The following is a 57671-nucleotide window of genomic DNA, read 5'->3' as shown; positions in this document are numbered from 1 at the left end:
GTCACAGCGCGGATTCCTCTGGTGAGCTGGCCGCTCTCTCGTTGGGCTTTTAATTGTCCGCCTGCTGTGTCGAATGCGGTAAGCCAGTCGTTTCCGATGTCGTCTGGCTGGGGTCTGCCGAGAAGGAGTCGACGGACGTCGTCGGTGAAGGCAGCCCAGGTTGCGGGGTCGGGTAGTTCGCCGCGCAGGGCGGCGCGTTGTTCAGCGATGCGGGCCCACACGTCGCCTTGCTCACCGAATTCCAGGCCTGCGGCCCGCATGAGAGCGGTGAGCAGGATCAGTGACCGTTCTCTGCGGTCGGTGGGGGTGCTGTTGAGGAATGTGAGCAGGTGGTGGCTGTCGGCGTGGAACAGTTCGTGCGCGGTGTCCATGCTGGGGTGGCCGCCGAAGGCGTGGACTTCGGGTTCGTAGATGTCGCTGGTCCAGTCGACGCCTCGGGTGAGCAGGGAACGGAGGTAGCGGCCGTCGCCGCTGGTTTCGGTGGGAAGGTAGCGGACGCGCCAGCGGTCCTTGCGGATGAAGAACCAAGAGGTGATGAGACCGCTGGCCTCGGCGGTGGGGAGAATCCTGGCCAGATGGGCGGCGGCTTGCCGTTCGCGCTCACGAGGCTTCTGGCCGGGGAAGGCGATGTTCACCTGCGTCCAAGAGCGAGTGTCGGAGGGTTCGTGCATGATCTGGCCCTTCTCGTCAGCACAGCAGGAGGCAGGCGTCCCAGGAGGTCGTGATCCCTGTGGCGGTCAGTTGGGCTCCGGCTGTCCCATCGAGGAAGCCGGGGGGTTCGTCGGGTGTGGCGGCGGCTTGCCGGTGGAGGTCCAGCAGCGGGGCGACGGGGATGGGGGTGAGGGCGTCGGCGGCGATGCGTCGTCCGGCCGCAAGGATCCCGGCGGTTCCGTGGCAGAGGCCACGGCAGGTGAGGCGGGCCAGTTGTCCGGGGTCGCTTACGCACGCTGCGAATGCAGTTTCGGCGTTTCGTTGGCGCGTGGTGTCGCCGAGGGCGCGGGCGGCGAGTTGCTGGGCGCGGGCGATGCCGGGAGTCCCGTAGCACCACGATGGCCGCAACGGGCTCTGCTGATCGGTGTCGCCACGGCGTAACTCGTCCAGTGTGATGATCTGCGGCCACCACGCCTGGCCGCTGTCGGTCTGTCGTTCCCAGCGGTCGAGCCACTGGCAGATGCGGGCGAGTGCCGCTGGTTGCCCGTTGACGTGAACGCCTTCGCTCATCGTCAGCGCCATTAGGGCGAGCGGGCCGGTGATGCCGTGTGCCATCCCGTGGTTGCTGTGGCCTCCGGCGGGGCCGGGCTTGGTGCGGTTGGGGCCGGTTGGGCACCACCAGCCGGGGAGCCCGTCGAGCGGCTCGGTGAGCCGGACCAGGTAGGTCAGCACTTCGCGGAGAAGGTCGAGGGCGCCGATGCGGCGTAGGGCGACGCCGAGTCCGGTCAGTCCGCGGATGAGGTCGAACTCGGCGTAGGCGGGGCGCTGGCGGCGGTCGATGCGCTGGTGGGCGGCTTCCAGGCGACGGCGGGTCACTGCCGCGGTCCCAGTGGCGACGGTGGCTGTGGCGCGGGTGAGATCTGCCCGGGTGGATGCGGCGAGGACGAACGCGAGGGCGGGCGCACCGTAGAAGAGGCTGGCCCCGGCGGCGGTGCTGACGCCGCTGGAGACGGCTTCCTGGAGCGCTGCGTAGGCGGCTTCCCAGGCGCCGGTTTCCAGGTGGAGGAGGGCGATGCCGACAGCTCCCTCGGCGAGGTTCTGCCCCGTGCTCATGACGGCCCGCTCATGGGATCTCGGCCACAGGTGTATCGGTCGGGGCGTCCGGTGCGCAGGTCGGTTTGGGCGATGGTACGGGCCAGTCGGAGGCAGTGCTGCTCGGAGGGGGTGTCGACGCCGATCATTCGGGCGTGGTGCAGGTGCAGCAGGTCGGCCAGCACCTGGTCGGTGTCGAGTCCGTCTCGGTCGGCGAGAGCCCGATAGGTGGCCAGCGCTCCCGCCAAGGCGGCATCGTCTGCGGAGGAGGCGCGGACGCGGGCGAGTTGGGCGGTGTCCAGGCGCGGGCCGCTGCGGTGCGGCACGTGATCGAGGAGCCACCGCAGGCCGTCGCCGCTGGTGAACCCGTGAGCGATGGTGATGACCCCTGCGGCTGTGGCGGCCTGCGCGTCACCCTCCAGTCGTTCGAGGACGACGCGGGAGTCGGCGGCGAAGACCGCTTCGGCCGCGGTCAGGGTCGGGCCGCTTCCGTGGCGGGTCTCTGGCCGGTAGGTCGCCAGAGCGTAGTCGGTGACCAAGCCGTCCTCGTGTAGCCGCTCTGCCCACAGGGCGAGGTCATGGGCGGCATCGGCGAACTCGCCCTCACGCAGCGGGACGCGCAGCCGCAGGTGTGGGATCGGGTCGGGGTAGCGCAGGAACCACCAGCCCACGGGGAGATCGGGAAGGTGGGCGAGGACGTCGGTGAGGATGGTCTGGGATCGGCCGAATAGGCGGGCGTCCAGCCATCGTGACCGTCCGGGGCGGTGCTGGAGGGTGCTGGCGGGGCGGGCAGGCCGGGCCGGGCGCCGCGGGCGCGGTGGCGTCGAGGTGAGGGTGAGTAGGAGTTCGGCCGGTCTGCCGCCGATCCAGCCGGAAGGCCGGTCGGCTTCTGTCAGGGCGGCACCGCCGTGCCGGTGAAGGTGGCTGCGCAGCACCGCCAGGTGGGCGGGCTCGTCCAGGTCAAGCCGCAGCCGGACATCGTCGAAGCTGCGGTTCTGGCTGATCAGTACTTCACGCGGAACCCGGTGCCGTTCGCGGTGCCGCTGCCAGGCGGCTCGCCACTGCGGCCACGGCGCGCCGCGGCTCGGTAGCGCGGTCGCGGGGATGGTCCAGCGAGCCGGGTGCAGGACGGCGCGGCCCCGCTGGATTCTGGGTAGGAACGGCAGGCTGCTGGCATGGCCCCAATCGAACCGGGCGCACGGGGCGGTCCATGCCGTCCAGATCTCGGTCAGGAACCGGACGAGAGGCTGCTGGGCGGTCGGTAACAGCACGCTGTTGAGCAGCAGCGGTTCGACCGGCCGTCCGGTGGTGGCCGATACCAGCCACAGCCGCTCGCCGTCCCCCGCCACCGCCAGGTCCGCGAGTGTCCAGGGCGGGTGGGGGTGGAAGTCTCCGACGGGTAGGACGGGCAGGAGTTCGGGTGCGCGGGCGAGGGTGGCCAGGCGGGCGTGGAGCGGGGGCCCCGACAGTTGCACGATGTCCGCGCTGGGCGTCGCGGCCGGAAGATCGGTGTAGACGCTGCGGAAGTGGTCCAGTTCGCTTGGGGTGAGCAGGTGCAGGAACCGGGCGGCTGTGACGCCCGCGTGGCGGGCGCCACTCACCACGGTCAGCGTGAACGCGCCCCGGTCCAGGTGCCGTGGTGTCGGGGCGGCGAGGGTGAAGCGCAGTTCGGTGTGCGGGATCGGGGGCCGGTCATCGTCGCCGTGCAGCGCGGCGACCAGGTCGTCATCGAGCACGACGTCGGCGCAGCCGTCCAGGGCCGACCGCTGTGCGAGGTCGGCGAGCAGCGCGTCGCGGGCGGTGAATCCCGCCGGATCACGATGGGGTGAGCCCCGGTACCCGGCGGGGAACCCCAGGACGTTCACCACCTCGCGCAGCGGCACGGCGGCGCCGGGGCCCCACCGCTCGATGAACGAGCGATGGTAGGCAGCCCAGCCGGGCAGCCGCGGCGCGACGGCGGCGAGCGTCCCGGCCGCATCCTCAGCGGCCGCGACCACTGCGGGTGGCAGCGTCACCGAGCAGCCGACCCGCAGGTCGACCGCGACCTGGTCGCCGGGGGCGGGCAGGTCGATGCGCCCGGTCAGATGGCGGGCCAGGTACGCGGACGGGTCGGTCACGGTCATCGGCGGCCGTACCGCCGACAGCAGCACCCTCGCCTTCACCAGCGCGGTCAGCAGTCCCTCGGCTTCGGCCGTGCCACCGGGAAGCTTGGCAGCCACGGTGGCGGCGAGATCGGCGAACGCGATGGCGGAGGCGGCCTGTTCAACCGCGGCCTGCACCGGATCGGTCAGCTCGATCTCGACATCCCACATCCGGTCGTGCTCGGCGCGGGCGCAGGGCAACACCCACCGCCCGCCACGCGCGTACCCGAGAGGGTTCGTCATCACCGCGACCGTGCGCATGAACGGCAGGTCCCGCTCAGCCCGCGCGGCCTGCTCGGCGGTGAAACGGTCGTCGGGACGGGCCACGGCACGGTGCCGCCCGCTCCAGTGCACCGCCGCGCGCGAGCCGAACTCGACCGGCGCCACCCCCGCGAAGCAGCCGAACGGGGTCGCGCGGGTCGTCCACCTCAACAGATACCGGATCGTGGACTCCACTAGGCGCCGTAACCGGCGCGTCCGGACCGGCTGTCCGTCCAGGGCGCGGGTGATCTGGGCGGCCAGGTCGGGCGCGGCCAGCGTGACGGCGGCGGCGAACCCCGGCAGCGTCCACGCCTCTTCCAGCCACTCCAGCCACGGGCCGGGCCGGTCGGCGGTCAGGTCGGGCCAGGCGGGCAGGACCAGATCATCAGGGTAGGCGGCGGCTCTGAGCAGCGCCGCACTCGTCGCGTGGAACATGGGTCGCTCACCGCCCTGGCGGGTCGCAGAAGGGGGCAACGGGGCCGGGCCCAGTCCCCTGTTGCGCATGGAGCCGCGCACGGGGCCGGGCCCGGCAGGGGGTGAGGCGGGGTGTTAGCGCACGCCGACGTCGGCGTTGGTGGTGCAGGCGTCCGAGCCGGTGTTGCCCGAGCCGCAGTCGTCGTCGGTGCTGGTGGCGTGGCCGCTCGCGGTGTCCCCGGAGTCGACCAGGCGGACGTTCAGCTCGTACTGCTCGTCGCGCTCCATCAGGGTTTTCCCTTCTATCGAGAGGTAACGGTGGGAAAGGTCAGGACGAAGCGGCTGTGCCGCTTGTCCAGGACGGTCCCGTCCGGCAGGTCGCCGTCGGGAGTGCGCGCGGGCGCGACGTCTAGGGCCGGAGACGGATTACCGGCGTCCAGCCACGCGCGCATGTGCTCGACCATCCGCCCGGCCGCCGCGGCGGCGGCGGGCCCGTGGGCGGATGCGCCGAGATCAAACATCCTGCCGGTCCAGTTCAGCACCGACCGGTAGGAGAACGTGCCCTCAACGAGGGCGGCGGGAGCCCCGAACCGCCACGACGGCGCGACGATGCCAGATTTGACGGCCGCCTCCTGTGCCGTCAGCATCATGAACTCCTCCGCCTCCCCCGCCAAGCGGGCGGCCAGCCACAGGTCCAGGTCGGCCAGCACGGTGCGGGGCGGCAGGCTCACCCCGGCCCACGCCACCTGGCGAGGCTGGTTGAGCAGGTCGGCGACCGTGCGGGCGATGACGTCAGGAGCGGTCTGCGGGTCCTCATCGAGCCGCAGGTGGACACCGTCGGCGACGTCGACGTACCGCAGCGGGCGGCCACCCTCGCCCCGCATCGAGACGAACCCGCACTGGCGGTGGCTGACGCTGGCCAGCCGGTCCCCCGAACGCCGCAGCGCCCACGATCGGGTCAGCCCGAACGTACGCAGCGGGACGACGAGGACACCGTCGCCGTGGAGCTGCTCGCGCCACGCCGATGGGATGTCCCAGGCCCCCGCGGTGACGATGATCAGGTCGTAGTGGCGGTCCGGCTCGACCAGGTGCTCGGCGTCCGCGCACATCACGGTGACGTCGTTGTAGCCCGCCCGCTCCAGGCAGGACGCCGCCCGGTCGGTCACCTCGGGGTCAATGTCGACGGTCGTGACCGACCCTGTCGGACCGACGAGCTCGCGCAGCAGCGAGGCGTTGTAGCCGCCGCTGCCGACCTCCAAAACGGCACGGCCCTTCAAACCGCCGAGCGCCTCGACCGCCTGGCCGAGCATCTCCGCAATCAGATAAGGCGCCGACACCGAACTGACGGCCTCCTCACCACGCCGGGCGGTGATCACCGCGGTGTTCTCATACGCCCTCTCCACCGAGACGCCCGGAGTGAACACTTCACGGGGCACCGTCCGCATCGCCCGCTCCACCTCGGCGGGCATCGCCAAGCCCTTGTCGGCATGGTCGGTGATGATCGTGTCGACCAGGGCGTTGCGGAGTCTTTCGGCCCCCTCAGCACGGCTCGCGGTGTCGACGCTCACGACACGCCTCCTGGGAATGGGACGAACCGGTCTGGGAATCGGCCAGGGTGCGACGTCATTGCGGGAGAGCCTCCTTGAGGTGTCGGGTTCGTCGGATCAGCCGTCCGGCCGGGATGAGGCAGACGGGCCACGTCAGTCCGGCGGATCTGCGCGGTCGCAGCGGTGCCGCGATCAGCGACTCTCTCAGCGATCCCTGGTTCACCGCCCGCGACCCGCCGCTGCGCACGCACGGGTGACCCTGCGACGCCTGCTCACAGGTCACGATCGTCCCTCTCCGTTCAACCGTTCGGTCCAGGCGGTGTCAAGTGCCTCGGTGGCCAGAGTCACCGGGCCGGGATGTGGTGTTCGCCCCTCGTCCTCACAGCCCATGGCGAGGACCAGTTCGCGGCGCCCCATCGCGAGTAGGTGATGCACGGCCTCTAGCGAGTCGCGTCCGATGCCGAGGCTCACCAGCCCCGAGTCCAAGTGCTTTGCTGCCTCTTCGCTGCCCTGGTCAATCAGTTCCCGATGGAGGTGCGCCGCACGGGTGTTCACCGTCGACATCGTCGGTAGGAGCAGATCGATCGTGTCCGTCAGCGACTCCAGCGCCTCGGCGAGCCCGCTCAGGGGCGCGTCACTCGCGGCGCCGTCGTCCAGGGTCTTCATCGTGTGCTGGGCCTGGTTGGCTAGGGCGTCCAGGGCGCTCAGCATGGCGCGGGTCCGCTCCTTGGCGGCCTGGTCCTTGGCGGCTTGTTTCCTGGCGGCGTGGTCCTTGGCGGCCTGTTCCCAGGCGGCCTGCTCTTGGGGCGAGGGCGTTCTTTTACGGACCAGCGCTGGGGGATTGGTGGAAAGGTGCTGGACGAGGTGTGTGTCGATGGGGCCGGTGGCGAGGGTCGCGGGACGAGGCTGGAGCTTGCGGGGGTCGCGGGCGGTCTCGCTCTCGTCGGGTTGGTGGGTGTGCAGCCGGGCGGCGCGCGGGGTGGTCAGCAGTGCCCACGAGGCCAGGACTGTTGCCGTTAACGCCAACAGTTCGGGGTCGAGGTCATCTGCGGGCGGGACGTCGGGCAGGGCTGCGGGCGGGACGGCGTCTGGGTGGGGGACCAGGATCGTGGCGATCTTGCTGAGGCCCAGCGGCCCCAGCCTTCGCAGGAGCTCCTTGTGATGGCGGGCAGAAGAGGCCGATGTGGAGGGGATGGCGATGCGCTGGTCGCACCACCAGTACAGCCAGGTCCCTTCCGGAGTGGGGCCCCAGTGGCAGGCGATCAGCGGTACTCCCTTGCGGTCGTGACCGACCTCGCTGCCCCAGCGTAGGAGCCCGGACGCGGCGGGGGGCTCGGCCGCCCAGGCCCACGCCCGGCTGCTCGGTGCGGTGCCGTCGACGGGCGCGGCAGCGTGGGCGTGGGCGAGCATGTCGGTGCCGAGGGCGAGGGCGGCGGTGGTGGCCGCCGCGTCCAGGGCGTATAGGTGTGCGTCGGCGATCCGGGTGGCTTCGGCCTCGATCAGCGCCCAGGGCTGCTGATCGGGGGGCAGGGCGGTGATGCTCGGTGGCGCGGTGAGCCTTCCCGTGTGCTGCTGCTCCTGCGAGTACAGCATGTCGCCCCAGAAGGCCACGAGGTAGTGGGTGGCGTCGCGCATGCGGTGCAGGCGATCGATCTGCCCGTTCGGTTCGGCGACTGCGAACGGGTCGAAGCGGAAGGGATCGTGTGGAGTCATCGGGCGGCTTTCCTGTGCGGCGGGTGGGGGCGGAGCCCGGAGAGGATCGGGTGGGTGCGGGGCCGGGTGTGGTCCCATCCCTCCACGGTCCAGCCCGGCGGAATCAGAGCGGCGGGCTCGCGCTCGTAGCCGTCGATGATCTGGGCGGCGCCGTCGGCGGTCAGGTCGCCCAGGTCGTGGGTGAGTCCGCCGTCGGGGTGGGCGCGGACGGTGTCGCGGATGTCGTCTCTTGCCGAGCTGTGCAGGGCGGCGATCACGCCGTAGCAGGCCGTCCACCGCAGGAAGGCGGCCTGCATCTCGACGAATCGGGCAGGCCAGTCGGTGGGGGACTGGATGCGGCAGGCGTGGGAGTCGACCAGGTCGGCCAGCTTGAACACCAGGTCCTCCCAGCGCCGCAACAGCATCGTGTCGTCGCGTCCGGTACCGCCGAGCAGGTGCCCGGCCGCGCCGGTGAAGGAGTCGGGGGAGCGAACCCACACCACACCGAGGTTTTGGTCACTGCCGAGTTCGTCGTCACCGCCGAGTTCGGTGAGCAGGATCTCGTCGACGGGCTCGGCTCCGGGCTCGGGCACCGCGCAGGCGTAGGCCCACACACGCGAGGGCTCGTCCATCGTCGAGGCCAGCAGGCGCCGCGCCTGCTGGTCGTCCAAGGCCGTGGTGCCCAACGGCGGGATGGGCCGGTCGCACGGTGGCGGGGCGTCCGGGCCGGGCTGGGGCAGGGGACCGATGTGGGTCATATCGCGGGTTCCTTCGCCTTGGCCGGGCGCTCGTCGTCGGGGGCGGGCTTCTTACTGAGCCAGTGCCGCAGCCACGCGGGTGCGGCGTTGGGGGCGTAGGAGAGCAGGAGGACGGCGAGCGCCACCGCCATCGCCGTCATCACGCGTCGCCCGGTGTAATCGATCTCGGCGTGGTTGATCCATAGGGCCGTCGCGTTGAACAGCGTGTGGCCGACGATGATCGGCCCTATCCGCCCGGTTACGCGGTACATCCACCAGGCCGCCCCGGCGAAAATGATGGACGGGGGTGCCGTGGCACCGAGGTAGGCGTGCGGGATCACCCGCAGGACGCACACTACGGCGAGGATCTGCCAGGCCGGGCGGCGTGCGGCCATCATCAGAGCGGCGGGCAGCGCGAGCAGAGGAATCTCCTCCCGCACCCCGGCCGCCAGCGCCTGGATGGTGAACAACGTCGGGTTGGGGAGGCCGACCGCGTCGACTTGGTCGACGGCGGTCGGCCCTTGCAGCAGGTCGATCCAGTCGTCCAGGATCATGACGATCAGGTGCGCCGCGAACACGATGGCGCAGGCCGCGACCGCGTCCATGTCCCAGCGCCGGGCGCTCTCACCGGCCAGGCGGCCCCGCCACAGCGGCGCTCCGGCGTCGGCGGCGAGTCCGGCGCACAGCCACGCACCCGCCCCGGCCACTAGCACCGTTGCGGCGGTGTCGGCGGCTTGGCCGGTCAGCGGCAGCAGCGCGGCCCCGGCGAGAGCGAGGGCGGCTGCGCCTCCAACCGCGGGCCGGGTCGCACGATCGTTCACCGGGTGGCGGGCGCGGACCAGTAGCCAGATCCCGGCGACGGCGAGGCTGAGCGCCGAGACGTTGACCGAGGCCGGAAGGCCGGGCTGGCCGAGGTCGGCTCCGGCCAGTTCCGCGGCGGCGGACAAGGCCGTGACCGCGTGCGGGCCGAACAGGACGGCTAACGCCGCAGCGCCGCGCCAGAGAGGAGATCGAGTCATCGGTAAGAGGGGCTTTCGTGTGAGGTAGATGGTCGCGGGACGTGGCGGTGGGCTATCGGCCGAGGGTGAACTCGGCCCAGACGATCCGGTGGTCAGACAGCGCGTCGCCGCCGAGCTCGACGCCGTACCCGGTGACCGTCTCGGTGGGCAACGTCGTGTAGATCCGGTCGCACCTGTATGCGAGCTTGGCCGCGTCGTCGTCCTCGTTCGGGGTGCGGTGCCCCACGGTCGGGGTGCGGTCGCCCAGGACGCCGCCGACGTCGTGGAACCCGGCGGCGGCGAGCGTTTCGGCGGGGCGTTTGTCGAGCTTGCCCCTGGCCGTCGCCTTGTCGATCCCGGTGGTGTCGGGGTCGTCGTCCAACGCGGCCGCGTTGAAGTCGGCGACGTAGATCAGATCGTGGTGCCGGTGGACGGTGGCCGTTTCGGCTTCGGCCAGGCGCATGGTGGGGCTGGAGGGGGCGGAGTGGCCGACCAGGAAGTGCACGGTGCGGGGGTGCCCGGCGATGATGAAGGTGACGTTGGTGAGGCCGTGGACGAACGGCGGGCCGGTCAGGTGGGTGTAGTCCTTGACGGTGATCTTGTTGTCGCCTGTCCGGATCAGCGTGGCGAGGTTGCAGCCGTAGAGGTTGGAGCGGCCCAGGTACCGCCAGGGCATCCCGAGGTCGGTGGCGACGCCGTCCAGGCGGTTGTCATCGAGCATCCCCCAGGTGGCTTCTTGGATCCCGATGAGGTCCAGCTTGAGGGAGGCGAGCACCTCGACCTGCTGGCGGAGGCGGGAGTCGTCGCGGCTGAAGTGCTCGGGGTCGTCGCCGTCGAGGCCGCCCTCGAACAGATTGCAGGTGGCGACGCGGATGGTGGTGGGCTCAGGCATGAACGGTTCGCTCTCCGGTGAGCAGGTCGGGTAGGTCGCCGAAACGGGTGATCAAGGTCGTGTTCGGGGGCAGTTTGTAGCGGGCCGTTTGGGACCCGAGCAGGACGGCGCGGATGTGTAGCCGTGCTGGGACAGCGACGTTGGTGCGCAGGTTGTTGCCGCAGACCAGCAGCTCGCCAGGCTGGATTTCGAGGTCGGTCAGCACGTGCCGGTAGAAGTCAGGGGCTGGCCTTGGTCAGGCCCAGCTCGTGCGAGAGATAGACCCGGTCCCCGAAGAGGGCGTCGAGTCCGGCGGCTTGGAGGGCGGGGCTCCGGTCCAGGCCCGGCCCGGTTTCGGAGACCAGTGCCAGGGTGACGCCGACGTCGCCCAGCGCCCAGACGGCGGTATTGGCTTCGTCGGTGACCGGCCGCATGCCCGTCATCAGGTCGATGGGGTCGGCGTTGCTGGTCAGCGTGAGGCCGTAGTCCAGGGCAACGTGGGTGATGGGGCCGCCGTACCGGCGGGCGTGCCACTGGGCCCGGTGCGCGGTCATTGTTCACCTCCTCGCGCCCCGCGCGGGGTGAGGATCCGGCGGAGGGCGGCCAGGTCGAAGTCGAAGACCACCGCGTCGTGGTCGCTGGCGATGTCCACCTGCCAGTAGCCGGTGGCGGCCGCGGCCAACTCCGGCGATCCGTAGGCCCGGTCGACGCGGGCGCCGCCCTTCCCGGTCGCCCGCAGCTCCGGCGGGTGGCGAAGCTCGGCGGGCAGGCCCAAGGCCAGGTCGAGGAACCCGGCGCGGCTGAACACGTCGTCGACATCGAGGTTGGCCTGCAGCTGGCCGTTCGCGCCTCGTCGGGCTCGGGTCACGCGCAGATGCGGCGGCAGTTCCTCCAACTCGTCGGCGGTGGCGGACGGGCCGCCGCGCGGGTAGCCGTTCATGTCGCCGCCGACCAGGACGAGCCGCTCGGGGTCAGTGAGCAGGGCGGTCAGCGTCTGGGCCTGGGAGAGCTGCTCGACAGCGGACCGGGCCGGGAGGTGCACGCTGTAGCAGTCCACGACCAGTTCGCCGATGTTGAGTTGCACCCCGCACCAGGACTCATGCTGGGTGCCGCCGAAACGGCTGTGGGTGTAGGGGGCGTCGGCCTCGATCCTCCAGCCGGTGGTGCCCGTGTCGACCAGCACAGCGACGTGCAAGGCGCTGCGGGCGCCGGGCGGCACCGGGCCCAGCACCATCTCCATGCCGAGGGCGTTGGCGGTGCGCCGACCGTGCCGGGGTTGGCGCAGCGCCGGTTGCGGTGCCCCGAACTCCTGGCAGAGCACCACCTGGGCACCGACCGTGCCGAGCACGTCAACGGTCTGGCGCCAGCGCGCGTCCGACCCATCGGTATCGAGCCCGCCGTACTGCCAGTTGACCACGGCCACCCGGAACGTGTCGGCGGCCGTTGCGGGGACGACGCCGGTCACGTGATGCCGCCGAGCGGAAACATGAGGGACCCCTTCTTCCTGGAGGCCGGTCGCGCTGGACCGGAATGGTGGGAGGAGAGCGATTCCAGGGCAGACCACGCGCACTGGGGTGGCCGTATGCCGCTGTTGGGAAGGGCGGGCTCGCCCGGCCGGAGACGGTGGACCTCGGGGAGGGGGCGCCGGTCACGGGGTATGGTCCGGGTCTCCGGCCGGGCGAGGATCAAGGGGGCGACCTCACCGCCTGGGCTCCTGGTCTGGGACGCGAGCGACGCCGCAGAACTGGAGGACGGGCGCTGGGGGTGGCCACGGGTCGGGCCGCCAGTGCGAGCACGACACCACGCCGGGGTCCAGCAGCTCCAGGCCCTCCAAGAAGCCCTCGATCCGCTGTGGGGTGCGGGCGACGACGGACGCGCCGCCCATGTCCATCACGACCTCCATGGCCTCGTGCACCCGCTCACCGTCCGCCTCGGCGGTCGGGTGGGCGATGACGACGTAGCTGCCCGGTGCCAGCGCCGCGACCAGCCCTTTCACCATCGCCTGTGCTTCATCACCGACGACGATGTAGTTCAGGATGTTCAACAGCAACAGCCCGACCGGCTGATCAAAGTCGAGCGTCCACGCGGCCTCGCGCACAATCACCTCGACGTCGCGGGCGTCGGCATCGACGACCCCGCAGCCCCCTTGGCGGGTGCAGGTGAGGGGGTGGAGGGCACGGGCGTAGGACAAGACGAGGGGGTCGTTGTCGACATACACGACACGAGCGTCCGGCGCGGCGCGCTGGGCGACCTCGTGGGTGTTGTCGGCGGCGGCGGGCAGGCCGACGCCGATGTCGAGGAACTGCCTGATCCCGGCCTCACCCGCCAGGTGGCGAACGGCTCGGGCGAGGAACGCCCGCTCGTGGCGAGCGGCGTCGGCGTAGCCGGGCAGGATCGCGGCGACCTTGGCTGCGGCCTCGCGGTCGACCTGATAATGATCTTTGCCGCCCAGCAGGTAGTCCCATAACCGGGCGGCGTTCGGCTCCTCGGTGTTGATCTTGTCGGTGCTGGAGACGGCGGGCGCCTTATCCCACGACATGCGCCACCTCCACCGTCGCGGGGGCTTCGGGGAGGACGGCGGCCATGCCGACGACGCGGACCGTCTCGTAGGGCGCGTACCGGCGGGTGCCGTCGGTGGACCAGTTCTGCACGTCGACGAGGTCGTGCTCAACGCGCCATCCGTCGGCCAGCGCTCGGATCTGCGCCTCCGTCCGGAACCTGATCGGACTGCTGGCCTCTTCGTACGCCCCGGTCATGTCGTCAACGCGCCCCTGCTCGGTACCGGTCGAGGTCGCGTGCGACACCACGACGACGCTGCCGGGCACCAGGCGCTCCCGCAGTCCCGCCATCACCGCTGCCGGGTCGGCTACGAAGTGCAGGACGGCGGCTAGAACGACCACGGTCGGCGCGGTCAGATCGAGGAGGTCGCCGGCGTCGGGGTGGTGGAAGATGCTGTCGAGGTCTCGGATGTCGCCGCGGAGCACACCGCCGTATCCGGGGCGCCACGCCCGCGCATGGGTGAGCACGACCGGGTCGTTGTCGAAGGCGAGCACCATGGCGTCGGGGGAGACGGCTCGGACGCACTTCTCGACGGAGTCGAGCGGGACGTCGTGGACGATCCCCACGCCGATGTCGAGAACCTGGCCGATGCCGAACTCGGCGACGGCCCAGGAGGCGGCGCGTCCGGCGAACCGGAAGTTCTCCCGGGCAACGGCCGGGACGTCCGGTGACGACCGGACGACCTCCATGGCGGCCTGCGCATCGACCCCTGACCAGGACTTTCCACCCAGGTAGTAGTTGTACATGAGCGCGGTGCGGGGCCGAGTGTCGAGCACGGGACCGGTCACGACTCGGCCTTGGTGAGCAGGTCGTGCAGTTCCTCGGGCGTGTCGGCGTTCACATCGGTGGTCCGGACGGGGACCGCGTAGGTCCCGCGCTGGTCCATGTCGAGGAAGGCCCACCAGCGGTGCTTGTCCGATTCGACGATGCTCCAGTGCGGATGAGCGCCCTTCAACCACGCCTTGGGGTCGGCTGTAGACAGTGCGATCATGATCGATTTCCCTGTTGGGCGGATGCGGGATGTCATGCGGCGGCAAGGAACCGGTGTGAGGACGGCAAGCTGTTCGGTCTCCCCGCCGCTGCGGTCAAGGGACGGCGCCGCCAGTCATGCCGCCCCCGTTCAAGGTGACGGCAGCCCCGGCCAGGTCCTCGGGGATAGGCGGCGCGCTTCCGTGTACGAGTTCCAGCGTGCGGTCGGGGCATCGGCCGGAGGTGCAGCAGCGTGTCGTCCTCGTCGCCGACGAGTTCCCGTGTCCGGTTGCGAGATTCGAAACGGCGGGCGAAGCCCCTCAGCCGCAAGGCGAAGGCGTCCAGAGGGACGGTGGTCCGGGTGGGTGGCGTGGCCTCTCTACAGGCGATGTCCGTCGAGCGCAGGCTCATGGGCACACAGCGTGGTATCGCTGTACCGACTTCGCGACGTCACAAGACCGCCTCTTGGTGCCGTTTCACCGCCACTTCGCATGGCCGGTCTTGGCAGGCATGGGGATCTCGGGGTTACTTGAAGGTGTTGACCTGTATCCGCTCCAGGCGACTGGTGGAGGGACCACATGGGCCAAGCGACGCTACTTGCGAAACTGGCCGCCGAACGGCACTGGACGCCACTCGCCGCCACCAGAGCCTTCTCCAAGGTGGCCCGCGAGCTGGGCCTTCCCACCTTGACCGTGGGAGAACGCACATGGCAACGCTGGTGCGCCGGACGCCTCAAGGGTGAGCCCCGTCCTTCGAGCTGCCGGGTACTCGAGCGCATGTTCGGGCAGCCCGTACGAGAGCTGCTCGCTCCCCCGATGCTCTCCAGCAGGGTGCCGGCAGCGGTACCCGCAGCACCTCCCGGAGAGGGCGCATACTGGACCCATGGGGCCGAAGCGGACTCCGACCCCTCGCAGATGTTTGAGGAGATTGCCATCGTGGCCGACGAATCGGCCCGATTCGCCCGCAGCGTCCGGCGGATCGATGAACACGCGCTCGACCAATTCGATGCGGACGTGGAACGCTTCGCTACCGACTACCTCCGACGTCCGGTGTACCTGACATTTCGCCGCATAGCGCAACTGCGCGACGAGGTGTTCGGCATCCTCGACAATGCCCATCATCCCCTTGACCAGCAGCGCCGCCTCTACATGATCGCGGGAAGACTCTGTGCCTTGCTGGCCCACGCCAACGCCGACCTGGGGCATCCTCGCGAAGCCGAGACGCACGCCAGGACTGCTCAAATCTGCGTGGAACTGACCGGTGATAATTCGCTGCGTGCCTACATTCGTTGGGTTCAATCCAATATCTCCTACTGGCGTGGGGACTTTCGGAGCGCGGCCGAGATCGCCCATGCCGGGCGGGGCCTTGCCCAGTCCGGTTCCGCCATGCTTCGGCTCACCAGCCAGGAGTCCCGGGCACTGGCTGCCGCGCGTGACTCCGACTTCGGCAATGCGATTTCTGCCGCCGTGGACGCCCGCGATCGGGTGGCTGATGACGATGCCGAGATTGGGGTGTTCCGATTCAGCCCCGGCAAAGCGGCCTATTACGCGAGCGAGGCGTTCTGTGAGATCGCTTCTTCGGTGGATGCCGCAAACCGATCGCTCTATCTTGCTCAGGCAAAACAACAAGCTCACGAAGCCCTGGACCTCCTGAGCAACGATCCTCACGAACAGGGCAGCGAACTCTACGCCGCCGCCGCTTCCGATCTCGCCGCAGCCCATCTCGCTGCGCAAGAACTTGACGGGTTCGCCGAGCACCTTGCAGGTGTCCTCGCCCTGCCCCCCGAACACCGGACTGTGCCAGTGATCCGCCGTGTCAACCGCATGAGCGAACAGCTTGAGGAATACGCGGACACACCCCTGGCCCGCGACCTGCGAGAGCAGATCGCTCTGTTCAGTGCCCATCCCGCTACCGCTCCCGAACTCCCGGCCGGTGGATAAGGTCAGTCCCTGGGAGGCTCGATGGCGATACAGGTATCGGTGTGCGGTCCGCGGAACTGCACAGAGGAAGACCGCCGCAATGCTCGCGAGATTGGGCGACTGCTTGCCACGCGGGGGGCGGTGGTGATCTGCGGCGGCTACACCGGTGTGATGGCCGAAGTCGCCGCCGGGGCCGCTACCGCTGGCGGGACTGTCGTCGGGATTCTGTCTCGGGCCGACCGGGAGGGCGCGAATCCCGATCTCACTATCACTATCCCCACGGGGGTGGGCGAGGCACGCAACAACATCATCGTGAACAGCGGTGACGCAGTGGTTGTCATTGGGGGTTCCTGGGGCACGCTCTCAGAACTAGCCCTCGCCAAGCGTCGCGGCGGCGTGCCCGTAGTACAGCTCGGCGGATGGCAGATCCTCGATGCGGATCGCCAGCCTCTACTGGGCATTGAGCACGCCGCTACGCCTGCTGAAGCGCTGGAGCGTACTGGGTTGTGGTCGTGATCAGACACCAGTTTCGCGATGACGATTTATCCCCTGTCGATCATCGGCGACAGCGTGGTCAGGCCTGAGTCTGGCAGCGTAGCGGCTACGGGGTTCGGCCGCGATCGGAAGGCTGCCGGTAGGGGAATCGGTCGCTGCCACGGCGTGGACCCCTGCCCTTTGATTGGCCCAGTGAGCGGCCGTCGGTGAAGTGGTCGATGCGCCAGGCGATGACTCTGGCGATCGAGTCGGGGTTCTTGAAGACTCGGTTGTTAGAGACGGCGCGCTGGAGTAGTTGCTCTGGTTGGTGTCCTGCGCTGTGGGCTTTGCGGAGTTTGGCGAGGACGGTTTTCCAGGCTGGGGTGGCGGCGATCTGGTCTGGTGATGCGATTCCCGGGTGTTGGGGGAGGTGGTCGCGCAGGATGGCGAGGTATGGAGTGTCGGGCCTGTGCGGGGCGTCGCTGAGTTGCCGGTGGATGGGGTGGGATAGCGACCCTGCCGAGTCGACCGGTCCGACTGCGTTGGCGGATGCTTGGACAGGGGCGGTGATGTCGATCCCGTTGGTGTGAGCGCGTTGCAGGAGGTCCGCCAGCTCTGGCGAGTACAACTGGTCGGCCGTGGCGGCCAAGCCGTGGTCGCGTAGTGCGTTGATGAGCAGGGACCGCAGTTGCGCCCATTTTTTAGGGATCGGGTGGCTGGGGGCGGGGGGCCGGTCGGGGTGTTTGGCGTGTTGGTGGTCGGTGACGCGCTGGTTGATCTGGTCGGCCAGTTCTTTGGAGAGGGCGCGGTCGGCACCGGGTACGAGGCGGTTCTGGGGATGGAGCCGGGGCGGTGTGATTTTCGCCTCGTGCAGCAGGATTTGCGGGTCTAGCCCGGCCTGTTCGGCAGCGTATAGGGCCGCTGCGAGTTCGGGGGTGCGCAGGTTCACGTGCATGTCGCCGAACCATTCTCGTGCCGCCTGGTGGATGAGGTCGGCGTAGCGTTTTCGGGCTGGGTGCTCCTCTTGGCCGCCGTCAGCGGGTTCATTGTGCGCGGGCCCGCCGGGGGCGCCGCTTGTAGTCCGCGGTCCGTCCACCGCAGGGGCGGGGACGTTGAGGCGCTGCTGGATATGGAAGGCCAGAAGATCAGCCAGCGGCAGGCCGGGGACGTGTAGAGCCGTGCCGATTTCGGCGTTGTCGGCGGCGGCGTGGAGGACCTGTGCGGGGCCGTACCCGGTGTGCTCGGCGCGGCGCAGCACGGTCGCCAGGATCGGGTAGACGGGGTGGCTGGTGATCTGGGCGGGGTCGATCAGCCCGCCGAGTGTGGCGTGGACGGCGCGGCGGAGGTCGGGTCGCTGGGCGGCGTCGCGGTCGGGGAAGTGGTGCACTGGGTCCAGTTGCCAAGCGGCCAACTGCAGGTGGGTAAGGGCTCGCTCGGTGGATGTGGCTTGGGCGGTGAGATGGCGTTGCCGGTGCCAGGCCAGCGCGGCTTGCAATGCCCCTGCGGCGGCGACGATGACAGCGGTGATCGCGGTGGTTTCCTGGCGTCGGGACATTGCTTGGCCTGCGGCGCGGATGGCTTGGGTGGCGCGTCGCAGGCTGGAGCTGACCTCGTTGTGGGTGCGTTGGATGGGGACGCGTGCGCCGCGTTCGAAGGCGTGGGCGGCGGCGGTGAGCTGGTCGCGGATCTGGCCGGGGGCTTGGTCGGCGGCGATGGTGAGCAGGTCGCCCACCGCTTGGGAGTTCGCGGCACGGTTGGCGTCGGTCGCAGTGTGGGGCAGGGCACTGGCGGGATCGTCACCGGCAGTGCCGCTACCGGTGTCGAATGCTCGCGCCGCTTGTGCCAGCGGACTGACGGCGGCGTTCCAAGCCCGTGCCCGGGTGTCGCTAGGGCTCGGCGCCGGCGCGCTCGCCGCGTCGGCGTCGGCGTCAGTGTTGCGCGGGGGAGGGACGACTCCTTGCCATCGTTCACGGACACGCGGCAACGACAGATCGGGGTCCAAGGTGGACCCGGCATACCAGATCGGATCCCGGTCGGCGGTGAGATCACCTGGCAGGTGCACCTCGTACCCGGCGGGGACGCGCTCGCCGCCGGACGTAGGAAGATCATGGGTGCGCACCCGTACACCCGCGTCGGCCAGTGCGCGGATGAACGCCGGTTCGTCGGCGGCTGCAGCGGCGGCGCTGCGGACCCGCCTCCTGAGCGTGTCACGCGCCGACACCGCCCGCGCCCACCCGGCGGTCTGCGCCGTCGTCTTCTTCTCAGAGGCGTGGGCTGACCCGTCCACCGGGAGGCGATGCATCAGGGGTCCGGTTGCCAGGTTTCCGGCTACTGCGTCGCGGCCGAGCCGTTGGGCTTTGCCGAGTTCGGCGCGCGTGGCGCGGCGGGAGGCGGTCCAGTCCACCGGCGGAGTGACCGCCAGCCCGTAGCGTTCCTCCAGGTTCCGGCAGGTCTGTCGGAGCCGTAGGTAGTCGTTGCCGCGGTCGGGCATTTTCCCGTCCATCCGCCGTAGCGTGGCCACGATGTGGATGTGGTCGTCGGCGTGCCGGACCGCGACCCACCGGCATCCGCCCGGGTCTCCCTTGGGCGCGATCCCGGCCGCGTGGACCATCTCGCGGGCGGTCTGGTTCCATTCCTGGTCGGTCAGCAGCCGGTCGGTGGGCGCGGTGCGGACCGCGCAGTGCCACAGGTCCCGGCCGCGGCGGGGGTGGATGACGGTCAGCCGGTCCAGTTCGGCGGCCAGTTCCGACAGCCGCACCTGAGCCTCCTCCGGGGACGTGGCTGCGGCCGGGTCGTCGACCAGGCCGTCCCACGAGGCGATCAGGTGCGGGTCGTGGTGTTCCTGCGCCCGCCCAGGCCCGTACAAATAGCTCAGCACGTCCCGCGTCGTGGAACGGCCGTGCTCGGCTCCCACCCCCGCTGTCCCCGCCTTCTTTTTGGTCTTTTTCTTTCCGATTACCTTGGCGACCACGGGGCGCTCCGTGCTCGGTGAGCGGGCAGAGCCTGGCTGATCGCCTCCGCGGTGGCCCCCAGGTCCACGGTTGATTTACCGTCGTTCACTCTTCGAGCATAAGAGCGCCAAGCCGCGTCGGAAGGGTTATGTCTGACATAACCCATATCTTGCTCCGTCGCACCGGCAGAGAACGACCGAGAAAAATCTCCTCCTCCACCACCACCAAGTTTGTGCCCACGCCGACCGGCCCACCGACAGCAGATAGCCGATCTGGTCGATCCATTACCACGGAACTGCGACACCGGAGAGTGTCAGATCTCCGGCTCTTCCCAGCGCCAAGCGGGCCGAACCGCATCAGGGAGAGCCGCTGCCGGAAGACGCTCGGCACCCGGCCACATCTCCCACCGGAAGCAGTCTGATCCCTAAGGATTCATAGCCGCTTGATCACTCACAGTGTGGCGGAAGGGCGAGTGGTCTTCCCTCCAGAATCCCTGTGGCTCCCCCTTGCCAGATCTTCATCGGTGCGGGTGAAGCGGGGCGGAGCACGCGGTCCTGGGTGTTACCGGCGGTGGTGCTTGTCGGCCCAGCAACCGGCGCATTCGCCGTCGCTGCGGCGCGCTGCTCCGGGATGGTCGGGGCAGGCGCGAGGGGCGGCCGGTTTCTGGGTGAGGAGCTCTGGGAGCGGCGGGGGCGGCAGTCTGTGCAGTCGGCTGATGATCACGCCGGGGATGTTGCGGGCCCCGTGCAGGTCCCGGGTGAGTTCGGCGCGGAGCCGGTCGCCGGGCCAACCGTCCTCCAAGGCCCTTGCCACCCACGGAGCGGCGTGCTGGATCGCGCTCTCGCTCAGGTTGACCCGCTGCGGCAGCGTCCGAAGAAGATGCCGCGCCTCCTCCACCACCACCTGGCGGGCACGGTCCTCCGAGGTGCTCTCACCGCGTCCTGGCACGACTTCGGCTGTGTTTACGCGTCCCTGGTGGTGGTGGTTTTTATGGTTAAGGTTCTTCTGGTTAGGGTGCGCGCACGCGCTCTCCTGGGGTGCGTGTTTACGCACTTGGGTTGTGCGTGTTTGCGCACTGCCGGGAGTCTCCTGGACCGGCCGGAACGGGCGCGAGCCGCCCTCGTGGTCTGTGATCTCGTCGGCCTGCGGGGTGTCGTCGGGTTCAGCCCACGGGGTGTCGGCCAGCGTACGCGGCCCCTGATAACCGGGCCGGGGTTGCAGATGCAGGACGTAGAAGTTGCGGGAACGCATGCCCGAGGTCCGGGTGGTGCGTTTGTCGATCGCGCCGACCTCGATGAGTTCGGTGAGATAGCGGTCGATGGTGCGGGCTTGGGAGAAGCCCAGCCGGGCCGCCAGATTCTGCCGGGAGGGGAACACGACGCGGTCGCCGCGCCGCCGGTTCAGATGCACAGCCAGTTGCCAATACAGCGCCTGGGCTCTGGCGGAGATGCCGCTGAGCGCCACCCAATCGGGCAGCATCGTCCCCGCACCGGGGCGGGCGACGGCCAAGGGCACGGAAGTTGCGGCATCGGTCGGGTCGGTGCCGTGTTCGGTGATCTGGTCCTGCTGGTCTTGGCTCACCGTGTCCTCCTGAAGACCCGAAACCATCGCCGTCCGCCGCGTGCGGGACGCGGGCGATGGGTCAAGAGGTGCGATCGGCGCACGCGCCGCGATGTCCGAACCTGGAGTTGGCGGGGGAGAGGGCCTCTGGAAGCCATCGGCTGCGCCTGCACATCGTCGGCTCCCGCCGTTTCCGACTGCGAAGCGTCCTGGCTGACGTCGGCTTCCGCCTGCATGGTGCTCATCCGCGAGCCCTCCATGATGAAGATCTTTGGAGGAGTTCAGGCCGTGGCCCTTTCTCCTCGTCCGGCGGAAGCCGTCCGCCTCACCGAGCCGAGAGCGCGTCAACCCGCCCGTGAGCGAAGCGGCGGGCGGGTTGACGCGCGACGGCCGGTGAGGCAGGCTCCGCCGCTGGACGAGGAAAGGCCCGGCTCTACAGCCGGGCCCTGTCGCCTTATCCCTGTTTCAGTTCTGTGGTAGAGGCGTTCCGATCTCCGAGGGTGGGGCGGATAGAACATCTTGGCGGCGTCCCCTCGCACCCACCGCACTCCCCGAGATGCGGAAGGCACTGCGACTGGTCGTCTATTGCGGAATGGGGCTCGTGAGACTGGCTTCGGCTCCGCCTGTTTCGCTTTTGCTCGCGGTGGGGCAGCCCCGTTAGGTAGGCGGGGAGTCGGGTGATGGCGGGGCATACGCGCTCGGCTGGCAGCAAGGCCAACCAGGGGGAGTTCGATGAGCAGATCTGGGGACCGTACAAGCTGAAGCCCTTCGCCGGCGGCGCCCGCGACCAGCATCGATTACTTGCGCCTGATCGACGCCAAGCACAGCGCCCGGCGTTGGATGCGGTGTGGGAGCAGCCAGCCGGACGCTGGGAGGAGGCTGGCGAGGACACCCGCGTCCAGGTGGTCACTCCGGTTGGCAGTCCGAGAAGCAGTAATCGTCAGGAGGTGGCGCACCACTTGCCGTCGACGAACTTCGCTTGCAGGCCGAGGGCGGTGTCGCCGATGGTCTCCTGAATCTCGGCGGAACCGTTGTGGCGATCGACCCGCACGTTGCCGATCTGCCAGTTGCCGTCCGCTACCCCGGTGATAACGGTGTAAAGCGTCGACTTACCGTCGCAGACCATGTCGTCGGCGGCGGCCTGGTTCTTCCCCTTCATCGCGGTCAGATAGCTGCTGGCGAACTCGGTCATCGACTTGACGTCGGGCAGAGGAACAGCAGAGGACGCGGCCGACTCCGGATCGTTCTCGGTGCCGCCGCACGCCGAGGCGAAACCAACAAGGAGGCAGATGGCCAGCCCTTGAACCCACATCCGCACGCGCATCTTTGGCCCCCTCGAGAACCGGTCCACCGATGTCGCGATCAGTGTGACACAGGTGAGTCAGGCCCGAGACCGGTGTTTCCGCGTTATTCCTAGGCGAGGTGTTCGGCGAAGAAGGCGAGGGTGCGCCGCCAGACGGTGTTCTCGGCCTTGCGCGTCTCCTAGTAGCCCTTTCAGAGCGTGTCGGCCCGATAGTGGGGCGGTAGAACAACTCGGAGGCCGCCCTCGCATCCCCTGCACTCTCACGCTCCGGGGCGGGGGAGCGGGGCGCTTTTCGGTTGGCCGCTACTTGCGAAATGGGGGCTCGTGAGACCGGCATCGGGCCTACCGCTTGCCCATTCTTGCGATAAGCGCGGGCTCATTATCTGGGCGAGGAATCAGGTAATGGCCGAGTAGCCGTTGCTCAGTCGCTCGGGAGGTGAAAGAGCGGCGGCCAGAGTCGGAGGCCCGGTATGCCGAGCATCGTCGAGGGCCCCCGGACGCCGGGGATCCTTCATGTGCGGGCGAGGAGTCGGCCCATGATGTAGACGGGTGAGGCGTCCAGGTTCTTGCGTTTGTCGATGTAGCTCTGGGTGGTGCGGGGGTCGGTGTGGCCGAGCAGCCGCTGGATCTCCTGGACCGGAATGTTCTCCTCATCCAGGAGGGTGGCGACGGTGTGTCTGAGCACGTGCGGGTGCATCGCCTCGCACACCTCGTGCGGAAGTCCTGCTTCGAGGGCCATGCGGCGTAGGAGGTGGCGGACGTAGCCGCGGTCGAGCGGCTGGGGGACGCCGTCGCTCTTGGCACCCGAGCTGCGTAGCAGTGGCCCTTCGGCGCGGCCGTTGAGGTAGCGGTCGATGAGGTGGGCGGTCGCCGGGGTGATGGGCAGGGTGGCGGTCTTGCCGCCCTTGCGGACGATGTCCAGGGTCCGGTGCCCGGAGGTGGAGGCGAGGTCGTCGGCGTCCGCGCCGCACAGCTCCGAGACCCGCATCCCGGTTTCCAGCAGCAGCCGGGTGACGATCGCGGAGCGGAGCCCGTCATTGTCGGCCGCGCCGATCAGTGCTACGGCCTGGGAGCGTGTCAAGGCGATGCTGCTGGGTTCGTCGGGTGGGCGGGGTCGGCGGACGTGTGCGGCGGGGTTGCGGGGCAGGACGTCTTCGATGAGCCAGTAGGCGTAGAACGAGGAGATCGCCGCCAGACGGCGCCGCCGGGTGCGGGCGGCGAGCGGCGGGTCGTGGTCGTCGAGTTCGGCGCGGTAGGCGTCGACGTCGCCGCGGCGGGCGTCGGCGACCTCGATGCCGTAGTCGTAGCACCAGGTGAACCAGCGCCCGACGTCGCGGCGATAGGCGTCGCGGGTGTTGGGGCTGGTGTAGGCGCGCAGCCAGATCTCGATGGCGGCGTTGGGGCCGCCGAGCCCGGCGAGGGTCAGCCCGGCTCCGGTTCCGGAGTCCGGTGCCCCGCCGCGAAAGATGATCTTGCCTGGGGTGGCGGTGTCGGTGTTCTGCGGGTTCCACATAACTGGGGTTATGGGGGGTTGGGAATGATCTTGGTCTGGTGTTGTCGGCGGGGTGTCGGGTGGCTCGGGGTCGGGTCGGTCGGTGACCGCGAGCGGCGTGGGTTCGTCGGTCATCAGGGCCCCCGGTTCGCGGTGGGATGGCCGTCAATGGATCAGCCCCGGAGAACGGGTGTTCTCCGGGGCTCGGCTGGAAGGCGGGGAGGGCGTTGGGCGCTTGGTCAGTTCCGCTCGCCCCGGCGGGTTGAGCGGCGCTCGCGTTGTTCGAGGCGGTTGTGGACGCCGCCGGTCAGGATCCACCACAGCGCCAGCACGGCCAGGGCCGCACCCGCGCCGACCTCGATCCGGCCGGACAGCGCGGTGAGCGCGATGGCGGCGGATGCCGCCACGATCAGGCGGTTCACCACTGGTGGTTTCGGCGGGTGATGGAGCGGGGTCGGCGGCCGGTGCCGTCGCAGGTGGGGCATTCGCCCCAGGCGTCGGCGCGGAAGACCGAGGAGTGGCGGGCGCGGCCGTGGCAGGTGCGGCACGGCAGCCAGGGCCGGGCTCGGACGTCGAACCGCCACCAGAGCAGCAGGGCGACGACGATCAGCAGAAACAGCAGCCCGCCGGTGACGGGCGACCCTTCATCGGCGTCGGCGAGGACGGGGGCGCAGATCAGGGCGTTCATCGGCCGCGCCCCCGGCTGGTCGAGCGGCCGGTGGAGCGGCGTTTGGTGTGCCGTCCGCCGCCCGCGCGCCCGCGTCGGCGGTGGGCGGGTTGGCCGAGGTCTTGGTCGGTGAGCAGGTAGACCAGCACCTTCACCGTGACGGCCAGGATGATCGCGGCGGCGGCGATGAGGGTGAAGGAGAGTTGGAGGACCAGGCCGAGGGCGAGCACGCCGGTGGCGGCCGCTCCGCCCCAGGTGTTCCCGGCGGTGGCCCATTGGGTTCGGCGGGTGCTGCGGTCGTGCGCGCCGACGTGCACGGTGCCGTGCTTGGTGTGCCGGTCGTGCGCCTTGACGTGCCCATCCCGGTCGGGCGGCTTGCGGGCCTGCGAGCGTTTCGTGCTCGTGGCGGACGTGCGGGCCGGGCGCTGGCGGGTCGGGGTGGAGTTCGGTGCCGGTTCCTTGGCGGGCATGGGGGCCTCCGGGGAGGTTTGAGAGGGGTGTGGGAGTTAGGTGGCCCGACCTAACTGAGTTAGTGATCTCACTCGGCTGTGGCGGGGACCTAACTTGGGGTCTGGCCTGCGGAAAGTTAGGTGAGTTAGGCGGGTTAGGTAGGTCTTGGCGGGCCCCTGGGAGCCCCCGGAAACGGGGTGCGGCGGGAGGCGGTCACCTAACTCACCCGCCCTGGTCGGGGTCGGCGGTGGTGCGGTCGGGGGTGGGGCGTTGGGCGCGGGCGCGGCGGACCTCGGCGGGGTCCAGGCGTTGGACGTTGCCGGTGTTGGTGACCCGGATCCCGTAGGCCTCCAGCCGCTTGCGGAGCTGGGAGCCGATCAGCGTCCGGTAGGGGCCCCAGTCGGGGGCGAGTTCGCGGAGCAGGACCGGGACGTCGGCCAGCCGGACCCGCTCGCTGCCGAGTACCTGGTCCAGGTCGTCGAGCAGGTCCCGGGGGCCGCTGCTGGTGCGGGGGAGGTCGGAGCCGGGGACGGGCAGGCCGCGCCGGTCCAGTTCGGTGATGGCGCGGTTGATGAGGGGGGTGACTTGGTCGTTGTGTTCGGAGACGTCCAGGAAGTAGGCCTGGATGATGTCGGAGCGTTCGCCGGTGATGCCTTTGGCGATGCAGGTGCCGCGGTCGACGCCGGGGATGAGTTCGGTGGCGCGGTGGCCGCCGGCGTAGGCGCCCTGGCCGAGGAGGGCGTCGTTGGCGTGGTGGTCGCCGACGGCGAAGGCGAACCCGTTGGTGCAGTTGCGGGTCACATCGCGGGGGATGGAGTTCTTGGTGGGGGCTTGGGTGGAGACGATGAGGTGGATGCCGCGTTTGCGGCCCAGTCGGGTGGTCTCGACCAGCAGCCAGGCGATCTCGGCCCCGAACTCGGGGTGGTTGATCGCGACGTGCGCCTCTTCCAGCAGGCACACCAGCGGGTGCAAACCCACCCCGCGGGAGGCGATGGTGCGGGTGACCTCGGGGGTGCGGTACTGGACCAGCAGGTCCCCGCGCCGCTGCACCTCTTGGTGCAGTTCGCGCAGGTCGTCGCGGATCTGCTCGATGTCATGGCGGGCGGCTCCCATGACGTAGCGGGTGCAGCGCCGCTGGAACACCTGGAAGTCGTAGTTGGCGTCGGGCACCCAGATCCGCAGTTCAGCGGTCGGGTCCAGCGCCGCACCGGCCATGAGCGCGCGGGCCAGAGCGCTCTTGCCCTGGCCTGGCATCCCGCCGACGATCGTGTTGCGCTCCATCATGGGCGCGGGGATGGGGTCGCCGCGCAGCGTCCGCCCGATCGGCACGCCGCGGAACAGGTCGGCCAGCCCCTCCTCCAGCAGCGGGTAGGGGCCTGCACCCTCCGCGAGGATGCCTTTGTCGGCGATCCACAGGTCGAGGATTCCGGCTTCGGAGCCGGTGGTGGGCCACACCTCTTTGGCCAGGCGGTGCAGCCCGGCGGCCAGGTCGGCGCGGCGCCGGGCGATCCGTTCGGCGGTCACCCCGGCGGGCAGGCGGACGATGGTGTGGGTGCCGCGGCCGTCGCGGCGGACCGGGACCAGGTACTGCAGCAGCAGCCCTTGTTTGAAGTAGGCGGTGATCTGCTGAATCCGCAGCGCTTCCAGGGCGCGGGCGATGGTGGTCTCATTGATCACCAGATCCACATCGGTGTCATCAGCGGTGGCGATCCACCCGATCGACGCGGCCTGGGAGCGGCCCAGCCGCCACAGCGCGGCCACTGCGATCCAGGGTGCAGCCAGTAGCAGCGGGCCCCAGGCGACTCCGACGATCACCACCAGGAGTTGCACGGCGTTCGCCACGGCCAGGGTCGGGGCGGCGATCTGGTGGGGGTCGTCGGCGGCGAGGGCGAGCAGGGCTCCCAGGCCGACCAGCAGCGCGACCACCCCGGCCGCGACACGCGGCAGCGCCGACAAGAGACGGATGGGGAGTTCCAGCAGGTCCATGCGGCGGGCGTGCCGGTCCTTGCGGAACGCCGAGGCGCGGGCCTCCCACTCCAGCGCGGCCTCCACATCACCGGCCGCCTCCGCCGCGCGCAGCATCCGCTCGTACCGGGCGGTAGTGCGCGCGTCCCACAACCGCCGCGCCACCACCACGCCACCTGCCGCCACATACAGCACCTGACGGCCAACAGTGCGGGAACCGGGGTGGGTGACGACCTCGGTCACGACGTCGCGGACCGCCGCGACCGGGCGCGGGCGGACGTCGAGCACGGTCCCTTCGAGGACCTCCTCATCGGTGGTGGTGGTCAGGTCGGTGCCGGGGTCGTCGGTGCGGGTGGACTTGACGAGACTGACCGGCGGCTGATCGTCCTCATGCGATTCGGTCACGGGAGCTCCCGTTCCTGACGAGCGCGTACGAGCAAGCGGGCAAAGGCGAACGGGGGATGGCGCGTACGGGGATGGGCGCGTACGGGGTGTGGCGTACGGGGCGGGCGGCGTACGGGGGAGTGGTCTGGGGGGAGTCAGGTGCCGTTGGTGTCCGCCCGCTCGAGCGGCTCGCCCGTACGGGGAGCGGCGGGGGATTGGGCGGCCTTCTTGGCGGCGCGTACGGCCTTCTCACACCACGACCGCTCATAGCCCGTACGGGCCCTCAACCCGCCCGGACCGTCGTAGACCGGCTCCCACGTACCGCCCGCGGCTTCGGCCCGGCGGATCTCCTCGGCCAGCACGCCGATCCAGTACTCCCGCGACTTGCGGCCCTTCCTGGAGGCCGTCCGCGCAGCAGGACCCTTCTTCTTCGTACGGGCCGGGCGGCGCGCGCGGGACGGCTCAGGCGCGGCGGGCCGGACGGGATCCAGCGGCCAGACCGGCCGGACGAGCACGCTCGGCACCCTCCCGTACGCCCGTACGGCAGGAGCCGTATCCAGCGGGGCGAGCGGGGCCGTACGGTCCAGCCATCCCAGCCCGGACGGAGCCTCCGGAGGCAAGGCCCGTACGGGCGAGAGGGGGAGAGGTGGAGCCGTACGGGCCTGCTCGCCGCTGCCCGTACGGGACTCAGCCGTACGGGTCTCCGTACGGGGGTCGTATGAGGCTCGCCCGTACGGCGTGCGGGACGGACGCCGAGACGCCGGTCGGCACGCCGCTCCCGGATGCGGCTCAGCAGACTGATGGTGGTCGCGGACGGCTCGTCCCCGACGGTGTCCGAACCCGTATCCGAAGCGGTCGGGTCCCCGTGCGGCGGGTCAGCTGCCGCCCACCAGGGCCGGGCACCCAGCCGCACCAGCGAACGGGTGTTGTAGAGGGCACCGACCTGCGCGAGCAACTGCCGCTGCAGATCAGCGTCCGAGGACAGACCGGCGTGCTCTTCGGCGTCTTCGTAGAGGTGGTCGAGGCGGGCGATGGCGCGGCGTTGCCGCCACCGCTGCGCACCGGCCTGTTCGAGTCGCCGGGCGCGGTTGGCGGCACGGGCGACGGCGGCGACCCGGCGGTGTGCGTCAACGGTGGCGGCGCTGCGCTCGCCCGGTTCGGCGACACCGAGCCGGATCAGGAGCCGCTCGGTGGTGAACCGCCAGTTGATCCCCGACGCACGCCCCCGGCGGCGGCGCTCCAGGCGCATGTTGCGCTCCCACCCCCACGCGGCGATCAGCGGGGCGACCAGCCGCACCATCACGATCGCGGGGTTGGGGTGGGTGGCGGTGATCTCGTGGCTGGCCGACAACACCGCCGACAGGCACGTCAACACCCACATCGCCACCCCGTCGACGCCGGGCCCATACCCCTCGCCCATCGACCGGCGGGCCCGCCGCGCCGACTGCACCACCATGATCTCGATGAACGCGAACGTCCCGGCCCGCAGCAACGGCGACAGCGCCATCCCGCCGAACGTCTCCCACATCCCCTCGGCCGACACCGCCGTCGCGATCGCCGCAGCCGCCAAATCCCCGCGACTGGCGCGCACCTTCGGCCGGGAGGCATCAGGTGGTCTCCGGTGGCGGGCGCCCGCCCAGGTCAGGGCGGCCGCGACCGCGGCGCCGCCGGTTGCGGCCACGGCGTAGGGTCCCCACGGCGGAAGCGTGCTCATAAGCTCGTGCATGATCGGCCCTCGGGTCGCTCGCTCGTCTGGTGATCGGACGGGGCCCGGCCCCTGGGCGCGCTGTGGAAGCTGGAGCCCGGGGCCGGGTGACGTTCGGCGTCGGCGCGTGTGGTTATCGGAGGAGGAGACGCCTGGTTCTTGTCCCAACAAAAATAACAGTGGGAGTCCTGCGGGCAACCCTCTGACGCGAATATTTCTGTCGGGACAGAAACCGTTCACCTCAAAGAGGGGCGTCTAAGATGCCGTGCGTACCGGAAGTCGCACGTCAGGGAGGCTCGGTGGCGCGGCCGCGCACTGGCCAGATGCCGATCGCAGAGATCCGCGTCGCCAAGCAGGACTGGGCCGACTTCCGAGCTGTCAACCTCCGCCGCGCCCCCGCCGTCATCCGCGAGTTCATCCGCTGGTACCTCCGCCGCCCAGGCGCCAAACTCCCGCAACGACCAAGCCCAGAAGAAATTGAGAAGGCGCTCGCAACGGCCAATGAGGCCGAAGGCCCTGCCGAGCGTGGGCCGCAGAGCGAATAGAGACCACGTCCAGGCGATCATCCAGCGGCGGCGCATTTCCCTCCCCGACGGCGCCTCGCCTAGGATCTGCCGGGACTCGATCATGCCTTGAACTGGAAAGACATCCGTTGTTGGTGCGCCATGCGGTCGACCGGAGCAGAGCATGAACTCGTCTATGTCGTTCGGATCCTGTGGGGCTTATCGACGGGGACTGGACAAGCGCGGGCGCCGGAGGGTGTCAAGCCGCCGGCAGGTGGCTTGACACCCTCCCGGCGGTCCGTGCTTGAGTCCCCGCGTCGATAAGCCCCACAGGATGAACTTCCGGCGCCAGAGGTGTAATTGGCGCCGCTTAGCGCCAGATCCTTGACCGACCCCGTGATCCGCCTCGCGATATGCGACTCGGAGTAGTGGACCTGCAACCGCGCCTCCGGCGTCCGCAAGGGCTGACATTCCCTGGAACGAGAGCGGCCGTTCGAGCCCGCGGCGGTCATCGCGGCGCCTGTGTGACCGGTCGAAATGGAACGGGAGTCGCTTCCGGAGTTGCTCGCCAACGATCAGGATCGGATCGCATACCCGTAGGTGGCAAGTACGTTCAGTATGGTCCGTTCTCGTGTACGCCGGTGCGGATAGCCTCTGCTGGTATGAAACGTATCGAACCTATCTCTGGGCGTACCGAGGCGCTGATGTGGGCGGGCATAGCGGGGGTCAGTCTCGGCGGGACGCTTTTCGCCTGGCTCATTGTTCCAGACGCCACCGAAAAGCAGCTCTTCGGGCGGAGTGGCTCGATCGCCGTGCTGATCACGGCACTGGTGACGTTATCAGCCGGGTTTGTCGCCGTTGTGATCGCCCGCCGGACGTCGCCGACCGTCCGCTGGGGTGTGGCACTGCCATGCGGTGTGGTGGGCGGGGTCGTGGCGGTTGTCGCACTCGGCGACCTGACAAGCGGAATGTTCTCCTGGATCACGCTTGTGCTGGCAGTGATCGGTATGGAGTGGGTCGCCCGGTATCTCACCATGGTCGGCCGCTCGAAGAAACGCTAATGGTCAAGACCTGGTGGCTAAGAGTGCGGCCCGGGGGCTCCAGCGGTCGCACCCACCGGGCGGACACATCGACCAGCATCCGCCGCGCCGCGGGCGCGGTTTCCGGCCACCTGCGGATAAGTCACCAGCGACATCCACTCGGTAGGGCCCGGCGCCCACAGCCACGCCAGAAGGCCGGCAGGCCGCATGTCCCGCCCGGTCCCGAGCTGGACCAGCGGCGGACACGACACGGCAATCTCCCAGCGCACAGCGCGGAGAGTATCCGCAGGTTCTGACCGCCTAGACGTCCGGGGACGGGTCCCATTCGGCTGCCAGCGCGCGCAACTCGGCGGCTCCTGGGGCCCGCCGGGCAGCACCGGGCCAAGTTTATCGATGGTCACCAGGACTCTTTCCGTAACTGATGCCCCGGGGCATCGACCCTCTAGGGCTTCGGGAAGGGCCTTGTGTGAAGATCCCAGGTCAGCGGGACGCCGGGGGCTGAACGGTGAGGCGGTGGGCGGCGATCCGTCGGTCGACGGGGTGGCGGATGACGCTTGGCGGGCGCGCGGCCTCGGGGTTTGGTCTCACCTTTTCGCTGTCGGTGAGCGGGGGAGCCGTGCGGTGAGTGCTCGGGCCTCGGCAGCTCCCCGAGTCATGGACCCGTCGGCCTAGGTGGTTTCCCGGCAGCGTCCGGGGTGCCGATCGGCAGACCACGCGAAGTAACTCTTGGTTATGGATCATTGCTCTGGGTAATCGGCCGGTGGGTTATCTCCGACGAAGAGAGGCAAGTGCCATGGGGAAGTTTCCGATCACGGTCGCGCTGGCCGTTGCGTCCGCCGCGGCCGTTCTGGCTGTCGCGCCGACCGCGTCTTCCGCCGCGTCCACGACCGCGTCAGCGGGCCGCGCCGCTGTTTCCGCCGCGCACAACATCAGTCCCGGCGTGTCCCGCCAGGAGTGCTTGGAGGGCGGCGGCCATCTCGCCATCGACCAGCAGGAGAGGGTGTACTGCCACGGCGGCAGATACGACGGCCAGTACATCAACCAGTGGTGATGTCGCAGGCCGGGGGCAGGGCGGCTGCGGCTAGGCGGTGTTCGCCTGCACCGCTCCCCTAGCCGAGTGGCGGACGCGCCGTGCTGAGCGCCCGGGGGAGTTGAAGGTTCTCGGCTGGTCAGGGCCGACCGCTGGCGAGTGCGACGGGGCATATGGGCCATATGGGCCACATAGACCGCACGGACCGCGGTCGGCCGCGCTTGAGCGCCACGATTGCAATCAGTCTGGGAACGGGAGGGCGGGGAGCTATGACCATACAGAAGAAGTCAAAGGTGGCGGAGTCGACAGAAAGCCGCCCCGGCTCCAAAGAGTGGGGCTAGGCGCCGGGCGGGGGTCTCCCGGCGCCGTTCCTGCGCTGGCAACGCTGGGGGCGCCCCGATGATGGGCTGGTCGGGGTCCATCGCCAACGTCCGGGCGGGCAGGGAGGTGACGGTCGGAAAGGATGCCGGTGGCGGGTTATACGAACTGGTCTTCGGGAGCAACGGCTCCTGGATGTTCACGCCGCTGGATCTGAAGGGACTTAAGTGATGGTGTTCAACATGGCGACCGGCGTCCACCCTCGATGTCTTCAGCAGGAACGGCAGGACCTAGGCCTGGCCGGTGTTGGGAGACTACAGCGACCATCACAGCGGCAGGACGAGGACGTTTGGTCCCGGGCTGGTGATGTAGTCGTTCTGGTGGATCTCGCCGGGGATCCGTTCGTCCAGGCGGGTGAGCGTCAGCGACGCCTCAGCCTCGAAGCGCGAACCTGGCGGGCTGGGATAGGCTCCGCCTCGTTCCAGGTGGTCTCGTACAACGACAGCGTCCACAACACATTCATGGCAAGCCGTCGTGGAGCGAGAGACGGCTTCAGGGCTCGATGTTGAGGTCAGCCTGGGCCGCCGCCGAAGGCGATTTCGTTACCGTCGGCGTCCTGAAAGGTCACCTTGGTCGCGCCGCCCTCGAAGGTCTCCCTTCGTGCGGGTTCGATGCCTCGTCGGGCGAGGTCGGCGACCCGGTCGCCGAGGTCGTCGACGTATGACAGGACCAGGGCGTTGCCGGCGCGTTCCGGGTCCTGGACGATGTAGACGTAGCGGTGTTCGGCCACCTCCCACACCGCCTCGATGTCGTTGGGCAGCGACGACGGCTCTCGGCCGAAGAACCGCTCGTACCACGGCAACGCGGTGGCGTAGTCGGTGACGGGGATACCGGCGAAGAGGTCCAGCGTCATGGCGTCCTCCCTGCACGTACGGTGATGCGTCACCGGTACCGACCACGGCAGCGTCGAAAACTCATCGTCGGTCGCCATATCGCGGCCTCGATCATGGAGTCGCCGCGGACGCGAAGGGCGAACACCTCGCCGCGTCCGGTCAGCTTGCGGGGCAGCGACAGTACGTCCTCGAGGTGTTCTTCGGCCGAGATGGGTACCCCCGCGGCGATGTCGCCGGCGATGGGCACGGTCACCGAATCGTCGGCCGGCGAGGCCCCGGGGTGCCGCTGGAGGAACATTCGCACGTCGATCGGCCGGGCCATCGAAGCGCCGCGGCGAAGGAACCCCTGGTCCTCCAGGCTCTTCAGGTGCCGTGACACCGACGACGGGGACTGCAGGCCGACGGTGTCGCCGATCTGCCGCGTGCTCGGCGGGTATCCGTACCGCGCCACCCAATCGGCGATGGCGGCCAAGATCCGCTGCTGGCGCGGTGGCAGAACCGAGGTGTCCAACCCCCCGAACCCGTCAAGAGATTCGTCGCTGTTCACCTGCAAAAGTGTGGGCCCTGCGAGCGCAGATCGCCGTCGCTCAGCGGCCGGCACACGGCGCCCCTCCCGGACTTGGCGTGGGACTCCTGGCCCAGTTCCCGCGCTTGCTCAATCAGGAGTCGTCCAAACAGCGGGCACGCGCCTCCCAGGTCCCCGCGCCCCCCGGGATAGGTGCTCGCAGGGTTGGTGATCCCGCGCCGCAGGCACTGCGAGGGATTTCTTGGGTTGCGCCGATCGCTTGCCAACGTGGCCGACAAGCGTCTCCCGGGCTGGTCAGGCGAGCTCATACTCCGTGTCCTGTGACACTTTCGCACCTCACGGCCCTATCTGGCCGGGACGAGTCTGCCGGCCAGATAGGAGCCCCTCGGGCACGCCTGGGCCGGGTTCAGTCCGAACGGACTCGAACGCTTCCGATCTCGCCGACAAAGCTCGCGTTCTGCTGGGCGCTAACGATTCGGAAGCTTCCCGAGCAGTGCTGGTCGCTGTAGACGGTAACTTTCCGATCGGTTCTATTGTTGACATAGACGGGAGGGGTGGCGATCGGATTCACGGGATAGCATTGATTGACCTGGGGTTGGGTGAATACTCGCTGTACATTATTGTGGCCTGAGATTCTGACGTACCCGGCGACTCTGCCGTGCCCGGGCGTCTGCTGTGCCGACGCGCAGACCGGCGGAAAAGCCACGAGCACCGCGAGTGCGGTGGAACCGATAATGGTGGCGAAGCGTTTGACTGGTGCGTGAAGCATGTTTCGGGTCTCCTCTAGCGAATCGAAGACAATGGGCTCGAATCACCCATTGGTGCCGCATTCAGGGATCGGTCGAACTGGCGGCCAAGCCCTCCAGCGCCGTCCTGCCGGATCCTGCTAGCTCCCTGCCCTCAACAGAACCAGGTCCATTCCGCACCAGGTCCATGATCTAGTAATGTCTTCTGGAAATGATCACGTGATGCCGTGGTGAAGGATCTGGCCGACGCCTCCTTCCCGAGGGGCGTCCGGGCCACGCAGTGGGGCACCACCCCTGACCACGACCGAAAGCCACAAGCCGGCCGGGCCGCTATGCGACCCGGCCGGCCCTGAAAGATCGAGGCTGACGCCACTCCCCGATACGGCGGCGGCACTGGAACGCCGAACCACCGATACCGGTGCCGGTGAGTCCGCGACCGGCAGCCCGAGCAGGCCAGGAAGGCCGGGACACCGGTCTCGGTCGGCTCCGGTCATCCAACTGCGCGGCCCCGCGATGCCAGGCATGCCGGCCACTCAGCCGCGCCGTACCGGCCCCGCGGCGCTCGAATTCACTCCGGGTCTACTTCACTCCGGGTCTACGATCTCCTCGCCGTCGAAGGCACCGCCCACGCAGTATCTAACGTTGTTGATCTCGAGGATCCTGCCACCATTGGTAACGCATGCTTTCGAGGACACGCTCCTCGGAGCGGCCTGCGCGGCGGCCCGAGATGCCGCGTGGGCTGAGGCGGTCATCATCGTGACGGGCAGCGCGCTCGCGGTAGCGGCCAGGATGATCGCAGCAAGACGTGGAAACATTGGATCGCCGTTCTGTTGAGGACCTTCGGACTGTTTTCAGGTCACTGATATCGGACTGTCCGATATCATTTTGAGTTGCCTGGTTGTGACGGCCAAGTCACCTTTGAGGAGTTCGGGTATCGCGTAAACCCGAGCTTTCCGAGGTCCTGCCCGCCGGTCTTCCAACGTGAACCCATGTGATTCCACAAGGAGGGGTCAGAGAGAGTGTCGGCTGAGCTGCTGCGGCCAATTCTCTTGAGAGCGTTTCCAGCCTATTTGTCGGGTGATCGGCAAGGATTATCTCGGACTGTGGTGTTGTGTGGGCCTGCGTGCCGGTTGGTGCCCGCCGATTTGTGGAAGGTCGCCGACCCGCTGGTCCCGGGGTCTTCGCCCTGGCCATGGTGGACGAGCCGGGGGGCTGGAACGGCGCGGTCGTGGAGGCCGTCGCCGCCGGGTGAAAAGGTTGGCAAAAAGATTCGCAGGTTTAAGGTAGGGGCGTTTCTCCGACATGTGTGCGGGGCATTGCTTCGATCAACTTCGACATTCTTCAAACCGCACCGGCTCACACGGAAGTTATAGTGCGCGCTGGGTAGACGGCACTCCCCGTCTCTGCTCCAGCGAATGTGCCTGAATGGTTGCGCCGAGCGTGGCTGCGAATAAGGGAAGGAATCGGCATGGCCGTCCCAATGATCGGCAAGACCTACGCATTCAAATGCAAGAGTTCTGGAAAGTATTTTCATGGTCCGAAGTTCGACAATGAAGACAGGGTCGAGTTCGCCCTTTACCAAACCTCCATCAATCCGGTGCGCTGGATGCTCTGCGAGGCGGGCAACTCCAGAACTCCGAGCCAGTTCCTGGGCGTCGAGACCTGGAAGGTGGACGGCCAGGAGACCAAGGCGGTCGTCTGCCTTGAGTTGAGGTACTGGGACAAGGTCCCAGAAGACAAAAAGGGGCTGATCTGGGAGATCAAAGAGGATGCCTCCGGCAGCGTCCGCCTCTGGAACAACTATGCGGGCGCCTATCTGAAGCAGGGAACACTCATCTCGGGCAAGCCTCGCGACGACCTGCCCGGTTTGACCGAAGAGAAGCGCAGCGATGGAAGCGATCTGTTCACGGCGGTAGAAAAGACGTCATTTCCCGGAGTGCTCGCGATCAAGCATCCGGACAAGACCGAACCCAGCCACCCCAAGCTCACCAGCATGGACAAGCCGTCCGACTATATGCCCAGCGAGAAGGGCACGCTGACGGGCATTACCGCCGTTCCGTTCTTCGTCATCAGCAATGACCACAACAAAACCTACGACTGGCAGGCCAAGAACAGTCCATACTACATCATCGAAAAATGGACTCGCTATCATCTCGTCGGCTGGAACACCTATGCGGCGGGCACCTCCGACCACTACGCTTGGTCGACGACCGAAGGCGTGACCGAAGACGAATCCAAAAGCATTTCCGAAACCACCAGCTTCAGCGTCAATGCCAGCGCCGGGTTCTCATTCTGGGGAATCAGTGCCAGCATCAGCGCATCATTCGCTCATGATCTGAATGTGACCACCACTCACCAGAAATCAACGAGCTACACGCACACGGTCAGCGAAGATCACACGATCGGCCAGTTGATCTATGACGAAGCCATGGCCACCTGGTACTTCCAGCATCACTACGTGATCTACAGAGCGGATCATGAAACAGACATCATCGACTTCACGGTCACCGTCCCGGATCAGAAGACCACCTCCACCTTCCAGGACAAGAACTAGCCGCGCCGGGCCCATCCTCGAACACGGTTATCCGCATGCACCCGCGCCATCGCGGTAGGGCAGAGGCGGCCGCGGTGGCCGCCCACCGGTTTTCGACCCGGTCGTCTACCGCGGTCGCCACGCCGTCGAATGCGGCATCAACCGACTCAAGCGGCACCCGGTCGTGGCCACCGGATACGACGAACTCGGCGTCCAGTGCCAGACCGTCCTTGAGACGACCGTCATCAACGAATGGCTTCACTGCTCAGGACACGACCTAGGCGCCTGCGCTTCACGCATCGATGAACTGGCCGTCGAAGACCCCGCCATGGCAGATCGGCACGTCAACGCCGTTTACGGTGACGACACCGAGACGACCGCCGTCGACCAGGCATTCCGCCCGGGAGACACCCGTCGGCGTAGCGGTGGTCGCAGCCGAAAGACACACCTGGCGAGATGGCCAGCACGCCCGCGGTGGCCGCAGCGGCCAGCACGGCCGCGATCGGAAGCTTCCTCACGACACTTGCCCCCCTTCGGCGGAGATTGGACACCAATCAACTACTCAAAGTAGCTGCGTACAACCGATAGTGGTCGCAGGGAAGAGGAGCGGCCACCGATTCGAGCTCGCTCAGGCGCAGGCTCTGCAAGTGACTGCCGCAGCGGGCCGAGACCTCGAAGGCCAGTACGGCGGCCAGGCCAGGAAGAGCATCAGGACGATGGCGATGGCGGGAGCCAACAGCAAGTACAGCAGGGCCGGCGCGAGCTCCGGAGCGAGCAGAGGGACCGCCGGCGGCCGCCAGCCACGCTGCACTAGTACGCCGAGACCAGGCTGACGCCCGCACTGCTGGACGCGCACAAAGAGTTGTCGTTTCCGGTGATCCGCCGAGCCGGTCGTCGAGGTCGCCAGGTCGCTTCACTTGGAAACTCGAAGTGATCGAAGCGGGTGTGACACACGTGGTGCTCGGAACGCCAGGTGATCACTGCCGGGAGCAGTAGCCACTCGGCGTGCCCGGGCGACTGCCAAGGTACGCACTACCTTGCCCGACTGGACGCCACAGCAGCGGCGGCTTCTACGGGGGCGGCGCCGTGGAGGCCGTCTGGTAGGCATCGGAGGCGACGGCGGGGGGCATGCCTGCCAGGCCCGTGACCGGTTCGCGCGGGTGATCCACCTCCTGCAGACGGGACGCGGGGGGTCAGCGTTTGACCTGGTTGCGGATGGCCAGGATGGTCAGGCCCAGCAGGATCGCGCCGAGGATCCGGGCGGCGATGTTGAGGTAGCGGCCAGCGGTGGTCAGGTCGGCGTCGGGGTTGCGGAAGATCACCGCGTTGAGGGTGACCTCGGTGGGCTTCTCCACTCGATCCGGCCGGGGAGTGATGGGGTCGGCCTGGTGGATGGTCAAGGTGATCGACTGCCTTCGAATTCTTCTGAACTAGCGGGGGAAAGTCGTAGTACTTGGGAGATTTGGGTGGATTTGGCTGAGTGGAGCGGTGGAGTCGGCGCCTGCTTAGCTTGACGTTTAGCCTCTGACTTTCAGATTGGGGCAAGGGCGCCGAATCGGACTGTTGCCGTGTGTGATACTTCAGTTGAGCGGCGCGTCCGGTGGAGCAGCCAGTGGGCCGATTCCGATCAGAAAGACCCACCGGTCTGCGTTCGATGCTTCCGGTGAGTCCGGGCGATCGCCCAGTGCGAAATCACCAGCGGAAGCAGCACTACGGGAGCGGAGAACGCGCCGATGCTGTCCCACAATCCGGCGATCAGCAGGCCGGTCATGCCGTCGCCGAGGACGCCGGCTATCAGGTAGCCGCTCCCGCGGGGCAGATCCCGCCAGGTAACCTGCCGGCTGAGTAGCAGGATCCCCGCCACCAGCAGCAGGTTGACCGACACGAAAATGGCCAGCGCGCCGAGAAAGGGGCCGATGGCGTGCTCCAGCCATGTCGGCCGACCAAGCGGATACGAGGCGTTGTGCAGTGTTCGAAACGCGACGCTGGCTGCGTACCCGCTCAGGGCGAATTGAGCACCGTTGAACAGCCGTTTCACGGGCGCGAACATCCGCTGCCCGCTGATTGTGGCGGTGGCGCCCACAAGGGCGGCCCCCGCCGGGCCGAGCAGGACCACGGAGGCAAGGCCCGCGGCGGACCCAGGCGAGAAGCTGATGTGTCCGAAGTTGAGCCTGGCGAAGGACTCGCTGACCAGGAACAACGCCGCCAGCGAGGCCACGGTCTGCCAGGAGGCACCGATCGATGAGGTGCCGATCGCGGTAGCGGCCGAGGCGACCACACCACCCACATACAGCCGGGCGCGAAGCGGCAGCCCAGAAGAGGTGCCGCCGGTGAGTTCGCCCGCCACCTTGGGGCCCGTCCTCAGCAGTCCTAGCGAGTACCGGGTGCCCACGACTAAACGAGTGATCGGGAGTCCGGTGGCTGGAGTGAGGATGGCGCCGAGTTCGGCTTGCCACTCCTCCATCAGGTCGTTTCGGACGTCATGCGGCAGGCGATGCCCCGCAAGTCGAAGTAGTGCATGTGGAAGTTGATCCAGGCGTCCGCGGACCTCGTCTCGCAGCGCGCTGACGACGACGCCGGCTGCCAGCACGCCAACGCTCGACAACAGGGCTGTCCAGAGCACCGTCATGCTCGCCCGCCTTCGGGTCGCAGCCGGGGTGTGACCGACTCGGAGGGCCGGAGTTGTTCGTTGAGCATGGCCATCTCGTAACGGGCCGCCTGCGTCCCTTCCTCGCTGAGCCGGTACATGCGGCGGGCGGGACGGCCCGCCACAGCCGGTTCGACGTTTTCGATCTCCTTGGTGAGCCAGCCCGCCCGCTCAAGCCTGGCGAGCAGCGGGTAGAGCTTTCCGCTGGGGAACCCGGTCATTTGCATCAGCTCGTAGCCGTAGCGTGGCTGCGCGACGTCGTCGAGGAAGACGCGCAGCACAGTGGCTACAGCGACCGTGACTCTCACCTCACCCATAGATAAGAATCTTACATAGGGTATGGGGAGTCGGCTAGCCAGGCTCGACCGCCGCGGCCGGGGCCAGACCATCCACATCCGGCAGCCGGGCGTCCAGCCCGGTCAAGGTGTCCCGCGAGGTCACCAGCAGCCGGTGCGCCCGCCCGGCACCAGCGCCCGCACCTGTCCGGCGTCCGAGGAAAAGTCGGCAACGATCAGCACGCGTTCGCCCCGCCCGGCGCGGCGGGCCAACTCCGCCTGACACAGCCCACCTGCTCCTCAAAGGTCGCCGGCAGTTCCTCATCGGCCACACCCAGGGCGCGCAACAGGATCTCGATCGCCTGGACGCAGCTCCTCGTTCCGGCCGGGTTGTAGCCGCGCATCTCCACCCACAGCGCCCTACCGGTGAACCAGCCGCGCGCCACCGCCTGGTGCGCGGCGTGCAGAGCCAGCGCGGTCTTGCCGATCCCCCAGCCCCTGCACCGCCGACACCACCACCACACCACCAGCAGGCACCCCAGCCCCCGACACCGCCGCGGTCGCGGCAGCGTCGGCCGAACCGGGGGCCAGCACTTCCAGCAGCCGGTCCGTCTCGGCCTGACGGCTCACCAGAAACGGCGTCGCCGGCAACGACACCACCTCACCCGACCCGGCCACGCCACCGCGTTCGGGAGGCTGCGCGTAATGGTGGTGCACATGCTGATCCCGGCCCGACTGGTACGTATCGCGGGAGCCGGTGGCCTCTTGGGAGACCTCGCTGTCCCGGTGCCCGTCACCGCGGCCGGTCATGAACCAGCGGGCGAGTCCTGCCAACTCGACCGCCCTGCGGCCGTGCCCACCCTGCCTCGTCATGACCGCCATCATCGACATCCGCGCCACTACCCCGCCGCCAAATGCCACAGACCGGTCACCCACCCCCAGAGCGCCTCCCCCGTAAAGGGACCCCGGACACCCGCACAGGCCACTGATGAGCAGTTGAGATCAACGCCACAGCGGCGTGGGCGTTGCCCAGCCCGCCCGCCGGTCGTTCCCAAGCCCCCTGTGCGGTACTCAATCAATCCACTCCCACCACGCGCACGTGGGCTCGGACGAGGCGGGGTCCGAAGGCGCCGCCTCCTGCGAAGGGGCGGCCTTCTCGTCTGGCGTCTTCCCCGGAGGAGGAGGGGCGGCAGCGTGTGGCGGCGGGTCTCCGCGGGCCCGGTGCCGTTTGCGCCGGAAGGAAACGAAATCGACTCGTCGAGTTGGCGGGATGCGTCCACTTTAAGCCCAGAATACGACCACGAACAGTCCGTGTTGATCAACGACTGCCAACGGGCACATTTACTCGCGATGCTGGTCACGCCGCATCTATCAACAGTAACCAACAACAGCCGATCATGGCGTCTGGAAGGACGCGGGTTCGATTCCCGCCACCTCCACCGTTCGCAAAGCCGCTGGCCAGACATGTTCTGGTCGGCGGCTTTTGTGTTGCGTGCCTGGTTTACGCCTGAGCTCCCTGAGGCTCTGGACCGCCTGGGCGGGGCCGCCACGTTGCGCCCCATGTACATGTCCTGCGTCATGCTCGGTCTGGCGTCCCCGAGGTGGTCGGCAATTGCGCGGGCGCTCAGCCCGGCGTCGTCGAGCCGGGTAGCCACGGTCTTGCAGAAGGTGTGCGTCGTCACCCAGTCGAACGCCGCCTCGTCCAACCGGGCGATCACCCGCCAGCCCGCCTCGGTCTTCGCGTGGAGTTGCAGGCAGGCCCCCTGCCCATCAGGCGGACGACCGTCGGACGTTTTGCACCGCGCCGCACCGACGTGCGTGCCGCGCTGGACATGTGGATGGTCGGTCGGCCTCGCCAAGGACGCGGCTGGCGTCGTGCGCGTCACGACTCTGGCTGGACGCTCTGCGTGGGCCTCAAGGGTCTACGCCGGTGCTTGTCTTCGGGCTGATCGGCTGGAGGACGACGAGAGCGAGGCGATGGCGACCATGCCGGTGACGATGACGTCGCAGAGTTCGGCGTGGACGTCCTGCCAGGTGAACCGTCCCGATGGGGCGGTGCCGGTGACGTGCTCCAGGGCTTCGGCGACCTCGCCGAGTTCCTCGCACAGCTTGAGGGCGCGGAGCATCCGCGCGGTGTCGCCGCTGGCAGTGCTGCGGGTGTCGAGCCAGGTCACGAGTCCGGCGATGACGCCCCACGTGCTGTCCATGCGCAACGGTGTCCCCTTCGGCGGCCGTGGATTCGGGGTCGCCCAGGATGCCACGCGGGTCATCGGCCCGCACGGCAACAAGGCGCACGGCTGGGAACATGCCCAACAGCACAAGCCTGCGTTCTTGTGGATCAACAGGTGCTGCCCGCGCACGCGGGGGATGGTCTCGTTAACGGAGACTGATGAGCCCCCAGGGTGTCGTGCTCCCGTGCCTGTACGCGGGGCCGACGTGCGTCTGCGCGGCCGGTCTCGGCCACGTCGGCGGAAGGCTCATCCGGGCGGTGCCGGACCGGCGAATACCCACAGTTCGAGAGATGTCGGCTGGATTTCGAGGTATCCCATGCGAACATCGCTGGTCCGTTCCTGCTTTTCGGCCCTGTTGGTGGCGTCGTGCATGCTGCTTGCAGCGCTGGTCGTGGCCGGTGCTCCGGCCCGTCCCGCGGCCGCCGAACCCGATCCCGCACCGGGCTTGGCGGCGGGGCCGGTCCTGTTGACGCCGACGCCCGGGGTGGGCGAGAAGACGGCGCGGTCGTCGCCGAAGGTGATCGAGGCGATGCAGCGGGACATGCACCTGACCCGCGCCCAGGCGATCACCCGGCTCGGCCGCCAGCACGCCGCCGACGCCGTCGAGTCACGGGCCCGCCGCGCTGCCGGACGGTATTTCGTGGGCTCCTGGCTGAGCGCCGACGCCTCGGCGCTGATGGTCGCGGTCACCGACCAGCGCGTCGCCCCGGCGGTCCGCGCCGCGGGCGCCACTCCCACGCCGGTCGCCCACTCCCGCGGAGAGCTGGAGATGGCCCGGCTCAAGCTGCGCGCCCGCGCCGGCAAGCTGCCCGGCAAAGCCGTGCACGGTTGGTACATCGACCCGGCGCGCAACCGGCTGGTGGTCTCGGCGGCGCCCGGTGCGCGGCGTGCGGCCACCCGGTGGGTCGCCGGCGCCGGCGTGTCCGCCGACCTGGTGACCTACGAAAAGAGCCCGGGGTCGGCCAAGCTGACCGCCGACGTGGTCGGCGGCGACGGGTTCCGGAGCCGACGCGGCGGCTGCACCGTGGGATTCGGCGTCAGGCCCCTCGTCGGTGGCCCCACCGGGTTCGTCACAGCCGGACACTGCACCCTCGCCGGCGACCTGATCACCATCGGCGGCCAGGCGGTCGGCAACACCGTCCGGTCCACCTTCCAGTCCTTCAATCCCATCAGCCCCAGGCGCCTGCGGGACCAGGCATTCGTCCAGGTCGCCCCGATCCTCGGCGGGGTCGTCCCGCAGCCGCAGCCGCTGGTGCGGACCAACTTCGGCAACATCGCGGTCCTGGGGTCACAGGCGGCCAGGATCAACGACATACTGTGCAGCTTCGGGAACACGTCCCAATACCGCTGCGGCCCGCTGGTCAGAATCGACCGGGACCGACCCGCCGAGTTCGAAGAGGCCCCGGGCGACGTGGTGACCATCCGCAACCTCAACGACGTGGGCTTCTGCAGCGCCGCCGGCGACTCGGGCGGCCCGGTGTTCGACCCGATCACCGGCCAGGCGCAGGGCACCGTCTCAACCTCGGCCTGCGGTCAACCACCCCTGGCCACCTCCGGTTACCAGCCCATCAACCAGACCCAGCTCGACCTCAATGTCCGACTCCTGCTGCCCGGCCAACCGCCCTCCTTCCCCGCCCCGTTCATCACCGCGTTCTCCTGCGACACCGTCAGCGGGCCGCCCGGACCCGACGGCGAGCCGTACTCCTCCTTCTTCTGCGAGCTGTACTGGGACGGCGGCACCGACCCCGACCAGGTCCAGGTCAGTACGAACGCGCTATCGGCCAACCGGATCAACGACTACGACGAGAACCACGTCAGCATCAACGGCAAGTGCGGCCGTGACAAGGACGTCTACGTCTCGGTGTCGGTCTTCGACGCCGAGGGGCGGCGCGCCGACGCCAACGTCAACTCCTTCTGCCCCCGCTGAACCCGCCGGGCCCGTCTCCGCTCCACCGAGATCAGGGACGGGCCCCATCAGCCACCCCCGGCGCATTGAGAGCTTCATCACTGGGTTGCTTCCCGCACCAGCCTTTACTGCCGAACGCGCCCACGCGACTCGAAGCCTTTTGAGGCATCGCGGGTGGCGCTCACATTCTGGTGAACCCGGACCCGGACCCGGACCTGGACGGGTCGAGCGGCTCCTCTGAAGGATCACTTCCCACACCGTGCACGCGTACGGACGTCCCCCGCGCGGCCGCGTGCCAGAAGGTCGCCGGGGGGCAGATGCGGGCGCGTTCGGTGCGGGCGTGCTGTTCGAGGTAGCCGGCGGGCCAGCACATCCGGCGGGGCGGCTGCGGCTCAAGCCGCGGGTCGGTGGCGATGGTCGCGGCTTTGTCGCCCGCCTCGTCGGCCAGCCGCGTCGCTTCGATGCAGAGCGGTCATGGAGGTCGCGCTCTTACGCCCCTCGGGCGACACGGAAGCCGATGTTGCCCGCGGAACTGTCGGGCGTGTTGGATGACCTGGCCGCGACGCGATAGCGGTTGCAGTACGACGCGTGGCACATGTGCGAACCACCGCGCATCACCCGGGCCGTGCCCCAGGGCGGGCCTACCGGATCCCTGCGCGGCCCGGTGCGGTGGAACTCGGCGCTGAACCAGTCGGCGCACCACTCCCAGACGTTCCCGGCGACGTTATAGAGACCGTAGCCATTGGGACGGTAGGACTTCACCGGCGCCGTGCCGAGATAACCGTCCTCGCCGGTGTTGAGATTCGGGAAGTCCCCCTGCCAGACATTGCACATGTGCCGTCCGCCCGGGGTCAGCTCGTCCCCCCAAGGGTAGCGGCGCTGTTCCAGCCCGCCCCGCGCGGCGTACTCCCATTCCGCCTCGGTGGGCAGCCGGGTGCCCGACCAGGCGCAGTACGCCTGTGCGTCGTTCCACGAAACGTGCACGACCGGATGGTTCTGCCTGGAGGTAATGGACGAGCCGAGCCCTTCTGGCCGCTTCCAGAAAGCACCCGTTACGGCACGCCACCACGGAGCCGCGTGAACGACCTGCGAAGCGCGCGCATTCTCCTCACTGAGAAAACCCTCGAAAATGAAGGAGAACCCGAATCTCTCGGCCTCGGTGACATGGCCGGTAGCCTTGACGAATGCGGCGAACTGGCTGTTGGTCACCGTGGTCGCCTCGATCTGGAAGGGGCTCAGCTCGATCTCCCGGATCGGTCCCTCCCCGTCGGCCCGGTAGCCCTCCTCGTCGTCGGTGCCCATGAGGAAGGATCCGCCGGAAAGCGGGATCATGCGCTTGTGGCGCGGCGTGGCCGACCGCGGGGCCGTGGTCGCCGGGGTGTCCGCCGGCTCGCGGCCGGGTGTGCAGCAGAGGTTGGACATGGGTTCTCTCCGCTCGGTCGGGTGACCGCGGCCCGCCCGCGAGCGCGGGCCGCGGTCCTGGCTGTGTGGTCAGCTCTGGCGGTCCGCGGCGAGCTGGGCGGCCAGCGCGGGGATGCCCAGGTTCTGCTCGTCGGCCGGGCTCGCCTGGTAGAGCTCGTTGGTGAGCTGGTACGGGTCGTTGACGAGGTCGTAGTACTCCCGGAACGTGACCTGTCCGGTGCCGGACACCCTGCCGCTCGCGTCGGTGTGCAGGTCGTAGTACTCGACGTACTGCCTGTTCTTGGCGACGTAGGACGCCCAACTGTCCTTGACGCCCGCCGTGCCCTGCTTCCACCATTCGACCAGCAGGTGATCGCGGTTGAAGCCGGACAGCAGCGACTTGCCGTCCTGCGGCGTCGTGGCGGTGATCCCGGCGGCGGCCAGGATGGTCGGCGCGATGTCGATGTTGGCGACGATGCGGTTGTCGGTGGTCCCCGAGCCCAGGCCGCCCGCGGGCCAGGACAGGTAGAAGGGCACCTCGTGGGCCGGGGAGTAGGGCGTCCCCTTTCCGAGGAGGCCGTGATCGGCCCACTGGAACCCGTTGTCGCCGATGTAGATGACCAGCGTGTTGTTGAGCTGGCCGAGGGCCGCGAGCTTGTCCTTGAACGCCTGCACGGCGTCGTCGACCGACAGCAGCGCCCGCAGTTGCCGCTGCCGCACCGCCCGGCCGTCGGCCAGGGTGTTGGTCGCGTTCTTGACGTAGGCCGGCTTGTCACTCCGGTCGGCCTCGGGGACGGAAGGACGGCCGTTCCAGGTCGGCACGACCGTGTCGGCGTACTGGGCGGCGGGAATGTTGGGCTCGTGTGAGGCGTACGGGGTGACGTACGCGAACCATGGGCGCGTGTCGGTCGTGGATTTGCTCAGGAAGGCCAGCGTCTTGTTCTTGACGATGTTGGTCGTGTACCCGTTGATCGTCTGAACGGTGCCGTTGACGTTCCACTGCGCGTCCACGTATCCGGGTTGGAGCAGCGCCCATTCCTCGAAGTGCGGTGGATTGTCGGCCAGCGTCCAGGAGTTGAGGTACTTCCCGAACAGCCCGGTACGGTAGCCCGCCTGCTTGAGGTGGTGCTGCACCGTCGTGCTCTGGTCCAGGCTGTAGGAGGCGCCGTTGTTCCGCACGCCGTGGTTGTGCGCGTAGCGTCCCGAGAAGATCGACGACCGCGAGGGGGCGCACAGCGGAGTGGTGACGTGGCCGTTGTTGTAGGTCACGCCCTGCCCGCCGAGCCAGGCGATGGTCTTCTGGATCGCCCAGTTCGTCTGCTTCGGATTGTCGTCGGTCACGATCAGCAGGACGTTCGGACGAGCGGCCGCGGACGCCGTCCCGCCGATCCCCGGAAGCACCGAGGAAGCGGCTGCCACCGCGGCCGCCGCGGCCGAACCGACGAGGAATCGCCGCCGGTCGACCCCACCCGCCCCGCTTTCGCGCTCTCGCTGTTCCGCACTCATGTTTCCCCACTCCTCTCGCTGACGGCGACATGCCGTCTCCAGACGGAAATGAATCACTCGATAGACGCAGGGGACGCCGAAAAAGGAGAACGAGAAAGAGAGGGCAGGCTCGCAGCGCGAAACAATCGAGCCACATCTGAAGGTGGTCTCAAGCCTGGAGTCCTGGACGCGAACTCGCGGGAAGCCTTGCCGGCGGCACGGCAACAGACTGCTGGACGACGCCGTTCCGACGACTATGCGGCGAAAGGCGGACAGAGCGCGCTCGCCTGCCGCTTGAAATCGACATGCAGGCGAGCGACCAAAAAGTCACCCGGAGTCATGAGTGAACGGTAATGAACTGTCCCTGACCGCGTCAATCCCGCGAGCAGACCTATTTCCTGAAGACGGTGGACCCCGCGACCATAGACCAATCCCGCCACAGCGCATGCCAATGCCTTAACGGCACAAGGGGCGGCCATCCGCATTGACGAATTCCCGCAGAATTCGCGGGCACCCGCACATTCGAGCGCGGCCGGTGCGCCCGGCACTCGGCCAAGCGCTCGCGCACCCTTTCGGGAACCGCCTGAAGTCGCTATGCGAACCAAAACGATAGGAAAAGTAGGATAGCTTGTCAACGCTTCAGCCCGGCCTATATCAGCCACTCTGGCCGACCCTGGGTTCGACGAGCGCGAGGCGGAGGCCGCGATGCTCCAGGCAGAGCCGGACCAGCGTGCAGGGGGGGTGTACAACGCGGCCAGCACTGACTCCGGGTCGTTGAACTCCAGTACGTGGGTCGGGCTCACCGGCGGCACCGACCCCTGCTTGCCGCGGCACAACTCCAGGGTCTTTGTCGTTCGGAGGCCAATCTTCTGTGACTCCAGGGGCCGAGGGACAGGCGTGCAGCGGAGCCCCGGCCATCGAGTTCGGATTTTTGGTGGTGCGTCGGCGTGGTGAGCGCCGCGGGACCCGGGCGAATTGCGCAGCGGCCCGGTCGGCCGGTGCGGCGATCTGCCCATCCGCCCCGGCCTCCCGCAACCGGTCCAGCAGGAAGGTGACGGCTCCCGGGGCGGCGAGTGAGGTTGCGCGGCTAACTTAGTTAGCCTTATAGTCATAGCTAACAGCGTTAGCCAAGAGGGAGGGGTCGTCATGGCCGTCCGCATCGTGCGTATCGTGGGGATCTTGGTCGTCGCACTCGTCGTCGTCACCGGGAGCCTGTACGGCTGGACCAGGATCCACCCGCACAAGCTCCGCGCCGAAATCGAGGTCAACGCCTCCGCCGCCCAGGTCTGGCAGGTGCTCACCGACTTCCAGGCCTATCCCGAGTGGAACCCGTTCATCCTCAGCGCCGTCGGCGAGCCGAAGAAGGGCGCCAAGCTGGTCAACAAGCTGGCCGGCGAGGACGGCGGGAAGGGGATGACCTTCAAGCCGACCGTCCTGGTCGCCGACCCCGGGCACGAACTGCGCTGGATCGGCCGGTTCGGCGTCCCGGGCGTGGTCGACGGCGAGCACTACTTCCTCATCGAGGAGACGGGCCCTGGGCGCGTCAAGCTGACCCAGGGGGAGAACTTCACCGGCTTCCTGGTGCCCTTCGCCGGCAGTGCGATCGACGTCCAGGACAACTTCGCCGCCATGAACGCCGCGCTCAAAAAGCGCGTCGAGGCAGCGCACTGAGAGAAGATCTCACTGTGAGCGGCCGGCCTGAACTCAGCGTCCTGAGCTCCCGCGCGACCCAGATCGTCTCGGTCGCGCGGGAACTGCTCGAAGAGGAGGGCCGCGACGCCCTCACGATGCGAGCCCTGGCCGCGCGACTGAACATCCGCGCGCCCTCGCTCTACAAGCACTTCACGAACAAGGCCGCCGTCGAATCGGCGCTGATCGAGCTGGGCATGGCCGAGCTCGGCACCGAGCTGTACCGGGCCGTCGAGGAGCCTGAGCCGGTGTCGGCGCTGCTGCGGGCCTACCGCGCCGCGGCTCTGGCCGGCCCGCACCTGTACCGGCTCGCGACGCAGGGCCCGCTGGACCGGGCAAGTCTCGCGCCAGGCCTGGAGGACTGGGCGGGCACCCCGTTCTTCCTCGTGATGGGCGAGCCGTACACCGCGCAGGCACTCTTCTCGACCGCGCACGGCATCACGATCCTGGAACTGGACGGACGCTACCCGCCGGGCTCCGACCTCGACCGGACCTGGGCGGAGGCCGCCCACGCCTTCGAGCTCGTCCGGACCGGCCGATGACAAGCAAGGCGGGCGAGCACGCCAGGCGGAGGGCCCGGGGCGGCGGCGCTCGCGACGTGCGCAGAGCGGGCCTGGCCGTGCTCCTTCACCTGATCAGCACCTCCTGACCCACGGCGAAAGAAGTAGTCGGGGATCGCGGCGCGGCGTGGGCGATCTGCGGACCGGTCACCGGGGACAGGGCCATGGTCGTCTTCTCCACGGGCCTGGCCTGGGGCGCGGATGAACGCCGACAACCACGGCCGGTGCTCCACGCGGCCCGGCGTATCGCCGCCCATGTTTCACCGAACGGCTTGCCCCGGCAAGGCCACGACCGCACAGTGAAGGCCATGCCTATGAGCCCGGAGTCCGCGCGGCAAAGCATGTTGCAAGTGGCCGGTTTGGTCGAGCGGTCCGACGACGAGGAAGCCGCCGTCGCTCTGGCGATCGCCGTGCTCCTGCGGCCGCTCGTCCTCGACAGATCGGACGAGCAAGTCGTAGCCGGCGCGGTCGCAAGCCGGATCTGGGACGGGATCGTCGGCGCCATCGAACTGGCGGGACCCGACCCCTCCGCCAACGACCTGACGCTGGAGTTCTGGGAGGAGCTGTCCCAGGCACTGTACGAATGGGGCGTGGAGTCAGAGCCCGATCCCTACGAGGGCATTCCGCGCGACCGGGAGACCGGCGAGCCGCTTATGGAGCCAGAGGAGTACGCCCTGCTCATGAAGCCCTACCCCGACGAGTCCTAGCGCACGACCCTCCCGAAAGCCAGGCTCCTGCAAATCCCGGATTCGGGGTCTCGGGTCGGTCGCGGGGTCGTTTCTCAGGAACGAGCGATTCTGAGTCTCTTGCGTGAGCGATTCCTTTTCGGCGGACGGTGGTCTGCATGGGTGAAGGCACGTCCCGAGAACGGAAGAGGGTCATCATGACCGAGGAACGTCAGGTGCTCGCGGTGCTGGATGAGGTCTACGCCGCGTGGGCCGCCAACGACGCGGACGCCTTCGTGGCGCCGTACGCCGAGGCGGCTACGGCGACCCTGCCAGGGGCGTACCTGCCCGACCGCGAGGCGATCCGCGCCACCATGGCATCCGTCTTCGCCGGTGAACTCAAAGGGACGAAGGCCGTCCACGAGGTACAGAACGTCCGGTTCGTCGGCGCTGACGCCGCCCTGGTGTTCAGCAAGGGGGCCGTGGTTCCGTCCGGTGCGGCCGAGCCGGATCCTGCGAGCCGGTCGCTGGAGACCTGGGTGCTGTCCCGGTGGGACGGCGCCTGGCGCGTCGAAGCCTTTCACAACTGTGCGGCGTGAACGGAGGAGATTCGATGGCGAGCAAGCAGTCCGAAGCGGTCAGGCGGCACTGGACGGCGGCACGGCTGGCGATGATCCGTCCGGACGCCGAGCACCCCGACAATGAGTCTTGGGGCGATCTCACCGCCGAACCGCGTGGAGTGGACTACATCGAGGTCGACGCGGGCGGCCTGCCCGCGATGTGGCTGGTGCCCCGACATTGCGTCCAGGATCGGGTGCTGTTGTGCCTGCACGGCGGCGGCTTCGTCGGCGGCTCGATCTACACGCATCGCAAGATGTTCGGCCATCTCGCCAAGGCGGCCGGGGTGCGTGCGCTGATCGTCGACTACCGCCTGGCCCCCGCCCACATCCATCCGGCGCAGGTGGACGACGCGACCGACGCCTACCGGTGGCTGCTCGACCAGGGAATCGATCCCGCCCACATCGCCTTCACCGGCGATTCCTCCGGCGGCTTGCTGGCGATCACCGCTCAGCTCCGGGCGCGGGAGCGAGGACTGCCGCTGCCCGCCGCCGCGATGCCGTTCTCACCGTGGACGGACATGGAGGTCGCCGGGGAGTCCTACCAGACCAATCAGGACAAGGACCCGTTCTTCTACTCCGAGACCGTGCGGATGCTCGCGGCCACGTTCCTGGGCGAGGGCGGTGATCCCCGTGACCCGCTGGCGAGCCCGCTGCACGCCGATCTGGCGGGCCTCGGACCGATCTACATTCAGGTGGGAGGAGACGAGACGCTGCTGGACGACGCCCGCATGCTCGACGAGCACGCCCGCAAGGCCGGCGTTGACGTCCGGTTGGACGTCTTTCCCGGTATGCAGCACACCTTCCAGATGGCCGCGGGCAGGGCGCCGGAGGCCGACGACGCGATCGGCAGGATGGCCGGATGGGTAGGCCCCCGACTCGGATTGTGACCAGCTCATAGCCAAGAAGGGAAGAGGAGGGTCGGGTGCCCGACGAGCACGAGTTCGCCCGCAGCACCGAGCCGTTCCGGCGCGAACTGCTGGCGCACTGCTACCGGATGCTCGGATCGCTCGACGAAGCCGAAGACCTCGTCCAGGAGACCTATCTGCGGGCCTGGCGCTCCTACGGCACCTTCGAGGGACGGTCATCGCTGCGGGTCTGGCTGTACCGCATCGCCACCAACGCCTGCCTGACCGCACTGCGCGACCGCGGCAGGCGGGCGTTGCCGTCCGGCCTCGGGGCTCCGGCCGACGACCCCGGCGTCCTCCCTGAACACGGGGCGGACCCGGACGTGGCGTGGCTACAGCCGATCCCGGACGCGCTGGTCACCCCGCAGGAGGACGACCCCGCCGCGATCGTCGCCGCCCGCGAGCACCTGCGGCTCGCGCTCATCGCCGCACTGCAGTACCTGCCGCCCCGGCAGCGTGCCGTGCTGCTCCTGCGTGAAGTGCTGGGCTTCCCCGCCGCCCAGGTCGCGGCCATGCTCGACACCACGATCCCGGCGGTCAAAAGCGCGCTGCAACGGGCCCGCGCCCGTCTCGACGAGGCCGCTCCCGAACGCGAGCGACTCACCGACCCCACCGCTCCGCGCGCCCGCGCACTGCTGGAGCAGTACATCGTCGGCTTCCAGAACGCCGACACCCAAGCGCTGGAACGAGCCCTGCGCGCCGACGCCGCCATCGAGATGGTCGGCAGCCGCACCTGGTTCTCCGGCATCGCGACCTGCCTGCCCTACCTCGCCCAGGTGAGCGGATCGCCCGGCGACTGGCAGATGACCCCCACCTTCGCCAACGGCCAGCCCGCAGTCGCCGCCTACCTACGCGACACCGACGGAACCCACCGCGCGTTCGGCCTCGGCGTCCTCACCACAACACCCCACGGCATCGCCCGCATCACCGTCTTCGGAGGCGGCCCCGACCTGCTCGCCAGATTCGGCCTCCCACCCACCTGGGAACCGCCTCAAACCAGATGACCCGCACCCACGAGCGCCCCTTCGTGAACTTGTCGAGAGCGGGCACATCGGCGCAACTGGACGAAGGCCGTGCAGACCACTGCCCCGGTTCAGCCCAGGGTGTTGGTCACTGACTGTCGGATGACTCGGGGGACCTTAGTCGTCGCCGACCTGGAGGCTTACATCAGCGGCCGCGTCAGTGGCGGGTGTCGAGTTCTTTTTGCCAGAGGATGTCCGTCAGGCGTTCGATGCCTGCGGCCAGGTGGCGGCGGTACGTCGTCATCGGGAGGCCGAGGAGTTCGGCCGCCAACTGCTGGGTTCCGGCAGGCCGCAGGTAGGTGTGGTGCAATGCGCGGAAGGCCCGCCGGTCGCGGGGGGACGTCTCCAGGAGGGCGGCGCCCTCGTGGATCGCGTCGCGGAGGGCGGCTGGACGGTCGGTCCCGTTCGCGGGGTTCGCCAGGCCCGTCCGCAGGAGGGCGGAGTCGCGCAGGCCGTCCGCCCTGCCGAGGTCGCGCAGCGCGGTCCGGACGGCTTCGGCGAACTCCGGTCTTTCCAGGGGCGGCTGGCCCGGCGGTGACGGTGGTCTGGCCTCGCGGTCCGCCATCCGTGACAGCCAGGCGAGGGGCGGCACGCTGCGCCAGTCGTGGCCGTACACGCCGTAGCGGTGGCCGCCGACCTCGACGTCGGCGGACGGGATCCGGTGGTAGTCCAGGTGGCCGCAGCCGTCCGCCCAGAAGTCCGGGTCGCGGAAGGTGAGGAAGGTCCAGGCCAGGAAGGGTATCGACAGGTACGCCCGGGAGAACTGCAAGGTGATGAAGGTCTGGACGCGGGAGATGTCCTGGTAGGCGTCCCGGTCCATCCAGAAGCGGACGAGCCGGGCGGTCTCCGGTCCGCTCAGCCCGCCGCTGCGGTTCAGGTGCGCGGTGGCCTCGGCCGCGAGGGGGTCGGCTCTCCGGTCGCCGTCGTCCATCTCCTCGATCGCCAGTTGGAGCGAGAAGCCGACCGGCGCGCCCTCCTCGTCGCGGACCACCAGGAAGCCTTGAGGCTGGCGCGCCGTCCAGTGGTCGAACAGGTCGGCGGACGCGGGTCCCTCGTGCGCCAGCACCCAGGACCGCAGTATCGGACGGTCCTTTTCCGTCGCCGTCGTCGCCTGCAAGGTGTCGGCGTCGGTTCCGCCCGGCCCCATCTTTCCCAGGAAGGGCTTCAGGACGGAACTGTCGCGGTGCAGGTACGCGAAGTCCAGCAGCAGGTCCTGCTGCGCGGCGCCACCGGCCCGCTGGAACTGGGCGCGGTAGTAGGCGGCGGCCCTGCGCTGGACGGCCGCGTGGCCGTCGGGGTTGCGCCAGCGCGCCTCCGCGGCCAGGACCTCGCGGACGAGGTCGTGCGGGTAGAGCCCGCGCGGGCCGTACTCGATGATCGACAGGCCGCGGAGCCATTCGAACAGCGGGGCGGCGGAGGACCGGTCGAGCATGGCGGCCAGCAGCGGTTCGGTCAGCCCGAAGACCTGGGCGCAGGCTTCCAGCGCCGCCCGGTGGTCGGGGGATGGGACGGTGTCCACGAAGCTTCTGAGCAGTGCCGCGATGACGTCGGGCGTGGTCGGCGCGACGGTGGAGCGGCGCTGGACGCGGGCGTCGGCCACCAGGGCCAGGGCGAGGGGGTGGCCCCGCGTGAAGGCGAGCGCGGTGTCGCTGTCGGCGTCGGGGAATCCGCGTGCGGCCAGCATCCGGCGTCCGTCGGCCGGGCCGAGGTTGTCCAGCGGCATGGTCTCCAGCAGTTCCCGCCAGCCGGGGTCCGCGCGCCAACCGAGGGACGGCCGCTCCCGTCCGGACAGGACGGCCAGCGCGTCGTCCGGTAAGCGGGGGATCAGTTCTTCGCGCAGCCAGCGGTCCAGCGGCGCGAGCGCCTCCAGGGTGTCGATGAGGAGCAGTAAGTCCGGGACCTCTCCGATCGCGGTGAGGGGGTCTTCGTCCTCGTCCGGTCCGCCGCGGATCTGGGCGCCGAGGGCGGCGACCACGGCGGACGCCACCGGGGCGAGTTCCCGGCCGTCCAGCCACACGCAGCGGCGGCCCTGCCGTTCGCCCAGCCATCCGAACTGGTGCAGTAACGCCGTCTTGCCCACACCGCCGGGCCCGTGGACGAACACCACGCGTGGGGCGTCCTCGTTCTCAAGGGACGACCGGAACCGCGCGAGTTCGTCCTGCCGTCCGACGAAGCCACGGCGGCGGGCGGTGGCGAGCCGGTCGGCGAGTCGCTGGGCCATGCGCGGTGCCCCCTTGACCACGACACCCGGGACATCCCCCATCTTTCCGGCATCCCGCCTTACCTGGCAGGGAGGTCAGCCTCACTGCGGCGCGGGCCCGTCCGGGCGGACGGGCCCGCGCGGCATGCTCAGACCGTGTTGAGGACGAGCAGGTTCAGACGCACGTTGGACGTGCCGTTGTTCTTAGCGCACGCGGTGTAGTCGCCCTCTCCCTGCCAGTTGTACCAGCCCACCTGGGTCTGCGCCCCCCAGGACGTCACCGGGCCGGGCGAGCCGGAGCCCGTCACCACGGCGCCGCTCTGGCCGATGATCTTGAACTTCAGGCCGGGCGCGTTGGCGCTGCCCGAGGCGCTCACCGAGCTGACGGCGTGCGCCGCCACGCACGCCTCGTCGCCCGGACGCAGCGTGGTGTTGGAGATCGAACCGCCGCCGGCGAACGCCGCGGCGGGCACGGCCAGCGCGGCCAGTGTGGCCGCGCCGGCCAGCGCCAGCCCGGTGGCGGCGCGGCGCCCCCGCCGCCTCGGCCGGTCCTGGGTCTCGGTCTTGGTCATCGCTCCAGCCCCTTCCATGATCCCCGCCGGGTCCTCCCGGCGGGTCGGCGGACGTCCGCCCCGAGGCGTCCGGCCCGCCGTCCGATGCCAGGAAGGTACGAACGGACGCCGTCCATATCGCAGACCGTTCACCCGCCGCTTTCCGTCCGATTAGCGGCCACCAGCGCCGCGCGGCCCGGCGACGGAGCGGCCCCAGGGGGCGGCCGGTGAAATGTCCTAGGGTTGGTGGGAGCCGTTCAGTTGGGGCGGTGGACGGGGCGAGGGCGGGATAGTGCGGCCAGGACTGGAATTGGCGGGCCGGTACCGCTTGGAGACGTTGCTGGGGCGCGGCGGCATGGGAGAGGTATGGCGCGGGCTCGACTTGTCGCTGGAGCGTCCTGTCGCGTTGAAAGTGCTGCTGCCCAACTGGCGCGATGAGAGCGAAATGGTCCAGGCGATGGGCAGGTTCCGCCGCGAGGGTCGGGCGGCCGCCCGCCTGTCCCACCCGGCCATCGCCGCGGTCTTCGACGTCGGCGAGGAAGACGGGCGCCCGTTCCTTGTGCTGGAGTTGCTGACCGGTCAGGACCTGCGCGAGATTCTGAAAGGGCAACCCGGCGGTCTGCCCATCGAGCGGATACTGGACTACGGGGCCCAGGTGGCCGAAGGGCTGGCGGCCGCGCACGCGGCCGGGGTTGTGCATCGCGATATCAAACCGGCCAATCTGATGCTGTTGCCAAGCGGACAGGTGAAGATCTGCGATTTCGGCATCGCCAGACTGCAGGGCGCCACTGCGGGACTATCTGCGACAGGCGTCCGAATGGGCACTTTCGCTTATATGGCCCCCGAGCAGGCCGCCGGCAAATCTCTGGACGGGCGGGCCGACCTTTACGCCTTCGGCTGCACCTTGTTCCACATGCTCACCGGCCGGTACGTCTTCCCCGGCGACGATCTGCAGGCCATCGTCGCCCAGCACCTGGCCAGACCCGCCCCTTCCCCACGCGCGCTGCGGCCCGACACCCCCGCTGATCTGGACGCGCTCGTGCTGGCCCTGCTCGCCAAGACCCCCGAAGACCGCCCTGCCGACGCTGCCGCCGTAGCACGCGAATTGCGACGTATTGGGCGGCTGATCTCGCCGGTGACCGTCCGGTACGTCCTGCCGGACCTGTCGGTGCTGCGTCCAGGCAGTGTCACCAAGCCGCGCACCAGGGACAACGACACCGTGGTGAGTGCGTTGCGGGCGGTGTTCGAGCGGTTCAACATCGATGCTGATGTCACCGGATTCACTCGGGGTCCGACGATCACCCGCTACGAGATCGAGCTCGGCCCGGCCGTGAAGGTCGAGGAGTTCACCGCGCTGACCAGGAGCATCGCTTATGCGGTGAAGAGTGCTGATGTGCGCATCATCTCCCCGGTCCCGGGCAAGTCGGCGATCGGGGTGGAGGTCCCCAATGTCGACAAGGACATCGTCAGTCTCGGCGATGTGCTGCGCTCGTCCGCCGCGACCAACGAGCACCATCCGATGGTGGTGGGGCTCGGCAAGGACGTTGAGGGCCGCACGGTGGTGGCGAACCTGGCGAAGATGCCGCACATCCTTATCGCGGGCGCGACCGGCGCGGGCAAGTCGACGTGCATCAACGGGCTCATCACCTCGGTCCTGATGCGCGCCACCCCGGACGAGGTACGGATGATCCTCGTCGACCCCAAGCGGGTCGAGCTGATGATGTACCAGGGCATCCCGCACCTGATCACCCCGATCATCACCAACCCGAAGAAGGCCGCCGAGGCCCTCGAATGGGTCGTGGAGGAGATGGACCGCCGCTACGACGATCTGGCCGCGACCGGGTTCCGGCACATCGACGACTTCAACAAGGCGGTGAAGGCGGGCAGGCCCACCGCGCCGCCGGGCAGCGAGCGCGTGTATGCGCCCTACCCGTACATGCTGGTCATCGTGGACGAGCTGGCCGATCTGATGATGGTCGCGCCGCGCGAGGTGGAGGATTCGGTCGTGCGGCTCACCCAGCTCGCCCGCGCCGCCGGCATCCATCTGGTGCTGGCCACCCAGCGGCCGTCGGTGGACGTGATCACCGGGCTGATCAGGGCCAACGTCCCGTCCCGGTTGGCGTTCGCGACGTCGTCGCTAGCCGACAGTCGCGTCATCCTCGACCAGCCGGGCGCGGAGAAGCTCGTCGGGCAGGGTGACGCGCTGTTCTGGCCGATGGGCGCGAGCAAGCCGATGCGCATCCAGAACGCCTACGTGGCCGAGAAGGAGATCCACGCGATCGTCGACCACTGCAAGGCGCAGATGCAGACGAACCACAAGGGACGTGTTCAGTCCGGTTGAGCCCAACAGTCAGGTCACGAAAGCCTGGGAGTTCCCAAAGAAGCACAACGTCCGCGAAGTCTGCCGGGCGCAAGGTTTTCGGCCTCGCCACCGCAGACATCCGTCTCGCTTGACCTCTTGCGCGTCAGTCCGGCAGCCAGTTCAGCTCGTGCGCCAGGGTTTTGGCGACCGCACGGATGCGGCGGTGTAGTGGTGACGGCTCGCGTGGGAGGACCAGGTGGATCGTCAGGCTGGGCGCGTCCCGCAGCGGTCGCCAGGTGAGACCGGCCGGTGATGTCGTGACCGCGGCTTCTCCGGCCGGGGCGAGGGTGGCCCCGTCGCGCAGGTCGCGCTGGGACATGTCGAAAGAGACTGCGGGCGTGTGGAATCGGGGGTGCGGTCGGGTGTCTTGGAACAGTGCGGACAGCTGATCGTGGATCACCGGGTTGGCCGCACGGTCCGGGAGGCGCAGCGGATACGCGGCCGCGTCGGCGATCTCGATCTCCGGGTGTTCGGCCAGCGGATGGTGCTGCGCCAGCTGGACGCCGACGCGCTCGCGACGCAGCAGAAACCGGCGTACGCCACGGCCCGGCTGTTCACCGCGGGTGATCCCGGCGTCGATGCGGCCGTCGGCGACCGCGGGGGAGATCTCCGGTGTCGCCATCGGGACCGCGCCGACCTGGAGTCCGCTGTTGCCGCGGATCAGCCTGTCCACCAGGGCCGGTGCCGTCTCGGCCCCGGTGCTGAGGCTGTATCCGATGCGCAGCGTGCCCAGTTCACCGGCCCCCGCGCTCCGAGCGGTG

General features: G+C 68.9%; 53 protein-coding genes and 1 pseudogene (2 of these 54 cut by a window edge). 15 read left to right on the top strand and 39 right to left on the bottom strand.

Going from position 1 to position 57671, the window contains the following annotated elements; translation table 11 throughout:
• From FXF65_RS33745 to FXF65_RS33675, 15 genes are all read right to left on the bottom strand, one after another.
• Positions 1-635, bottom strand: the 5' portion of a protein-coding gene (locus tag FXF65_RS33745) for a thiopeptide-type bacteriocin biosynthesis protein (protein WP_246199288.1). It extends 103 nt beyond the left edge of the window; 635 of the gene's 738 nt are visible here — the first part of the coding sequence; it begins with the start codon at positions 633-635; its stop codon lies off the left edge, out of view.
• Positions 636-687: 52 nt separating this feature from the next.
• Complete coding sequence (locus FXF65_RS33740; protein WP_148354106.1) at positions 688-1764, bottom strand: lanthionine synthetase C family protein; 1077 nt, start codon at positions 1762-1764, stop codon at positions 688-690.
• Positions 1761-4580: a lantibiotic dehydratase gene (locus FXF65_RS33735; protein WP_148354105.1), complete on the bottom strand. Its 2820-nt coding sequence runs from the start codon at positions 4578-4580 to the stop codon at positions 1761-1763. Before FXF65_RS33735 ends, FXF65_RS33740 begins: the two co-directional genes overlap by 4 nt.
• 114 nt (positions 4581-4694) lie before the next feature.
• Positions 4695-4847 carry an FxLD family lanthipeptide gene (gene fxlA, locus FXF65_RS33730; protein WP_148354104.1) on the bottom strand — a complete coding sequence of 51 codons (153 nt, stop codon included), beginning with the start codon at positions 4845-4847 and terminating at the stop codon, positions 4695-4697.
• Between the two features lie 14 nt (positions 4848-4861).
• On the bottom strand, positions 4862-6127 hold the full coding sequence (gene fxlM / locus FXF65_RS33725; protein ID WP_148354103.1) for a methyltransferase, FxLD system: 1266 nt from the start codon (positions 6125-6127) through the stop codon (positions 4862-4864).
• Between the two features lie 258 nt (positions 6128-6385).
• Entirely contained in the window at positions 6386-7819 is a 1434-nt protein-coding gene (locus FXF65_RS33720; protein ID WP_148354102.1) for a hypothetical protein, read from the bottom strand.
• The gene (locus FXF65_RS33715) at positions 7816-8556 is read right to left on the bottom strand and encodes a hypothetical protein (protein ID WP_148354101.1); all 741 of its coding nucleotides are present in this window, start codon (positions 8554-8556) and stop codon (positions 7816-7818) included. The genes FXF65_RS33720 and FXF65_RS33715 overlap by 4 nt, the downstream gene beginning before the upstream one ends.
• On the bottom strand, positions 8553-9554 hold the full coding sequence (locus tag FXF65_RS33710; protein WP_148354100.1) for a hypothetical protein: 1002 nt from the start codon (positions 9552-9554) through the stop codon (positions 8553-8555). The genes FXF65_RS33715 and FXF65_RS33710 overlap by 4 nt, the downstream gene beginning before the upstream one ends.
• A gap of 52 nt (positions 9555-9606) precedes the next feature.
• A complete protein-coding gene (locus FXF65_RS33705) occupies positions 9607-10425 on the bottom strand; it encodes an endonuclease/exonuclease/phosphatase family protein (RefSeq protein WP_148354099.1) in 819 nt (272 codons plus the stop codon).
• Positions 10418-10630 carry an HAD family hydrolase gene (locus FXF65_RS33700; RefSeq protein WP_148354098.1) on the bottom strand — a complete coding sequence of 71 codons (213 nt, stop codon included), beginning with the start codon at positions 10628-10630 and terminating at the stop codon, positions 10418-10420. The genes FXF65_RS33705 and FXF65_RS33700 overlap by 8 nt, the downstream gene beginning before the upstream one ends.
• A 13-nt stretch (positions 10631-10643) precedes the next feature.
• Positions 10644-10958, bottom strand: coding sequence for an HAD family hydrolase (locus tag FXF65_RS33695; protein WP_148354097.1), 315 nt, complete (start codon positions 10956-10958; stop codon positions 10644-10646).
• Entirely contained in the window at positions 10955-11869 is a 915-nt protein-coding gene (locus FXF65_RS44105; RefSeq protein WP_187412646.1) for a hypothetical protein, read from the bottom strand. The genes FXF65_RS33695 and FXF65_RS44105 overlap by 4 nt, the downstream gene beginning before the upstream one ends.
• 234 nt (positions 11870-12103) lie before the next feature.
• A complete protein-coding gene (locus tag FXF65_RS33685; protein WP_148354096.1) occupies positions 12104-12943 on the bottom strand; it encodes an SAM-dependent methyltransferase in 840 nt (279 codons plus the stop codon).
• Positions 12930-13751, bottom strand: a complete 822-nt coding sequence (locus FXF65_RS33680) for an SAM-dependent methyltransferase (protein ID WP_148354095.1) — start codon at positions 13749-13751, stop codon at positions 12930-12932. Before FXF65_RS33680 ends, FXF65_RS33685 begins: the two co-directional genes overlap by 14 nt.
• Positions 13748-13954 (bottom strand): hypothetical protein, encoded by a 207-nt coding sequence (locus FXF65_RS33675; RefSeq protein WP_148354094.1) that lies wholly within the window; start codon positions 13952-13954, stop codon positions 13748-13750. Before FXF65_RS33675 ends, FXF65_RS33680 begins: the two co-directional genes overlap by 4 nt.
• A gap of 556 nt (positions 13955-14510) precedes the next feature.
• Here FXF65_RS33675 and FXF65_RS33670 point away from each other — a divergent pair.
• Positions 14511-15872 (top strand): NsdA family TPR-like regulatory protein, encoded by a 1362-nt coding sequence (locus FXF65_RS33670; RefSeq protein ID WP_148354093.1) that lies wholly within the window; start codon positions 14511-14513, stop codon positions 15870-15872.
• 21 nt (positions 15873-15893) lie between these two features.
• Positions 15894-16367 (top strand): TIGR00725 family protein, encoded by a 474-nt coding sequence (locus tag FXF65_RS33665; RefSeq protein ID WP_148354092.1) that lies wholly within the window; start codon positions 15894-15896, stop codon positions 16365-16367.
• Between the two features lie 85 nt (positions 16368-16452).
• Here FXF65_RS33665 and FXF65_RS33660 read toward each other — a convergent pair whose 3' ends face one another.
• The 9 genes from FXF65_RS33660 to FXF65_RS33620 all read right to left on the bottom strand — a co-directional run bounded on the left by FXF65_RS33660 (position 16453) and on the right by FXF65_RS33620 (position 27612).
• On the bottom strand, positions 16453-19296 hold the full coding sequence (locus tag FXF65_RS33660; RefSeq protein ID WP_148354091.1) for a relaxase/mobilization nuclease domain-containing protein: 2844 nt from the start codon (positions 19294-19296) through the stop codon (positions 16453-16455).
• A gap of 541 nt (positions 19297-19837) precedes the next feature.
• Positions 19838-20857, bottom strand: coding sequence for a helix-turn-helix domain-containing protein (locus tag FXF65_RS33655; RefSeq protein ID WP_148354090.1), 1020 nt, complete (start codon positions 20855-20857; stop codon positions 19838-19840).
• A gap of 919 nt (positions 20858-21776) precedes the next feature.
• Positions 21777-22160, bottom strand: a complete 384-nt coding sequence (locus FXF65_RS33650; protein WP_148354089.1) for a hypothetical protein — start codon at positions 22158-22160, stop codon at positions 21777-21779.
• Positions 22161-22650: 490 nt separating this feature from the next.
• Positions 22651-23652 carry a tyrosine-type recombinase/integrase gene (locus FXF65_RS33645; protein WP_187412645.1) on the bottom strand — a complete coding sequence of 334 codons (1002 nt, stop codon included), beginning with the start codon at positions 23650-23652 and terminating at the stop codon, positions 22651-22653.
• Between the two features lie 218 nt (positions 23653-23870).
• Positions 23871-24053, bottom strand: a complete 183-nt coding sequence (locus FXF65_RS33640; RefSeq protein WP_148354087.1) for a hypothetical protein — start codon at positions 24051-24053, stop codon at positions 23871-23873.
• Entirely contained in the window at positions 24050-24319 is a 270-nt protein-coding gene (locus FXF65_RS33635; RefSeq protein ID WP_148354086.1) for a hypothetical protein, read from the bottom strand. The genes FXF65_RS33640 and FXF65_RS33635 overlap by 4 nt, the downstream gene beginning before the upstream one ends.
• Positions 24316-24768, bottom strand: coding sequence for a hypothetical protein (locus tag FXF65_RS33630; protein WP_148354085.1), 453 nt, complete (start codon positions 24766-24768; stop codon positions 24316-24318). Before FXF65_RS33630 ends, FXF65_RS33635 begins: the two co-directional genes overlap by 4 nt.
• Before the next feature lie 202 nt (positions 24769-24970).
• Positions 24971-27118: an FtsK/SpoIIIE domain-containing protein gene (locus tag FXF65_RS46020; protein WP_187412644.1), complete on the bottom strand. Its 2148-nt coding sequence runs from the start codon at positions 27116-27118 to the stop codon at positions 24971-24973.
• Between the two features lie 134 nt (positions 27119-27252).
• The gene (locus FXF65_RS33620) at positions 27253-27612 is read right to left on the bottom strand and encodes a hypothetical protein (protein ID WP_148354084.1); all 360 of its coding nucleotides are present in this window, start codon (positions 27610-27612) and stop codon (positions 27253-27255) included.
• 678 nt (positions 27613-28290) lie between these two features.
• On the opposite strand from FXF65_RS33620, the gene FXF65_RS33615 reads away from it, so the two are divergent.
• The 4 genes from FXF65_RS33615 to FXF65_RS33600 all read left to right on the top strand — a co-directional run bounded on the left by FXF65_RS33615 (position 28291) and on the right by FXF65_RS33600 (position 31396).
• Positions 28291-28785 carry a hypothetical protein gene (locus FXF65_RS33615; RefSeq protein ID WP_148354083.1) on the top strand — a complete coding sequence of 165 codons (495 nt, stop codon included), beginning with the start codon at positions 28291-28293 and terminating at the stop codon, positions 28783-28785.
• A 316-nt stretch (positions 28786-29101) separates the two neighbouring features.
• Positions 29102-29347, top strand: a complete 246-nt coding sequence (locus tag FXF65_RS33610) for a hypothetical protein (RefSeq protein WP_148354082.1) — start codon at positions 29102-29104, stop codon at positions 29345-29347.
• A gap of 620 nt (positions 29348-29967) precedes the next feature.
• Entirely contained in the window at positions 29968-30366 is a 399-nt protein-coding gene (locus FXF65_RS33605; protein WP_148354081.1) for a hypothetical protein, read from the top strand.
• Between the two features lie 772 nt (positions 30367-31138).
• Complete coding sequence (locus tag FXF65_RS33600; RefSeq protein ID WP_148354080.1) at positions 31139-31396, top strand: hypothetical protein; 258 nt, start codon at positions 31139-31141, stop codon at positions 31394-31396.
• Positions 31397-32019: 623 nt separating this feature from the next.
• Here FXF65_RS33600 and FXF65_RS33595 read toward each other — a convergent pair.
• From FXF65_RS33595 to FXF65_RS44100, 4 genes and pseudogenes are all read right to left on the bottom strand, one after another.
• On the bottom strand, positions 32020-32205 hold the full coding sequence (locus FXF65_RS33595; protein WP_148354079.1) for a hypothetical protein: 186 nt from the start codon (positions 32203-32205) through the stop codon (positions 32020-32022).
• A gap of 59 nt (positions 32206-32264) precedes the next feature.
• The gene (locus FXF65_RS33590; RefSeq protein ID WP_148354078.1) at positions 32265-32606 is read right to left on the bottom strand and encodes a VOC family protein; all 342 of its coding nucleotides are present in this window, start codon (positions 32604-32606) and stop codon (positions 32265-32267) included.
• A gap of 77 nt (positions 32607-32683) precedes the next feature.
• Positions 32684-33082, bottom strand: a pseudogene (locus FXF65_RS33585) (LexA family protein); the annotation flags it as partial.
• Positions 33083-33518: 436 nt separating this feature from the next.
• The gene (locus tag FXF65_RS44100) at positions 33519-33881 is read right to left on the bottom strand and encodes a hypothetical protein (RefSeq protein WP_187412642.1); all 363 of its coding nucleotides are present in this window, start codon (positions 33879-33881) and stop codon (positions 33519-33521) included.
• A 1445-nt stretch (positions 33882-35326) separates the two neighbouring features.
• On the opposite strand from FXF65_RS44100, the gene FXF65_RS33580 reads away from it, so the two are divergent.
• Complete coding sequence (locus tag FXF65_RS33580; protein WP_148354076.1) at positions 35327-36412, top strand: hypothetical protein; 1086 nt, start codon at positions 35327-35329, stop codon at positions 36410-36412.
• A gap of 1172 nt (positions 36413-37584) precedes the next feature.
• On the opposite strand, the gene FXF65_RS33570 is transcribed toward FXF65_RS33580, so the two are convergent.
• The 6 genes from FXF65_RS33570 to FXF65_RS33545 all read right to left on the bottom strand — a co-directional run bounded on the left by FXF65_RS33570 (position 37585) and on the right by FXF65_RS33545 (position 41520).
• Positions 37585-37791, bottom strand: coding sequence for a hypothetical protein (locus FXF65_RS33570; protein ID WP_148354075.1), 207 nt, complete (start codon positions 37789-37791; stop codon positions 37585-37587).
• A 227-nt stretch (positions 37792-38018) separates the two neighbouring features.
• Positions 38019-39020 carry a hypothetical protein gene (locus tag FXF65_RS33565; RefSeq protein ID WP_148354074.1) on the bottom strand — a complete coding sequence of 334 codons (1002 nt, stop codon included), beginning with the start codon at positions 39018-39020 and terminating at the stop codon, positions 38019-38021.
• Positions 39017-39355: a PadR family transcriptional regulator gene (locus FXF65_RS33560; RefSeq protein WP_187412641.1), complete on the bottom strand. Its 339-nt coding sequence runs from the start codon at positions 39353-39355 to the stop codon at positions 39017-39019. The genes FXF65_RS33565 and FXF65_RS33560 overlap by 4 nt, the downstream gene beginning before the upstream one ends.
• A 194-nt stretch (positions 39356-39549) precedes the next feature.
• Entirely contained in the window at positions 39550-39723 is a 174-nt protein-coding gene (locus FXF65_RS44095; RefSeq protein WP_187412640.1) for a hypothetical protein, read from the bottom strand.
• A gap of 10 nt (positions 39724-39733) precedes the next feature.
• Positions 39734-40186, bottom strand: coding sequence for a hypothetical protein (locus FXF65_RS33555; protein ID WP_148354073.1), 453 nt, complete (start codon positions 40184-40186; stop codon positions 39734-39736).
• 1049 nt (positions 40187-41235) lie between these two features.
• Entirely contained in the window at positions 41236-41520 is a 285-nt protein-coding gene (locus FXF65_RS33545) for a MazG-like family protein (RefSeq protein WP_148354072.1), read from the bottom strand.
• Between the two features lie 394 nt (positions 41521-41914).
• Here FXF65_RS33545 and FXF65_RS33540 point away from each other — a divergent pair, with 394 nt between their 5' ends.
• A complete protein-coding gene (locus tag FXF65_RS33540; protein ID WP_187412639.1) occupies positions 41915-43471 on the top strand; it encodes a S1 family peptidase in 1557 nt (518 codons plus the stop codon).
• Between the two features lie 468 nt (positions 43472-43939).
• Here the strand turns inward: FXF65_RS33540 and FXF65_RS33535 are convergent, their stop codons facing one another.
• Positions 43940-44872 (bottom strand): formylglycine-generating enzyme family protein, encoded by a 933-nt coding sequence (locus FXF65_RS33535; protein WP_148354070.1) that lies wholly within the window; start codon positions 44870-44872, stop codon positions 43940-43942.
• 69 nt (positions 44873-44941) lie between these two features.
• Positions 44942-46357: a sulfatase family protein gene (locus FXF65_RS33530; protein WP_148354069.1), complete on the bottom strand. Its 1416-nt coding sequence runs from the start codon at positions 46355-46357 to the stop codon at positions 44942-44944.
• A 1125-nt stretch (positions 46358-47482) separates the two neighbouring features.
• Here FXF65_RS33530 and FXF65_RS33520 point away from each other — a divergent pair.
• From FXF65_RS33520 to FXF65_RS33495, 6 genes are all read left to right on the top strand, one after another.
• On the top strand, positions 47483-48007 hold the full coding sequence (locus FXF65_RS33520; RefSeq protein WP_148354068.1) for an SRPBCC domain-containing protein: 525 nt from the start codon (positions 47483-47485) through the stop codon (positions 48005-48007).
• Positions 48008-48021: 14 nt separating this feature from the next.
• Positions 48022-48567, top strand: a complete 546-nt coding sequence (locus FXF65_RS33515) for a TetR/AcrR family transcriptional regulator (RefSeq protein ID WP_148354067.1) — start codon at positions 48022-48024, stop codon at positions 48565-48567.
• 182 nt (positions 48568-48749) lie between these two features.
• Entirely contained in the window at positions 48750-49292 is a 543-nt protein-coding gene (locus tag FXF65_RS33510; RefSeq protein WP_148354066.1) for a hypothetical protein, read from the top strand.
• Positions 49293-49468: 176 nt separating this feature from the next.
• On the top strand, positions 49469-49849 hold the full coding sequence (locus FXF65_RS33505; RefSeq protein ID WP_148354065.1) for an SgcJ/EcaC family oxidoreductase: 381 nt from the start codon (positions 49469-49471) through the stop codon (positions 49847-49849).
• 14 nt (positions 49850-49863) lie between these two features.
• Positions 49864-50757: an alpha/beta hydrolase gene (locus FXF65_RS33500; protein ID WP_148354064.1), complete on the top strand. Its 894-nt coding sequence runs from the start codon at positions 49864-49866 to the stop codon at positions 50755-50757.
• A gap of 35 nt (positions 50758-50792) precedes the next feature.
• Complete coding sequence (locus tag FXF65_RS33495; protein WP_148354063.1) at positions 50793-51779, top strand: sigma-70 family RNA polymerase sigma factor; 987 nt, start codon at positions 50793-50795, stop codon at positions 51777-51779.
• 175 nt (positions 51780-51954) lie between these two features.
• Here FXF65_RS33495 and FXF65_RS33490 read toward each other — a convergent pair whose 3' ends face one another.
• A complete protein-coding gene (locus FXF65_RS33490) occupies positions 51955-54018 on the bottom strand; it encodes an ATP-binding protein (RefSeq protein WP_187412638.1) in 2064 nt (687 codons plus the stop codon).
• Positions 54019-54146: 128 nt separating this feature from the next.
• The gene (locus FXF65_RS33485; protein ID WP_148354061.1) at positions 54147-54569 is read right to left on the bottom strand and encodes a hypothetical protein; all 423 of its coding nucleotides are present in this window, start codon (positions 54567-54569) and stop codon (positions 54147-54149) included.
• 307 nt (positions 54570-54876) lie between these two features.
• Here FXF65_RS33485 and FXF65_RS33480 point away from each other — a divergent pair, with 307 nt between their 5' ends.
• The gene (locus FXF65_RS33480; protein WP_148354060.1) at positions 54877-56889 is read left to right on the top strand and encodes a DNA translocase FtsK; all 2013 of its coding nucleotides are present in this window, start codon (positions 54877-54879) and stop codon (positions 56887-56889) included.
• A gap of 124 nt (positions 56890-57013) precedes the next feature.
• Here the strand turns inward: FXF65_RS33480 and FXF65_RS33475 are convergent, their stop codons facing one another.
• A protein-coding gene (locus tag FXF65_RS33475; RefSeq protein ID WP_148354059.1) for a LysR family transcriptional regulator crosses the window boundary here: on the bottom strand, positions 57014-57671 show its 3' portion. 245 nt of this gene lie beyond the right edge of the window; 658 of the gene's 903 nt are visible here — the last part of the coding sequence; its start codon lies beyond the right edge, outside the window; it ends in the stop codon at positions 57014-57016.

Source organism: Actinomadura syzygii, from assembly GCF_008085905.1.
GTDB lineage: Bacteria > Actinomycetota > Actinomycetes > Streptosporangiales > Streptosporangiaceae > Spirillospora > Spirillospora syzygii.
The sequence above is the reverse complement of the archived record's forward strand: the minus strand, read 5'-3'. Positions and strand labels throughout refer to the sequence as shown.

Bases quoted from the DNA above. Each gene is read 5' to 3' on its own strand.
- FXF65_RS33740 (WP_148354106.1), bottom strand. From the start codon at position 1,764: ATGAGCACGGGGCAGAACCTCGCCGAGGGAGCTGTCGGCATCGCCCTC.
- FXF65_RS33735 (WP_148354105.1), bottom strand. From the start codon at position 4,580: ATGTTCCACGCGACGAGTGCGGCGCTGCTCAGAGCCGCCGCCTACCCT.
- fxlA (WP_148354104.1), bottom strand. From the start codon at position 4,847: ATGGAGCGCGACGAGCAGTACGAGCTGAACGTCCGCCTGGTCGACTCC.
- FXF65_RS33720 (WP_148354102.1), bottom strand. From the start codon at position 7,819: ATGACTCCACACGATCCCTTCCGCTTCGACCCGTTCGCAGTCGCCGAA.
- FXF65_RS33715 (WP_148354101.1), bottom strand. From the start codon at position 8,556: ATGACCCACATCGGTCCCCTGCCCCAGCCCGGCCCGGACGCCCCGCCA.
- FXF65_RS33710 (WP_148354100.1), bottom strand. From the start codon at position 9,554: ATGACTCGATCTCCTCTCTGGCGCGGCGCTGCGGCGTTAGCCGTCCTG.
- FXF65_RS33705 (WP_148354099.1), bottom strand. From the start codon at position 10,425: ATGCCTGAGCCCACCACCATCCGCGTCGCCACCTGCAATCTGTTCGAG.
- FXF65_RS33695 (WP_148354097.1), bottom strand. From the start codon at position 10,958: ATGACCGCGCACCGGGCCCAGTGGCACGCCCGCCGGTACGGCGGCCCC.
- FXF65_RS33685 (WP_148354096.1), bottom strand. From the start codon at position 12,943: ATGTCGTGGGATAAGGCGCCCGCCGTCTCCAGCACCGACAAGATCAAC.
- FXF65_RS33675 (WP_148354094.1), bottom strand. From the start codon at position 13,954: ATGATCGCACTGTCTACAGCCGACCCCAAGGCGTGGTTGAAGGGCGCT.
- FXF65_RS33670 (WP_148354093.1), top strand. From the start codon at position 14,511: ATGGGCCAAGCGACGCTACTTGCGAAACTGGCCGCCGAACGGCACTGG.
- FXF65_RS33665 (WP_148354092.1), top strand. From the start codon at position 15,894: ATGGCGATACAGGTATCGGTGTGCGGTCCGCGGAACTGCACAGAGGAA.
- FXF65_RS33650 (WP_148354089.1), bottom strand. From the start codon at position 22,160: ATGCGCGTGCGGATGTGGGTTCAAGGGCTGGCCATCTGCCTCCTTGTT.
- FXF65_RS33645 (WP_187412645.1), bottom strand. From the start codon at position 23,652: ATGTGGAACCCGCAGAACACCGACACCGCCACCCCAGGCAAGATCATC.
- FXF65_RS33635 (WP_148354086.1), bottom strand. From the start codon at position 24,319: ATGAACGCCCTGATCTGCGCCCCCGTCCTCGCCGACGCCGATGAAGGG.
- FXF65_RS33630 (WP_148354085.1), bottom strand. From the start codon at position 24,768: ATGCCCGCCAAGGAACCGGCACCGAACTCCACCCCGACCCGCCAGCGC.
- FXF65_RS33605 (WP_148354081.1), top strand. From the start codon at position 29,968: ATGAAACGTATCGAACCTATCTCTGGGCGTACCGAGGCGCTGATGTGG.
- FXF65_RS33600 (WP_148354080.1), top strand. From the start codon at position 31,139: ATGGGGAAGTTTCCGATCACGGTCGCGCTGGCCGTTGCGTCCGCCGCG.
- FXF65_RS33590 (WP_148354078.1), bottom strand. From the start codon at position 32,606: ATGACGCTGGACCTCTTCGCCGGTATCCCCGTCACCGACTACGCCACC.
- FXF65_RS44100 (WP_187412642.1), bottom strand. From the start codon at position 33,881: ATGCTTCACGCACCAGTCAAACGCTTCGCCACCATTATCGGTTCCACC.
- FXF65_RS33580 (WP_148354076.1), top strand. From the start codon at position 35,327: ATGGCCGTCCCAATGATCGGCAAGACCTACGCATTCAAATGCAAGAGT.
- FXF65_RS33565 (WP_148354074.1), bottom strand. From the start codon at position 39,020: ATGACGGTGCTCTGGACAGCCCTGTTGTCGAGCGTTGGCGTGCTGGCA.
- FXF65_RS33560 (WP_187412641.1), bottom strand. From the start codon at position 39,355: ATGGGTGAGGTGAGAGTCACGGTCGCTGTAGCCACTGTGCTGCGCGTC.
- FXF65_RS33555 (WP_148354073.1), bottom strand. From the start codon at position 40,186: ATGACGAGGCAGGGTGGGCACGGCCGCAGGGCGGTCGAGTTGGCAGGA.
- FXF65_RS33545 (WP_148354072.1), bottom strand. From the start codon at position 41,520: ATGGACAGCACGTGGGGCGTCATCGCCGGACTCGTGACCTGGCTCGAC.
- FXF65_RS33540 (WP_187412639.1), top strand. From the start codon at position 41,915: ATGCTGCTTGCAGCGCTGGTCGTGGCCGGTGCTCCGGCCCGTCCCGCG.
- FXF65_RS33535 (WP_148354070.1), bottom strand. From the start codon at position 44,872: ATGTCCAACCTCTGCTGCACACCCGGCCGCGAGCCGGCGGACACCCCG.
- FXF65_RS33530 (WP_148354069.1), bottom strand. From the start codon at position 46,357: ATGAGTGCGGAACAGCGAGAGCGCGAAAGCGGGGCGGGTGGGGTCGAC.
- FXF65_RS33520 (WP_148354068.1), top strand. From the start codon at position 47,483: ATGGCCGTCCGCATCGTGCGTATCGTGGGGATCTTGGTCGTCGCACTC.
- FXF65_RS33510 (WP_148354066.1), top strand. From the start codon at position 48,750: ATGGTCGTCTTCTCCACGGGCCTGGCCTGGGGCGCGGATGAACGCCGA.
- FXF65_RS33505 (WP_148354065.1), top strand. From the start codon at position 49,469: ATGACCGAGGAACGTCAGGTGCTCGCGGTGCTGGATGAGGTCTACGCC.
- FXF65_RS33500 (WP_148354064.1), top strand. From the start codon at position 49,864: ATGGCGAGCAAGCAGTCCGAAGCGGTCAGGCGGCACTGGACGGCGGCA.
- FXF65_RS33490 (WP_187412638.1), bottom strand. From the start codon at position 54,018: ATGGCCCAGCGACTCGCCGACCGGCTCGCCACCGCCCGCCGCCGTGGC.
- FXF65_RS33485 (WP_148354061.1), bottom strand. From the start codon at position 54,569: ATGACCAAGACCGAGACCCAGGACCGGCCGAGGCGGCGGGGGCGCCGC.